The organism is Chromobacterium sp. INPA-IVC, from assembly GCF_059047085.1.
The window spans coordinates 1-56,077 of sequence record NZ_JBTNLS010000010.1 but is presented as its reverse complement, the minus strand read 5'-3'; the positions used below and the strand labels follow the sequence as shown (position 1 = coordinate 56,077).

Below are 56,077 nucleotides of genomic sequence, written 5' to 3'. Positions count from 1 at the left end.
CAAGAATCGGCGCATGCAAAAACTGAGCTATGAGCAGCAGCTGGGACGCCAGCAGCTGCTGGACAAAATATTCCGGGTGACCACCCGCTGCTTCGCCTTCCTGGTGCTGGCGCTGCTGATCGGCATCCTCCTCTCGCTGCTGGTCGGCGCCATGCCCAGCATCAAGGGCTTCGGCTGGAGCTTCCTGTTCAATACCGACTGGGATCCGGTCCAAGAGAAATTCGGCGCGATCGTGCCCATTTTCGGCACCCTGGCCACCTCCTTCATCGCGCTGCTGATCGGCGTGCCGGTCAGCTTCGGCATCGCGCTGTTCCTGACCGAGCTGTGCCCAACCTGGCTGAAGCGCCCGCTGGGCATCGCCGTCGAGCTGCTGGCCGGCATTCCGTCCATCATCTACGGCATGTGGGGCCTGTTCGTGTTCGCCCCGTTCTTCGCCGACCACATCCAGCCGTGGCTGATCGACAACCTGGGCGAGCTGCCGCTGCTGGGTTTCCTGTTCCAGGGCGCGCCGATGGGCATCGGCCTGTTCTCCGCCGGCCTGATCCTCGCCATCATGGTGATTCCGTTCATCGCCTCGGTGATGCGCGACGTGTTCGAAGTGGTGCCGACCATGCTGAAGGAATCGGCCTACGGCCTGGGCTCCACCACCTGGGAGGTGGTGCGCTACGTGGTGCTGCCTTACACCAAGACCGGCGTCGTCGGCGGCATCATGCTGGGCCTGGGCCGCGCGCTGGGCGAGACGATGGCCGTCACCTTCGTGATCGGCAACTCCACCCGTTTTTCCACCAGCCTGTTCGAGCCGGGCAACTCCATCGCCTCGTCGCTGGCCAACGAATTCGCCGAAGCCAACGGCGACCTGTACATGGGCTCGCTGATCGAGCTGGGCCTGATCCTGTTCTTCATCACCTTCGTGGTGCTGTCCTGCTCCAAACTGCTGCTGCTGCGCCTGAAGAAGCAGGAAGGCAAGCCTTCCTGACATGAAAGACGTCAAAACGATGAGCCAAGCGACAATGAACGACGCCTTGCGCACCGCCCCCGCATCCGGCCTGAAGCAGGATAGCCTCACTTACCGCCGGCGCCGGCTGGTCAACCGGCTGACCATGGCCGCGTCGATGCTGACCATGGTTTTCGGCCTGTTCTGGCTGTTCTGGATCCTGATCACGCTGCTGCAGCACGGCCTGTCCGGCATCAGCTGGCAGGTGTTCACCGAAAGCACGCCGCCCCCGGGTTCCGCCGGCGGCCTGGCCAACGCCATATACGGCAGCCTGGTGATGACCGCCTTCGGCACGCTGTTCGGCACGCCGATCGGCATCCTGGCCGGCATCTATCTGGCCGAATTCGGCCAGCGCGGCTGGCTGGCACCCATCACCCGCTTCATCAACGACATCCTGCTGTCGGCGCCGTCCATCGTGATCGGCCTGTTCGTGTACGAGGTGTACGTGGTGTCGGTCGGCCACTTCTCCGGCTGGGCCGGCTCCTTCGCGCTGGCCATCCTGGTGATCCCGGTGGTGGTGCGCACCACCGAGAACATGCTGCGCCTGGTGCCCAACAGCCTGCGCGAAGCCGCCGCCGCGCTCGGCGCGCCGCAATGGAAGGTGACGCTGACCGTGACGCTGCGCGCGGCGCAGGCCGGCGTGCTGACCGGCATCCTGCTGGCGGTGGCCCGGATTTCCGGCGAAACCGCGCCCTTGCTGTTCACCGCGTTGAACAACCAGTTCTTCAACAGCAATATGAACCAGCCGATGGCCAACCTGCCGATCGTGATCTTCCAGTTCGCGATGAGTCCCTACGAGGACTGGCACACGCTGGCCTGGGCCGGCTCGCTGCTGATCACTTTCAGCGTCCTCGCCCTGAACATCGTCGCCCGCTGGATGGGCGGCCGCAAGAATCAATCGAATTAAGGCATGACAACCATGACCAGCACCGCCTCCAAGCTCGAGGTCCGCGACCTGAACTTCTTCTATGGCAACTTCCACGCGCTGAAAGGCATTCAGCTGGAGATCGCGCCGCGCAAGGTGACCGCCTTCATCGGCCCGTCCGGCTGCGGCAAATCCACGCTGCTGCGCACCTTCAACCGCATGTACGAGCTCTACCCCGGCCTGCGCGCCGAGGGCGAAATCATGCTGGACGGCCAGAACATCCTGGCGCGCGACATCGACATCAACCTGCTGCGCGCCAAGGTGGGCATGGTGTTCCAGAAGCCGACGCCGTTCCCGATGTCGATCTACGACAACATCACCTTCGGCGTGAAGCTGTACGAGAAGCTGTCCAAAGGCGAGATGGAAGACCGCGTCGAATGGGCGCTGCGCAAGGCCGCGCTGTGGGACGAGGTGAAGGACAAGCTCAAGCAGTCCGGCAATTCGCTGTCCGGCGGCCAGCAACAGCGGCTGTGCATCGCCCGCGCGGTGGCCTCCAAGCCGGAGGTGCTGCTGCTGGACGAGCCGACCTCGGCGCTGGACCCGATCTCCACCGCCCACATCGAAGAGCTGATCCACGAACTGAAAGAGGACTACACCATCGCCATCGTGACGCACAATATGCAGCAGGCGGCGCGGGTGTCCGATTACACCGCCTACATGTATCTGGGCGAGCTGGTGGAGTTCGGCAACACCGACACCATCTTCACCACGCCGCAGAAGAAGGCGACCGAGGACTACATCACCGGCAAGTTCGGCTGATTCTCCCCGCTTCCTCCGGCTGGCGCGCCACCCGCGCCAGCCGTTTTTCATGCCGTCCGGCTAAGCAATAATGATGATGCCATTTTGTAAAATCATGGACTTAGCCGTCTTGCAACCCCGCGCTGTCAAGAAGATTTTGCCGTTTTCGCAGGCAAAACCACACGCTTTATTTTTTTTTTATAAAGACTTGACGGCCATGGCGCGGAACACAACAATCCCGCCTTTACGATAAACGCTGACACGCCATGCTGGACCTGTTTTCCGGGCTCGATACCCATGTAGCCATCACTTTGATGCTTTCTCTGGGCTTCGTGCTCGCCTTTGAGTTCATCAACGGTTTTCACGATACCGCCAACGCCGTCGCCACCGTCATCTACACCCAGTCGATGAAGCCGCGCCTCGCCGTGTTCTATTCCGGCGTCTGCAACTTCCTCGGCGTGATGAGCGGCGGCCTGGCCGTCGCCTACGCCATCGTGCACCTGCTGCCGGTGGACCTGCTGATCTCGGTGAATACAAGCCGCGGCATGGCGATGGTGTTCGCCCTGCTCGCCGCCGCCATCCTGTGGAACCTCGGCACCTGGTATCTGGGCCTGCCGGCGTCCAGCAGCCACACGCTGATCGGCGCCATCCTGGGCGTGGGCGTGGCCAACAGCTTCATCAACAACACCTCGCTGTCGCACGGCATCAACTGGGGCAAGGCGATCGACGTCGGCGCTTCGCTGCTGGTGTCGCCCATCGCCGGCGCGGTGATGGCGGGCCTGATCGTCATCCTGCTGCGGCGCTTCCGGCCGCGCAGCAATGTCCATAAAACGCCGTACCAGCGGCAGCAGGTGGAAGGCCGCAAGCATCCGCCGTTCTGGACCCGCTTCATGCTGATCGTGTCGGCGATGGGCGTCAGCTTCGCCCACGGCTCCAACGACGGCCAGAAGGGCGTGGGCCTGGTGATGCTGGTGCTGATCGGCATCGTGCCGGCCAAGTTCGTGCTGAACCTGGACAGCACCCCGTACCAACTGGAGCGCACCCGCGACGCGGCGCAGCATCTGCAGCAGTTCTACCAGCGCCACGAGGTCGATCTGTCCAAGATCATCGTCAAGTCCACCAGCACCAGCCAGTACGAGTGCCACCCGCAGCAAACCGTGGCCACCGCCGATCAGTTGCTGAAGCTGATGGGCGACGGCAACGATTACCACACCCTGAGCGCTTCGCAGCGCTGGGACGTGCGCACCCAGCTCCTGTGCCTGGACGACGCCGCCAAGAAGGCCGCCGATCTGCCCAAGCTGTCGTCCGACGACAAGCAGCTGCTGAGCAATCTGCGCAAGGACCTGACCACCACCACCGAATACGCGCCCACCTGGGTGATCGTGGCCGTGGCCTTGGCGCTGGGCATCGGCACCATGATAGGCTGGCGCCGCGTGGTGAAGACCGTGGGCGAAGGCATCGGCAAGAAGGACATGACCTACGCCCAGGGCGTGGCCGCGCAGACCACCGCCGCCGTATCCATCGGCCTGGCCAGCTGGTTCGGCTTCCCGGTATCCACCACCCACGTGCTGTCCAGCGGCGTGGCCGGCACCATGATCGCCGACAAGGCCGGCCTGCAGATGAGCACCGTGCGCTCGATCGCGCTGGCCTGGCTGTTCACGCTGCCTGCCTCGATGGGCCTGGCCGCCGGCCTGTACTACCTGGCGGCGCAGTGGTTCTGATCCACAACGCCCAAACGCAAAAGCCGCTCGATGAGCGGCTTTTTTCATGCTTGATCCAGGTCAACGGAGCTGCTGTCCGCGCTTGAACGAAAAATTCATTGATTGCTAATATACGCCTGCTTCATTAATGGTTTCTTTTGTTTGCAGCAATCCTCCCTCGCCGCCGCGATTTCCCCCAATCGCGGCGGATTTTTTTACGCCTTGAGGAATTGCTCGCGCCCGGCCAGCCATCGTTCCAGATGCGCCTCGGCCTCCCGCGGCCAACGCTCCAGCAAGACCGGCGCCAGATCGCGCGCCGCCTCCAGCAGCGCCTGGTCCTGTTCCAGATCGGCGAAGCGCAGCATCGGTAGTCCGCTCTGCCGTGCCCCCAGAAACTCGCCGGGACCGCGGATCTGCAGATCCTGGCGGGCGATCTCGAAACCGTCGGTATGCTCGTAGATCACCTTCAACCGCGCCTTGGCCAGATCGGACAAGGGATTCTCGAACAACAGCACGCACACGCTCCTGGCGCTGCCCCGCCCTACCCGGCCGCGCAGCTGGTGCAATTGCGCGAGGCCCATGCGCTCGGCGTGCTCGATCACCATCAGGCTGGCGTTGGGCACATCCACCCCGACCTCGATCACCGTCGTCGCCACCAGCACGTCCAGCTGGCCCGCCCCGAACGCCGCCATCGCCTCGGCCTTTTCCGCCGCCTTCATCCGGCCATGCACCAGGCCGATGCGGCGGCCCGGCAAGTCCTGCAGCAGCTGCTGGTGGCAATCCACCGCCGTCTGCAGTTGCAGCGCCTCGGACTCCTCGATCAGCGGGCACACCCAGTAGGCCTGATTGCCCTCGGCGCAGGTCTTCTCGACGAACTGCACCACCTCGGCGCGGCGCGGACTGCCGATCAGCTTGGTGACGATGGGCGTGCGGCCCGGCGGCAGCTCGTCTATCGCCGATACGTCCAGGTCGGCGTAGAAACTCATCGCCAGCGTGCGCGGGATCGGCGTGGCCGACATCATCAGCTGATGGGGCTCCTCGCCCTTGTCCTGCAGCGCCAGCCGCTGGCCGACGCCGAAGCGGTGCTGCTCGTCGACGATGGCCAGCCCCAGCTTCTGGAACGCCACGGTATCCTGGAATAACGCGTGGGTGCCCACCGCCAGCCGGCATTGGCCGGAGGCGATCTCGTCCAGCGCTTGCTGCTTGGCCTTCTTGCGCAGGCTGCCGGACAGCCAGGACACGCCTATGCCCAGCGGCGCCAGCCAGCCGGACAGCTTCAAATAGTGCTGCTCGGCCAGGATTTCGGTCGGCGCCATCAGCGCCACCTGGTAGCCGGCCTCGATCGCCGACAGCGCCGACAGCGCGGCGACGATGGTCTTGCCGCTGCCGACGTCGCCCTGCAGCAGCCTGTGCATCGGATGCGCCTGCCGCATGTCGGCGCGGACCTCGTCCAGCACCCTGCGCTGGGCGCCGGTGAGCTGGAATGGCAGATGGGCCAGCAATTTCTCGCTCAGGCTGCCGTCGCCGGCGATGCGCGGCGCGTGCCCAAGCCGGCGCGCGCGGTAGGCGAGCCGCATCGATAGCTGCTGCGCCAGCAATTCGTCGAATTTCAGCCGCTGCCAGGCCGGCAGCTGCGGATCGGCCAGTTGCTGCGCCGACCACTCCGGCGGCGGCAGATGCAGCAGGCGGATGGCGTCGGCGAACGGCAGCAGGGCCAGCGGCGCCATCAACGGCGCCGGCAGCAGCTCGTCCAGCCGCTGCGATTTCAACTCGGCGTGCACCAGCTTGCGCAGCACCGGCTGGGTCAGGCCGTTGACCGTCGGGTAGACCGGGGTCAGGCTGTCGGCCAGCGGCGCGCCCTCGCGCACTTCGCGGGTCTTGGGATGGACCATCTCGTCGCCGGCGAAGCCGCGGCGGATCTCGCCCAGCGCGCGCACGCGGCTGCCCTCGGCGAACTGCTTGAGCTGGCTGGGATAGAAGTGGATGAAGCGCAGCAGCAGCGTGCCGCTGCCGTCCTCGATCTGCACCCTGAGCTGCTTGCGCGGCTTGTAGCTGACCTCGTGCGCGGTGACGGTGCCCTCCACCAGCGCCGGCTGGCCATACGGCGCGTCGGCGATCGGGTACAGATGGGTTTCGTCCTCGTAGCGCAGCGGCAGGTGCAGCACCAGGTCGAAGCGGCGGCGTATGCCCAGCTTCTCCAGCTTCTTCACCAGCGCGGCCGGCGCCGCCGGCGGCTGGTTGGCGAGATCGATCGGGGAATTCATGAGTAGCGATTGTACCCAACAATGAGAAAGGCGGAAGCGGCTCGCGCCGGCTTCCGCCCGGGATTCGGTTCAGCCCTTGCCGCTTACTGCTGGCGTTCCCACACTTGGGTGCGGAAGAAGGGGCCGATATAGCCGCGCACGCGCAGCTTCTTGCCGTCGTCCATCAGCTTGGCGCCGGAGGTGTAGATCTTGCCGGACTTCGGATCCAGGATCTGGCCGTCGGACCATTCCTCTCCGCTCTTCTTCAGGCCCCACAGGATCTGCATGCCGTTCACCGACTTGCCCTTGTTGGCGCCGTCGCACTTGTCGCATACCGCGTCCGGGTGCAGGTAGAGCTTGATCACCTTGCCGGTCAGCTCGCCGTTGGGCGCTTCGTTGATCTGCACCAGGGCCTTGGCCTGCTTGGTTTCGTCGTCAATGGTCTTCCACAGGCCGGCGGCGCTGCCGGCCAGCGCCAGTTGGCTGACCAGGCCCAGCGCGGTCGCGAGGCAGGCGGCTTTGGCGATTCGGATCATGATGTTTTTTCCTCGTCTCGTTTGTTATGAAACAGCAGTTTGGAGTAGCGGCTCTAGGATGCCAATAGCGGGCAAGCCAGTCAAGCCGGGCGGCGGAATCAACAACGGAATTCTCCCTCGCCCATGAACTGGGTGCGGCCGCCCACGCTGACCGCGCCATCCGCGTCCACATCCAGATACAGCCGATTGGGCCGGTTGATCGCCTCGCCCTGCTCCACCCGCCACGACAGCGGCGCGAGACCGTTCAGCGCGCACCAGCCGCCCAGGTTGGCGCAGGCGCTGCCCGTGCCGGGGTCTTCTATCACCGAACCCAGTTGCTCGAAGAACAGCCGCACGGTAGCGACGCCGCCGTCCTGGTGCCAGACATAGGCGATGCTGCGTCCAGGCCGCAGCGTCGCATGGCGGGTGAACAGCGCCGGATCGGGCTTGGCGTTCAGCACCGCCTCGCGGCTGGAGAGGCCGATCAGCAGCTGCGCGCTGCCGGCATCCACCCACTGCGGCGCATGCAGCACGTCGCCGGAGGCCAGGCCCAGCATCGCCGCGGCTTCGTCTATGCCGCAGCCGGGCCGCGCCGACGCAGGCAATGCCCGCAGCCGGAACACGCCGTCGGCATGGCGGATCGGGATCAGGCCGGAGCGGGTGCGCAGCGTGAAATCGTCGCCCAGCTCGCCGCTCGCATGCAGCGCGGCCGCGCTGCCCAGCGTGGGGTGGCCGGCGAAGGGCAATTCGTAGCTGGGCGTGAAGATGCGCAGGCTGGCCGCGCATTCGGCGTCGCCCGGCAATAAAAATACGGTTTCCGACAGATTGAACTGCCGCGCGATCAACTGCATGTCGTCGTCCGACAAGCCGGCGGCGTCGGTGAACACCGCCAGCGGATTGCCGCCGAAACGCTGCTCGGCGAACACGTTGACGATCTGGAATCGATAAGCGCCCATCAATCCTCCTTATATAGATGGCATGCCCGATCCTGCATCTGATCCTCCACCTTGGCAAGACGCAGCTTCACGCGCTCGGCCTCCTGCAGCGGCTGGCCGCGGCGCAGGTTCGCGTCCAGCGCGGCGCGCTTGGCGTCCAGCCGGCGGCAATGCTCGCGCTCGGCCAGCCATTTCCTGCGCTGCGCGCTCCGCTCGCGCTGCTCCGTCTTGGCATCGGCCTGCTGATTCTTGTCGCGCTTGTCCGACCATGCTCGCAGCTGCTCGCGGTAGCGCTTCGCCGCCTGGCCGCCGTCGTTCTGTTCGATCACGCTGAATGGATGCGTCTCCATTTCCACCGCCCGGCTGCCTGCCGGGCACGGCTGCTGGCCATAGACCACGCCGCCGTCGGCGCTCCTGCACTTGAACACTTCGGCGGAACACAGATCCGCGCCTAACAACAAGCCCAGAAGGAAAAGATTTTTCATCTCGCGGCCTCAGAGTCTCAATCTCGGAACCATGCCCAACTCTCCGTCGTCCCGCCACTGCTCGCCTGGACATAAATGACACAAGCAAAATGTCAATGTACTATTTCGCCCTAACTATTTCTCAACGCTTCGCCAAACTAAAACAACTCGCATGATGAATACTGTGATGAAACAATCCGTTCTCGCATTGGCCGTCGCATTCGCGCTGACCGCTTGCGGAGGCGATGACAGCCACTCCACATCCGGCGGCAATGCTCAGACGCTCGGCCAGATCAACGGCACCGCGGCATCCGGTTCCCCATTGGACAATGGCTCGATCACGATCAAAGACGCCCAAGGCCACTCGATTACAGTCCAGACCGATGCCCAAGGCCGCTACAGCGCCGACTTGAGCCAGTTCGCCTCGCCGGCGCTGCTGGAAGCTACCGGACTGATCGGCGGCGTGCCGGTGTCCCTCCACTCGGTCGCCACGCAAGCCGGCACCGTCAATATCACGCCGCTGACCGACGCCATTCTGTCGATGAGCAGCGACACCGAGGCGAGCGAATGCTTCCTCAACGCCGCGGTATGCGCGGCCAAACTCGACAGCGCCAAGCTGAACCAGAGCCAAACCAGCCTGAAAACCGCGCTGGCCCCTTTGATGCAGGCCGTCGGCCTGGACAGCCGCGCCGATCTGCTGCGGACGGCTTTCGCCGCCGACAAGACCGGACACGACAAATTGCTGGAAATGGTGGAGGTTTCCGCCGGCAGCCAGGCGGGGACCATACGCCTGCAAAGCAAGCGCGCCCAGGCGGCCACCATGGTGAGCCGGGATCAAAAACCGACTCCCTTGCCGGCCGACGACCTGCCGGACCTGAGCCGGCTGGATGAACTGGCGGCGCAACTGAACGCCGCCTATCTCAGCGCGGACGGCCTGGACAAGCGCCTGGCGGCGTTGCTCAGCGACGATTTCCAGTTTGACGGCGACAACGCGGCGCAATATCTGGCGCGGGAAATGGAAGACGCCGGCTACGGGGAAACCTATGTCGGCGGACGTTTCTCGCCGCCGAAGGTGGAAACCTGTTACAGCGCCGCGCTCTGCCAGATTTCGATGACGGTCCGCGTGGCGGGCATGGCGCCCAGTTATTTCCGCATGAAAGCCCGCTTGCAGAAAGAAGGCTGGAGGCTGGCGGGAAATGACAGCCCCGTCTCCTTGCAAATGGATGCCGGGGCCCGCCAGATCATCAGCGCCCCCGACAACCGCAGCGACAAGGTCAGCCTGCTGAACCTGGTACTCAGCCAATATGCCCGGCACGACAACCCGATCTACACCCAGCCAGACCGTCCCGCCGCGCAAATCGTCGCCCGCAGCGCCCAGTTGCTGGCCGATGGCAAAGCCATCCTTACCCTGAAGGAAAATGCCGAGTGCGCGCAACTGGAGCCTCAGGAGCTGACATCGGCGAATCCTGACTATCCTTGCCCGGTGAATTACCTGACGCCCGACAGCTTCGCCGCCGTCTACAACGATGCCTTGAGCCGGAACGCTCTGAAATTGCGCTTTTACTCCGATGACCGCTTCGCCCAGCCGGTGGGAAAGGACTTCAGCCCGCGCGCCCCGCTGTTCACCGCCGCTGAAATCGCTCAGCAGGCCTTTCCCGCTCTGACAAGCGACACGCTGCAGGCGCTCGCCAAAGCCAACGGCGCCAGCGATGTGAAACTCGGCTGGCAAATGCCGCCGCGGCTCTGGTTCAACAGCCTGCTGCTGGACATGCGCCAAAAAGGCCAGCCGCAACGCATCGAAGACAGCGCGGGCGCATTGGCCAATCCGCTGATGCTCAACGCCCGCAAGAGTCCGACGCTGACCTCGCCCGACTTCCTGCGCGTCACGATCTGGAGCCTGGATAGACAAGGCCGGGGCCTCTACACCCGCTATCAGTTGCGCTGAATTCCTTTTCCAGCAAAAAGCCCCGGTTTCCCGGGGCTTTTTTTCATCGCGGACGCGGCGCGCTTACAGCACCAGCACCGCTTCGGCTTCCACCAGCACGCCCTTGGGCAGGCTGGCCACGCCGACGGCGGCGCGGGCCGGGAACGGCTGGCTGAAGTACTGGCCCATGATTTCGTTGAAGGTCGCGAAGTTGGACAGATCGGTCAGATAAGCATTGAGCTTGACGATCTGGTCCAGGCTGCCGCCGGCGGCCTCGCACACGGCCTTCATGTTCTTGAACACCTGGTGGGTTTCGGCGGCGAAACCGCCTTCCACCACGGCCATGGTTGCCGGGTCCAGCGGGATCTGGCCGGACAGATAGACGGTGTTGCCGGCCTTGACGGCTTGCGAGTAAGCGCCGATGGCGGCCGGAGCCTTGTCGGTGTGGATAATTTCCTTAGCCATTATTCATCTCCTTCTTTGAGGAACAGGGTGAGCAAATCGTTGAGGAAACGCTGGCCTTTCAGCGTCGGGCGCAGAATGGCGCCGTCGCCGTCCAGCAGGCCTTGCGCCTGGGCTTCGTCCAGCTGGCGGCGGATCAGCGCCAGCGGCAGCCCGGTGCGTTCCTGGAACAGGCGGCTCTCGAAGCCGCCGGTCAGGCGCAGCAGATTCATCATGAATTCGAACGGCAAGTCGGCGCGGGCGACCTTCTGCTGGCTTTGCAGCGGATTGCCATCCGCCACCGCCTTCAGATAGGCCGCCGGCTGCTTGTGCCGCATCTGGCGCACGATGCCGGCATGGCTGCTGATCTTGCCGTGGGCGCCGGCGCCGATGCCGACGTAGTCGCCGAACTGCCAGTAGTTGAGGTTGTGCCGGCTATGGCGGCCGGGCTTGGCGAAGGCCGAGGTTTCGTAGTGATCGAAACCGGCGGCTTCCAGACAGGATTCTATCGCTTCCTGCATGTCGGCCGACACCTCGTCGTCCGGCAGGTTCTTCGGCGTTTGCGCCGCGAACATCGTGTTCGGCTCGATGGTCAGGTGGTAGGCCGACAGATGGGTGATGCCGTAGGACAGCGCGGTGTTCAGGTCGGACAGCGCCTGGTCCAGGGTCTGGCCCGGCAGCGCGTACATCAGGTCCAGATTGACGTTGTCGAAGTGGGTCAGCGCGATCTCGACCGCGCGCTTGGCCTCGTCGCCGTCGTGGATGCGGCCCAGCGCCGTCAAGTGCTTGGGATCGAAACTCTGGATGCCGATGGACAGCCGGTTGATGCCGGCCTCGCGGTAGCCGCGGAAGCGCTCGATCTCGAAGGTGCCGGGATTGGCCTCCATCGTGATCTCGGCGTCCGGATGCAGCCTCAGCCGCGCGCGCACGCCGGCCAGGAAGGCATCCATCGCCTGCGGACTGAACAGGCTGGGCGTGCCGCCGCCCATGAAGATGCTGGTCAGCGGGCGGCCCCATACCTCGGGCAGCGAGTATTCCAGATCCCGCAGCAGTGCGTCGACATAGGCCATCTCGTCGAAGCCGTTCTTCGGCTCATGCGAGTTGAAGTCGCAATACGGGCACTTGCGGATGCACCACGGGAAGTGGACGTACAGCGCCAGGGGCGGCAGCTCGCGCAGGCCGCCCGTCAGCGCCGACAGATCGATCACGCTCATGCCAGCGCCTTGAGCTTGACCATCAGCGCGGCCAGCGCCTGGCCGCGGTGGCTGACGCGGTTCTTCTCGACGGCGTCCAGCTCGGCCACGCTGACGCCGTGGCTGGGCAGGAAGAAGTAAGGGTCGTAGCCGAAGCCGCCGCTGCCTGCGGCCTCATCGCGCACCTCGCCCAGCCAGATGCCGTCGGCCACCAGCGGTTGCGGGTCGTCGGCATGGCGCACCAGCACCAGCACGCAGTAGTACCAGGCGCGGCGGTTGGCCTCGCCTTGCAGCTTTTCCACCAGCAGCGCGTTGTTGCGCGCGTCGGACTTCGGCTCGCCGGCGAAGCGGGCGGAGTACACGCCCGGCGCGCCGCCCAGCGCCTCGACGCAGATGCCGGAGTCGTCGGCCAGCGCCGGCAGGCCGGTCAGCCGGCTGGCGTGGCGCGCCTTCTCCAGCGCGTTTTCCAGGAAGGTGTGGTGCGGCTCCGGGCATTCCGGCACGTCGAAATCGCGCTGCGGGCGCACGGTGACGCCCAGCTCGGCGAACAGCGCGCCGAATTCCTTCAGCTTGCCGGCGTTGTTGCTGGCGAGAACCAGTTGGTCGAACATCTTTTCGCTCTTTCTATCTTGTGGGTGCGGCCGAACCGGGTCGATGGCGTCCGGCCAGGCCGCCAGCTTAGCGGCTGACCTTCACTTCCGTCCACATCCGCGCCAGCGCGCGGCGCTCGACCGGCGTCAACTCGCGCAATACCGTCCATTTTTTCGCCTGCTCGGCGCTCGGATTGATCACCGGGCTGGCTTTCAGATCGGCGCGGAAATAAGGGCTGGCGGTGGCCACCGGATTGGTCGCGCCGTTGAGGTTGGTCAGCTGCGCCGCGTTCTGGCCGTCCAGCATGAAATTGATGAACTGGTGCGCCAGATCCGGCCGCTTGGCGCTGGCGGTGATCGCCATCGTGTCCACGCCGATCTCATTGCCCTCGCGCTGCGGGACATTGCCGATATGGAACGGTCGCTTGGTCAGGCGGGCATCCTCGCTGGCCTGGAAGAATTCGGTGGAATAGCCGAGCGCCACCCAGATATTGCCGACCGCCAGCTGCTTCAGATAACTGGCGTTGGAGAAGGCCGCCCAGTACGGTTTGGCTTTTTTGATCGCGTCGCGCGCGGCGCGCATGTCGGCGTCGGTCGCCCTGTTCGGGTCCTTGCCCAGGTAGAACAGCGCGGCGGCGAACACCTCGCGCGAGCTGTCCAGCACCGTCACCTTGCCCTTGATCTTCCGCAGCACCGCCGGATCGAAGATCACCGACCAGCTAGTCGGGTCCACGCCCAGCTGCTTCAGCTTCTCGACGTTATAGCCGACCGAGGTCAGCGACAGCACGGTGGGGATGGTGTAGCGGTTGGCCGGATCGTAGCTTTGCGACAGATAGGCCGGCGCCACGTTTTTCAGATTGGGAATCTGGCGGTGGTCCAATGGTTGCAGCAGCTTCTGCTTGGTCATCGCCTGCACGACGAAACTGGAGGGAAACACCATGTCGTAGCCCTTGGCGCCGGCGGCCAGCTTGGCCAGCATTTCCTCGTTGTCGCCATAGTAGTCCTGCACCACCTTGCAGCCGCAGCGCTTCTCGAACTGCCTGACGATGTTGTCGGACAGCGAGCCGCTCCAGTTGTAGATGTGCAGCACGTCGTTGGGACCGGCCCAGGCCAGGCCGGAAGACAGCGACAAGGCGAGCATCAGCTTTTGCAACTTTTTCAATTGGGATCCACCTCCAGACAATCATGCCGGGCATGACAACAATGACAAAAGGCGGCCGGGGCCGCCTGGCGCAGACAGCCGCTCGTCGGCGGCCATCGGATAATCAGGCGCGGCGGCCCGCCAGCGTCGCCTCGTAGGCCTGGCGCAGCAGGCCGGCGTCCGCGCCATCCAAGAGCTTGGAATCGGACAGCATCCGGCGCCAGTTGCGCGCGCCGGGCAGGCCCTGGAACAGACCCAGGATGTGGCGGGCGATATGACGGACATTGCTGCCGTCGCCCAGACGCGCCGTCACGTAGGGCATCATCGCCTCCACCACCGCCGCGCGCTCCGGACCAGCGGCCTCGTCGCCGTAGAACAGCGCGTCCCACTCGGCCATCAGCCACGGGTTGTGATAGGCCTCGCGGCCCACCATCACGCCGTCGACGTGCTTCAGATGCTCGGCGATCTCGGCATTGGTCTTGACGCCGCCGTTGATCAGGATTTCCAGGTCCGGCCGCTCCCGCTTCAGCCGGTAGACGTAGTCGTACTTCAGCGGCGGAATCTCGCGGTTCTCCTTCGGGCTCAGGCCCTTCAGGATGGCGTTGCGCGCATGGACGATGAAGGTGCGGCAGCCGGCCTCGGCCACGGTATCGACGAATTCGCGCAGGTAATCGTAATGCTCGATCTGGTCGATGCCGATGCGGTGCTTGACGGTGACGTCGATGTCGACGGCGTCGCGCATCGCCTTGACGCAATCGGACACCAGCTTGGGCTCCGCCATCAGGCAGGCGCCGAAAGCGCCCTTCTGCACTCTTTCCGACGGACAGCCGACGTTAAGGTTCACTTCGTCGTAACCCCACTCCGCCGCCAGCTTCGCGCAGGCGGCCAGCTCGGCCGGCTCTGAGCCGCCCAGTTGCAACGCGATCGGATGCTCGGCCTCGTCGAAACGCAGATGGCGCGCGACGTCGCCGTTCAGCAGCGCCCCGGTGGTCACCATCTCGGTGTACAGCCAGGTGTTCCGCGTGATCTGGCGGGCGAAGTAGCGGTAGTGGCGGTCGGTCCAGTCCAACATCGGGGCGACGGACAGCCGGCGCGGCGGCAACGCGCGGCGGTTGGCAAGCGTTTGATTCATCCGGGAAAACCAGTTCTTTCGCAGCGGCAAAACGCGCGGCCTGGCCGGACACGCTGCGACGCATAAGCGTTTGATCAAACTGGGAATTATCCTACCTACGTCAAGGCAGGGTCAAGGCAAAATCGCCCCGCGCTCACTCGATCAGCCGCATATGCGCGCGCACCCAGTCGCGGTCAGCCGCTTCGAAATGCCACCACTCGGTGGCGATGCCGCGGAAGCCGGCAGCCTCCATGCAGCCGCGCAATAGCTGGCGGTTGGCCAGCTGCGCCTCGCTGAGCCGCCCCTTGGCCAGCATCTCCGCCTCCCGCTGCGGCTGGGCTCGCTCGGTGAAGTCATCGAAACCCGTGCCCATGTCGAGCTCCCGCCCCGCCTGATCCTCCGCCGTGATGTCCACCGCCATGCCGAAGCTGTGGATGGAGCCGCGCGCCGGATCGGCCACATAGATGCGCTGCGGCGTATCCTTGACGATGTCCCACAGCACCCGCTGCACCCGGCCCGGCCGCAAGGCATCGAAAACGCGCAGTCGATGCCCCGCCCGCCGGCTGGCCAGCTCGCCAGCCGCGCGGGCCAGCCGCTCAGCCGCCTGGCGGTGCAGCAACGCCCGCGCCGACGGGCCGTACAGATCCCGGCCGACGAAATTGTCGGCGCAAGCGTATCGCAAGTCCAAGCGCACCCCGGCCATGCCCTCGATGGACACGTATTCGGGATGGCTTGCCAGTTCCTCCAGCCTGATGGTTGCGTCCATGGCTCCTCCCTCGCTGCTGACCTGCCGCAAATCCGGCAGGCCGCCGCTTGAGCGATACTGTGAAGACGATCCGACTCCGGCCTTGGACCATGGTAGGCTCGGAACGAATAAAACCAATACAGGAACCCGAGATGCCCCTGCCCCGCCTTTCGTCCTTGCTCCCGCTCGCGGCCCTGCTGGCCGCGGCGCTGCCCGCCCCCGCCCTGGCCGCCAAACCGCTGGTGTTCTGCGCGGAAGCCTCGCCGGAAGGCTTCGATCCGGCGATGTGGGACAGCGCCACCACCTACAACATCGCCAAGCCGGTGTTCCAGGGCCTGGTCGAATTCAAGCGCGGCGGCGTGGCGCTGCGGCCCGGCCTCGCGGAAAGCTGGTCGGTATCGGATGACGGACTACTATATACGTTCAGACTGCGCCGCGGCGTCAAGTTCCATCAAACCGACTATTTCACGCCCAGCCGGGACTTCTCCGCCGACGATGCGGTATTCACCATCAACCGCTGGATACGGCCGGACCTGCCCTTCAACCAGGCGTTCAAGACCCCGCTGACCGGACCAGACGGCTATGGCCTGTCCAAGCTGATAGAGTCGGTGCGGAAAGTGGACGAGCACACCCTCCAGATCCGGCTGAAGGAGCGCAACGCGCCCTTCCTCACCTTTTTCGCGATGGGCTTCGCCGGCATGCAGTCGGCCGAATACGCCGACCAGCTGCTGAAGGCCGGCAAGCCGCAGCAGATCAACCTGCTGCCGATTGGCACCGGCCCCTATCGCTTCAAGAGCTACGCCAAAGACGCCATCATCCGCTACGAGGCCAATCCGCAGTACTGGGGCAAGCCGCAGAAAACCCGCAGCCTGGTGTTCGCCATCGTCGCCGACCCGCAGGTCCGCATCCAGAAACTGAAGGCCGGCGAATGCCAGGTGGCCGCGGCGGTGCGCGAGTCCGACCTCGACGCGCTCTCCGGCGACAAGAACGTCAAGATCGCCGCCACCGGCGCCAGCAACATCTCCTACCTGGCCTACAACCTGAAGCGCCCCCAATTCGCCAAGCGCGAGGTGCGGGTGGCGCTGGACATCGCGATCAACCGCGACGCGCTGTTCAAGGCGCTGTTCCCCAAGGGCGGCGCCACCCAGGCGGTGAACCCCTTCCCGCCGTCCACCTGGAGCTGGAACCCGAAAACCCGCAACGAATACGATCCAGCCAAAGCCAAGGCCTTGCTGGCCCAGGCCGGCTATCCCAACGGCTTCACCGTCAACCTGTGGGCCTTGCCGGTGCAGCGTCCGACCAACCCCAACGGCAAGCTGATGGCGCAGATGATCCAGCAAGACTGGGCCCGAATCGGCGTCAAGGCCAACATCCAGTCCTACGAGTGGGGCGAATATCTGAAACGCGCCGCCGCCGGCGAGCACGATGTCTACATGTCCGGCCTCACCAGCAATTCCGGCGACCCGGACGACTTCCTGTGGAACAGCCTGTCCTGCAGCGTCAGCAAGGGCGGCCAGCGCTTCTGCAACGCCGAATTCGAGCGGCTGCTGCAGCTAGGCCGCCAGACCACCGGCCAGAAGCAGCGGACGCCGTACTATCTGAAGGCGCAGGAAATCTTCAAGCGCGAGCGGCCCTGGATCACCATCGCCCACTCCCGGATCTACATCCCGTTGCGCGCCAATGTGCAGGGCTTCATCATGAACCCCAACGGCTCTTTCGATTTCGAGGACGTATGGCTCAAGTGAATCCAGGCTGGCCGCAGGCCTTCGCCAGCCACCGCTACCAGGCGCTGATGGACGGCCCCGCGCTGATCATCACCGGCGCGGTGCACGGCAACGAAGTGTGCGGCGCCATCGCCATCCGCCGCGTGATGGCGGAGCTGGAACGGGGGGCGCTGTCGCTGCGCGCCGGTCGGTTGACCCTGGTGCCGGTGGCCAATCCGCTGGCCTACCGGCTGGGCCAGCGCGGCGGCGACCGCAACCTGAACCGCAACCTCGCGCCCTGCGATCATCCTCAGGACTACGAGGACCACGTCGCCAACTGGCTGTGCCCGCTGCTGGCCGAGCATCAGGTCCTGCTCGATCTGCATTCCTTCCAGTCGCCTGGGCAGCCGTTCGTATTCCTGGGCCCGGCCGACAACGACGGCGAGCTGGAGCCGTTCGTCCACGCGGCCCGCGAGGAAGCGCTGGCGCGGCGGCTGGGCGTCGCCGACGCGGTGGACGGCTGGCTGTCCACCTACGCGCTGGGCGTGGAGCGGCGGCGTCAGTCGCCGGCCGGCGACGCGAGGCTGGCCGAACTCAACGCCGACCCGCGCTACGGCGTGGGCACCACCGAATACATGCGCAGCCAGGGCGGCTGGGCGCTGACCTTGGAATGCGGCCGCCACGACGATCCGGCCGCGCCGGAGATCGCCTACCGCGCGGTCCTCAACACCCTGGCCCACCTCGGCATGGTGGGCGCGCCCGATCCCGCCCCGCAGCCCGTCGCCTTGCTTAGCCTGTATGAAGTGGTGGACAAGCGCGACGACGCCGACAGTTTCGTCCGCGCCTGGAACAGCTTCGACAGCGTCCGCCAGGGCGAGCTGATCGGCCGCCGCGCCGACGGCAGTCCGGTCACGGCGCCTGACGATGCCCGCATCGTGTTTCCCAATCCCCGGGCCCAAGCCGGCCAGGAATGGTTTTATCTGGCCAAACCGTCAACCCGGCTGGGAAACGGCCAATCCTAGCGCCGCTGCCGGCCCGGCATCGACGGGCTTGCCCATCGCCGGCAGATGCAGCACCAGGCAAGATGCCAATTCGAATATTCAATATCAAATTATTTGAATCAATAATAATTGCCGCCGCTTATCACCCGACAGCCATCAAACCTCCAGAAAACTGGAGTTCCGCCTCGTAGGACAACAAGGCAAAATCCAGCGACAAAACCAGATATCCTGGCTCGCCAGCCCATCCGGCGCCGCGCGTGAAACAAGGGGAGTGGAAAATGAATAAACCTCTGACCGCCACTTACTCGCCGGACGACGACAGGCTGAGAATCTACGCCCGCGGCAAGCTGAGCGATCCGCTGCGCTCCATGCTGGAACATCAAGGTTTCCACCTGCTGCCCGAGGCCATGGTTTTCGTATCCGCGTCCGGCTGGTCGCTGCAACAGGAAAATCTGCTGCTGCAGCTATGCGGCATGATAGAGGACGACGCCGTCTGGCATGGCGATCTCTATCTGCCCTATATCGAGCACATTCCCTACCGGGACCTGCCACCCGGCACCGGTCCATGGTACGACCCCCGTTACTGGCAGGTCCGCGCCGCCGCGCTGGCCGGCCGCCAGCATCCGGAAGAAAAAGTGCTGCTGGAGCTGCGTCTGGCGCGCATCGCCCCGCTGCGCAGCCAGATCGCCAGCCTGGAGTCCAGGCTGACGGACGAGGAGCTGCGCGCGCCGGGCCCGCCCCGCGGCTGGTCGAACGACCGCCTGACGCTGTGCCGGCTCAAGCTGCAGTTGGCCTACTGCCTGCGTTTTCACCAGGAAGCGCGCCTGGCGGCCTGAACGCGAGCGCTCCCCAAGCCAGGCCTTGGCGCGCGGTCCGCTCTTCCCGTTCCGCCACCGCGCCTGCCAATCCGTTTGCGCAGCGCGCTCCTCCCCGCCGCGGCATGGCCGCTTGGACAGGCTGCAAATACCGAGGCCGCTTGACCCATTAGAATGTCCAGCTTCCGCATCCGACGGGCCCAGGGCGAGCCATTCCCGAGTGAAAAGGGCAATGCGGCGTCTGCTCCCCGATCCCGTCCGCCGCCTGAAAAGGAATATCGCCGATGACGTACGCCATGCTGGCCCCGGATCAATTCACCGACGAGCACAAAAGCTTCCTGGCCGGATTTCGCCAATCGATAGAAATGCTGTCCAAAAGCTCAGACATGATGCTGGGCGCCAAGGACATCCACTCCCGGCACCTGATCTCCACCGATGCCTACGCCAGGATCGTGGCGCTGAAACAGGGCGGCGACGTCGCCGGCCGGCTGGACTGCGAAATGCCGTGCGAAGGCACAGCCGAATTCGCCGACAGCTATGTGAGCGAGGATCTGTCGCTGATGCGCGGCGGCAAAATCGAGCGCAAGATCGCCACGCTGAACATCCACGAATACGCAGACGGCCTGAAGGCCCGCGTGTTCAACAAGCACATGCTGGTCCACCACCCCAGCCAGTCGATTCTCGGCACCATCTACAGTGGCCAGGACGTCGAAATAGGCAATTTCCTCAACATCATCCCCAATTACGTGCTCGAGTTCGGCGCCGGCTGCAGCCTGGAGCAAGGTTCGGCCTACAGCAGTCTGGAAGGCGTGACGCTGACCGAATACGAACAGGAGGTCTGCTTCCTGCTGCTGCTGAACTGGGAGTTCAAGCAGATCGCCGCCTTCATGGACAAATACCGGCCGCGCAACGCGCCGCGCACCACCGACTCGGTGATCAAGTGCAAGAACTACCTGTGCGAGAAGTTCGGCATCGAGCAGACCCGGCTGCAGGCGCTGAAGGAATTCCTGGTCCATCACGGCCTGCACCGCAAGATTCCGCGCTCGCTGTTCAATCGTCTGATCGGCTCCAAGCTGCTCTAGCCCCGCGCCTCCGCCCAGCATCCAGGCGCAGGCATCCCGCCATGCTCCATGCCGAGCCCGACACGCCGGCGCTTACAGCAGAAACAGCTTCAGCCCCAGCGTGACGCCGCTGCGGTAGACCCCGCCCAACTCGCTGCCGGCGCCGCCCTCGCCCAGGATCAGCATCGCGAAGCCCGACAGGCGCGGCTGCAGCCGGCGCTCGCCGTACAGCGTCCAGCCCTGGCTATGGTCGTCCCGGTTGCTCGTCCACTCCAGCCGCCAGTAGCGCTCCAGCTCCTGCGGATTGCTTTGCACGCTGGCCCACAGGTAATGGCGGCCGCGCAGCGCGGCCGGGTCGGCTTGCAGCGTGGCCGCGCCGTTGTCGCCGTTGAACAGGTATTCGGCCGACCACACCCGGCCGGCGGCGCTGGTGTAGCTGGCGCCGCCCAGCCAGCGCCCGGCCGTCGCCGCGTCGCGCCGCTGGGCGGACGCCTCGCCGTACAGCAACCAGGCGTCGTCGGGCGTGTATTGGGCGAAAGCGCCGAGAAAAGGCCCCTGGCGCTGGCTGCGCGCCTGGCTGAACACCAGGCTGGCCAGCGAGTCGTCGCCCTGCCGGTCCAGCTTGAACAGCACGGTGTCGCGCTGCCTGGGCTGCGGCAAAGTCCGGGTGTCGGACACATAGGCCGAGGTCAGCCGCCAGCCGCCGCCGCTGTGGGTCCAGCGCGCCAGATCGATGCCTGGCGTGTCGGCCAGCGGATTGGTCCGGCCGCTGTCGAAATAGAAGGGATTGCTGGGAGAACGGAAATTGGCCGGCCCCCAGCTGAATTTCTCGCGTCCGGCCACCAGTTGCTCGCCACCGCTGGCCAGGCTGAAATAGCCCTGGTTGAGGCTGGCCTGGCCGTCGCTGCGGCAATCCGCGCCGCCGGGCGGGCAGGCGCGCAGCCAGTTCAGCCTGGGCGCCAGCTCCACGCGCAGCGCGTCGCGCCTAAGGGTCAGATCCAGCCGTCCCTCGGCGTGGTATTGCCTCTGCGGCAGCGGCAACGGGGAGGTCAGCCGGTAGGCGTCGCCGTATAGCCAGGTCTCCAGGCTGGCGTCGGTCCGCCACGCCTCGCCGCCGTCGCCTTCGGCGGCGTGGACGCCGGCGCACAGCAGCAGCGCGACCAGGCCGGCCGCGCCGCGCTCAGAGATTGTCCACCTGGAATTCGGCATCGGCGAAGGTCTTCACCCGCAGCTCGCCGTACTTCAGCGTGGTGCGGGCGTCGGTCAGCGCGTCGTTGATCTGCATGGCGCTGACGAAGGGAATGCTCTTGCCGCCCACCTTGACCGTGTTGTCGTACTGGAAGCTGGCCTGTTTGAGCAGCTTGCCGGACAGGCTGTAGAACTGCGCCTGCACGCCGACCATCCGCTTTTCCGACACCCAGTAGACGATGCGGTCGTAGGTGCTCTGCTTGTTGGCCGACTTCAAGTCCAGCACATAGCAGGGCTCGCCGTTCAGCGTCTCCTCGCGCAGCAGCTTGGCCGCGTAGTCCTTGGCGTAATTGGTGGCGGCGATGTCGCCTATCGCCGCCTGCCCGGACAGCCGCAGCCGCGGCGAGATCGCCACCGGCTTCTTCAGGCCGGGCTTGCTCAGCCACATATTGCGGTCCACCTGCAGCATCTTGGAGCCCTTGTTGCTCAAAGGCTCCCTGACTTCGGCCAGGCTGGCGGTCTTGTTGGCCCGCACATCCAGCCGCATCGGCTGCAAGTCTTCGCTGGCGCTGCCGCTGTTGGCCAGCCTCACCTCCCAGGCCAGGCCGGGCAGATCGCCGCCGCGCGCCTGGTCGGACTGGCGCAGCAGCTCCTGCGCGTCCGGCGCCGCCATGGCCGCCGGCGCGGCGATCAGGCCGGCCAGCAGCAGGCCGGCCGCCATCGTCATCGTTTTCATGCGCTTCCCTTTCTCAGCTGTGCGCCAGCGACAGCGTGATTTGCTGGCCCGACGCCTTGCGCGCCGGCAGCCAGGCGGCGGCGATGCTCAGCGTGCCCAGCAGCAGCATCGCGAACACGGTCCGCGCCGGATCGAAATCGATGTACAGCGGCACGCTGACGCTGTTGCCCGGCGGCACATACTGGATGTTGGCGCCGTTGACCGCGTGGCTGGTCAGCCAGAACAGCAGCAGCCCCAGCAGGCAGCCCAAGACCACTTGCAAGCAGGCCTCGGCGATGAACAGGCCCACCACGCGGACGCGGCGGTAGCCCATCGCCCTGAGCGTGCCGATCTCGCGCGTGCGCTCCAGCACGCTCATGCTCATCGCGTTGGCGATGCTCAGCACCACGATGGCCAGCACGATGCCCAACAGCAGAGTGAAGATCAGGTCGTACATATTCTTCACCTGCTTGTAGTACAGCGACATGTCCTGCCAGGTGCGCACTTCCAGGTCCAGGCCGGCGGCCTGGAAATCGGCCTGCAGCCGGTCGCGCAGCGCGATGGTGGTCGCCTCGTCCGGCGCCGGCGTGGTCAGCATCGCCAGCATGCCCTTGTCCAGCTGGCCGCCGGCCTTGGCCGGCGTGTTGATCAATACCGTCAGCCACTCGGCCTGCTCGCCGACGTCCTTCAGAGACCGCGTCAACTGCAGCGGCACCAGCAGGAATTTGTCGTTGGTGGCGGTGTTGCCGGTATTGATCACGTCGTTGACTTCGACGTCGGCGGCGTTGGCCTGGCCGTGGATGGTGCCGACCAGCAGCGAGGCCTCGCCGCCGCGCTTCAGCCCCAGCACCGCGGCCAGCGCCTCGCCGACCGACACGCCGTTGGGCTTGTCGGCGACGATGTTGCGGTGCACGCCGCTGAGTGGGCCCAGTATCAGCTGCAGCGCGGACGGGTCTATGCCTTCTGCGATGAAGATGGTGCTGTTGCGGCCGTTGGAAATCATGCCGTCCAGCCCCATCCTCGGCAGCACGTGGCCCTGCGGCAGGCGCTGGCGGACGATGGCGTCCACCTTGGCGATCTCGGCCGGCGTCAGCAGGTAGCGCGCCGGATGCAGCTTGCCCTCGGTGCGCCAGCCTCGCTTGTTGACCGACAGGTGGCCTATCATCTCGCCGTGGATGGAGAGATTGGCCAGGCCGGTGTAGATGGTCTGGGTGTAGCCGGCGAACAGCGCCAGCGCGGCGATGCCGAAGGCGATGGACAACAGGGTGACCAGGCTGCGGCGGCGGTTGCGCAGCAGATTGCGCCACGCCATCACGATGGGGTTCATGTCAGGCTCTCCGCGTTGAGTTTCAGCATGCTCTCCTCGTAGGAGGCCTCGGCGATCTCGCCGTCGCGCAGCGCCAGATGGCGCGACACCCGCGCCAGCAGCCTGGGATCGTGGGTGGACAGCACGAAGGTGACGCCGGTCTTGTGGTTCAGCGCCTGCATCAGGTCTATCACCTCGCGGCTGGTGCGCGAGTCCAGGTTGGCGGTCGGCTCGTCGGCGATCACCAGAGAGGGCTCGGTCACCATCGCCCGCGCGATCGCCACCCGCTGGCGCTGGCCGCCGCTGAGTTTTTCCGGCGGATGATCGGCGAAAGCCTCCAATCCCACCTTCTGCAGCCACGCCCGGGCGCGCTCCCTGGCCTGGGCCTTGGGAAGGCGCTGGCAGTAAAGCGGCAGCATCACGTTCTCCAGCGCCGACAGCACCGGGATCAGGTTGAAGTTCTGGAACACGAAGCCGATCTCGCGGCTGCGGTAGTCGGACAGGGCGTTGTCGTCCAGGCCGGCGACATCCTGGCCGCGGAACAGCATCCGGCCGTAGCTGGGGCTGTCGATCAGGCCCAGCAGGTTGAGCAGGGTGGATTTGCCGGAGCCGGACGGCCCCCAGATCGCCAGGAAGTCGCCGGGCTGGATCGCCAGCGACGCGTGGCGCAGGGCCTCGATCCGGGTTTCGCCCAGCAGGAAGGTGCGGCCCGCGTCCTGCAGCTCGACGATGGGTCCGCTTGTCGATGGTTTGACTGCTGTACTCATGAAGCGCTCGCTCGTTTTTCGAAAGGGAAAGTCGGCATGGCTATTAATGAATATATCATTTAATAAATTCAACAACCATGACAAAGGATTCAACAGGATGGCTCGCCGGCCAGATGGGCGATCAAGGCCGAGTAGTCGCGGCGCTTGGCCTCCTCGGTCAGCGGCCCCAGCAGCCGGCACAACGCCGGCGCCAGCCTCGGCTGCAGGCCGCTGGCCAGCGCGTGCTCGCACTCCCAGCGCAGGTCCTTCTCCAGATTGGCCAGCGAGAAGCGCGGCGCGTGGTCGCCGTCCAGGTAGCGCTGCCCCAGCCGCCGGTACAGGGGCGAAGCCAGGCCGCTGCCGTCCAGCGCGTCGAGAAAACTATCCACCGCCAGGCCGTGCGCCCTGAGCAGCGCGATCGCCTCGCCCAATCCGCCCGCCATCACCCCCACCAGCAGGTTCAAGGCCAGCTTGGCGGTATTGCCCGCGCCCAGCCCGCCCAGATGATGGACGCCGCGGCCCAGCGCCCACAGCAGCGGGCTCGCCCACTCCACGTCCGCCTCCGCGCCGCCGACCAGGAAATGCAGGGTGCCGTGGCTGGCGTCGTGCACGCTGCCGGTCATCGGCGCCTCCACCAGCGGCCAGCCGGCGGCAGCGGATTCGGCGCCCAAAGCCGCCAGCTGGACAGGCTGATGGGTGCCCAGGTCCACCAAGCGGCGGCCCGCGGCCGACACGCTGGCGATGCCCTGGTCGCAGAACAGCAGCGCGCGCAGCGCGGCGCTGTCGGTCAATACCGTCGCCACCCAATCGGCCCCGGCCACCGCGCCGGCCGGCGTCGCGTGCGCGCTGGCGCCGGCGTCCCGCAACGGCGCCGTCCGCTCCTGGCTGCGGTTATAGACCCGCACCTCCCACCCCTGGCCCAGCAGCCGCAACCCCAGCGCGGTGCCCATCGCGCCGCAACCTATCAACGCCAGCCGTTTTCCCGCATTCCGCCTGCTCATCCCGCCTCTCCCGCCACCTCGACCAAGGCCTTGAAACGCTCGCGCCGGTACAGCGCGGCGAAATAATCCGGCACCTCGTCCAGGCGCAATTTGTCGGAAAACATCAGCTCCAGCGCCGGCGCGCAGCCGGCCATCGCCGCGTCCACTTCGCCGCGCAGGCCGATCGGATCGCCGATCACGAACTGCAGCGCGATCTCGCGCTGCATCAACGCGCCCCAATCCAGTTCAAAACGGCCGGCCTGCGATCCCGCGCCGACCAGCCGGCCCCGCGGCCGCAATGCGGCCAGCGCGGTCTTCAAGCCGCTCTCGCCGCCCACCGCGTCCACCGCGGCGTCGAAAAGCCCGGCCAAACCCGGCGCCGCATCCGACAGCGGTTGCCCGGCCGCGATCTCCGCCACCGCCAGCCCCCCGCTACGCGCGCGCGCCGCGCGGGCGGGATGGGCCTCCAGCAACAGGACTTCGACGCCTCGGCGCGCCGCCAGCCAGGCGGTCAGCACGCCCACCGGACCAGCCCCCGCCACCGCCAGGCGCTCGCCCGGCGCCAGCGCTAGACGCTGCAGCGCGCCCAGCGCGGTCGGCATCACGTCGCCGGACAGCAGGCCGAAGCGCGGGTCCGCGCCATCGGCCTGCGGCGTCAGCGCGACATCCGCCCGCGGCACCCGAACGTACTCGGCCAGGCCGCCGTCCAGTCGCGGCTGCAGGCCGGAAAAGCCGAACAGCCGCCGCTCGCCGCACTGGGCGTGCCGCCCGGCCGCGCACTGCGCGCAAGCGCCGCAAGCGACGAAATCGGCGCAGGCCGCGCGCTGTCCTGGCCGCAAAAGCTTCACCTCAGGCCCCACCGCCACCACCTCGCCGACGAACTCGTGCCCGATCACCGTGCCCGGCTCGAAATCCGGCACCGCGCCGCGGTAGATATGCAGATCGGTGCCGCAAGTGGACGCGTGGGTGACTCTGAGCAGCGCGTCGTCCGGCTCCAGCAGCGCCGGCCGCGGCAGCGTCGCCAGCCGCAGCCGCTGCGGCCCTTCCCATACCACCGCCCGCATCGTGCTCATGTCAGCTCCATCGCAAACCGGTAAGCCGCCTCCAGCGCCGCGGCCAGATTGACGCCGGAGAGGCCGCCGTCGGCCGCCCCCAGCGCCGTGCAGGGAATGCCGGCCCGCCTCAGCGCGCCTTCCGGCCCCAAGCGCGGCACCTGGCCGGCCGCGATCACCACGCTGCGCGCCGGCAGGCTGCGCATCGCGCCGCCGCGCTCGCGCACGATCACCGCGTCGCCGGTGATCTCGACGACGTCGACCCGGCCAAGCAACCGCACGCCGTCGCGGCGCAGCGCGTCCATCAGTATCCAGCGCGTGGTGCGGCCGACGCGGTGGGCGAACTTGCGGCCGGAGCGCTGCAGCAACGTGATCGCCGGCTCCTCGTCGTCCGCGCCGCCGTCCAGGTACGGCGCCAGCGTCTCCGCCGGCAGGCGCCGCGCGAGGTAGCCGCGCGCTCCACGGGTCAACTCGCCGCGTTTGGCCGCCAGGTATTTCGCCAGATCGCAGGCGATGCCCCCGCCGCCGATCACCACCACTGGAAACGCCACCGGACAACCCTGCTCCAGCACCTCGGCGTAGTCCCTCACATGCGGCAGTTCCAGCCCCGGCACGCCTTCCGGCCGGCGCGGCGCGGCGCCCTGCGCCAACACCACGTGGTCCCAGCGCGCGGCGTCGACCGCGCGCTCGTCGAAACGGCAGCCCAGCCTCACCGCCACGCCTGCCCGCAGCAGTTCGCCGCGGTAATGGCGGATGGTGGCGGCGAACTCCTCTTTTTGCGGAATGCGCGCGGCCAGCCGCAACTGGCCGCCCAATTCGTATCCCGCCTCGAACAGCGTCACCCGCGCGCCGCGCCGGGCCAGAAACAAGGCCGCGCCCATGCCGCTGATGCCGCCGCCGGCCACCGCCACTTCCAGTGTCCGCGGCAGCGGCGGGTAGCGGCCTTCGTCCGGCAGCCCGCAATCCGGATTGACGCTGCAGCCGACCGGCTGGCCAGTCAGCACGTGGTCCAGGCAGCGCTGGTTGCAGGCGATGCAGGCGTTGATCTCGTCGAATCGGTTGGCCGCGGCCTTCCCAGCCAACGCGGGGTCGGCCAGAAAGGGACGCGCCATCGCGATCACGTCGGCGCTGCCGTCCAAGAGCAGCGCCTCGCCGTCGCGCGGGTCGTTGACGCGGTTGCTGACGGCCAGCTTCAGTTGCGGATAACGCCGCCGCGCCAAGCGGGCGGCGTCGGCGAAAGCCGCGCGCGGCACCGCCATCGCGATGGTCGGCACCTCGGATTCGTGCCAGCCTATGCTGACGTTGAGCAAATCGATGCCGTAGGGCAGCAGCTTGCCGATCAGCGCCATCGACTCCTCGGCGTCCAGCCCGTCCGGCAGCAAATCCATGCAGGGCAGACGAAAGATCAGTGGAAAATCCGGGCCGACGCGGCGACGCACCGCGGCGGCGATCTCTACCGCCAGCCGGGCGCGGTTGTCGAAGCCGCCGCCCCAGCGGTCGGTGCGCTTGTTGCAGGCGGGGGCCAGGAACTGGTGCACCAGAAAGCCCTGGCCGAACAGCAGCTCGATCGCGTCGTAGCCGGCGGCGACAGCGCGGGCCGCGCAATCGGCATGGGCGGCGATGGTCGCCTGGATCTCGGCCTCGCCGAGCGGCCTGGGCGTGAACACGCTGGACGGCAGCCGCTCAGCCGACGACGACACCATGCCGCCGTGAAAGGCCTCGCGGCCGAAATGCAGAATCTGCAGCGCGATGCGGCCGCCGGCCTCATGCACCGCGCCGGTGATCAGCCGGTGCGGCTCTATTTCGTCGTCGCGGCACAGCGCGAAGCCGCCCTTCGTGGTCTTGCCGGCCTCGTCCGGCGCGCAACCTGCGCTGACGATCAGCCCGACGCCCTCCCGCGCGCGCAGCGCGTAAAACGCCGCCATCCTTTGCCAGGCGTCGTCGCACTCGTCCAGGTTCAGATGCATCGAGCTCATCAGCAGCCGGTTGGGCAGCCGCAGCTTATTCAGCCGGATCGGCGAGAACAGCCGGCCGAGCAAGGGCCGAGCTTCAGGCACACAGCCCTCCGTCGACGACCAGCACGTGGCCGGTGATGTAGCTGGCCGCGCTCGAGCACAGGAAGCCGACGGTCTGCGCCACCTCCTCCGGCTTGCCGAAGCGCGCCAGCGGGATTTGCTTGGCGCGGGCGTCCTCCAATAGCGCCGCGCCTTTGTCCGACGCCTTCATCTCCGCCAGCATGTCGGTGTCGATGAAGCCCGGCGCCACCGCGTTGACGCGTATGCCGTAGCGGCCGACCTCGCGCGCCAGGCCGCGGGTCAGCGCCAGCAAGCCGGCCTTGGCCGCCGCGTAATTGGCCTGGCCGACCTGCGCCCGCATGCCGCCGACCGAGGCGATGTTGACGATCTGCCCGCTCTTGCGGCTCATCATCGTCTGCAGCGCGGCGCGCGCGCAGTGGAAGCTGCCGTCCAGATTGCTGCCCAGCACTGTGCTCCAGTCGTCGGCCGGCATCATCGCCAGCAAGCCGTCGCGGACGATGCCGGCGTTGTTGACCAGGGTCTGCACCCAGAAGCCGCGCTGGCGGATGTCGGCGAACATCGCCGCCACCGCGTCGCGGTTGGACACGTCGGCGCGGACCGGATAGGCCTCGCCGCCCGCGGCCCGGATCGCCGCGCAGGCGTCCTCGGCCGCCGCGCCGTCCAGCCGGTAATTGACGAAGACCGGCAGCTTGCGGCCGGCCAGCTCCAGCGCGATCGCCCGGCCTATGCCCCGCCCCGCCCCGGTGACCAGCGCCGCCTTGCGCAAGGCGAGCGGCAGTGCGTGTTCACTCATTCGGATTCTCCATATGGCCGCCGCGCCCCGGCGCGCGGCGCGAAAACAATGGCGCTCAGCGGCGCAGCCCCAGCGCGCAGAACGCCCCGGCGGCGTCGTTGCCCAACACCAGCGCGGCGGCGTCGTCCGGCAGCGCTCCGCCTGCTGCGGCCCGCGCCAGCGCCGGATCGGCGTCCGCCGCCACATCCGGCGTGGCCGGCGCGCGCCGGCTTGCCAGCGAAGCGGCGGCCAAGGCCACCTGCAGCGCGCCGCTCCAGCTCTCTCCCTCCCCCGCCAGCGCCCGCGCGGCCAGCAGCTTGCACGGCTGCCCGGCGCGCTCCGCCAGCCAGCGTCGCAAGGCCCGCGTTTCCAGCCTTTCGTGATCGCGGCCCGCGCCTCCGGCTCCCGGCAGCAGCAAGGCCGGCTCGGCGTCGGCCGCGCGGCGCCAGCCGTCCAGCAGCGATTGGACCGCGTCGCCCCGGCCCAGCCGGCCGGCATGCCAGCCGCCCAGCCTGGCGTAGACGCGCGCGCCGCGCGCCGCCGCGTGCTCCGCGTCTTCCAGCACCAGCATGCACGCGCCCTCGGACGGGATCAGCCCGCCGCCCCGTTCGCCGAAGAAGGCCGGCCTGCCGGCCAGCGCCGCGTCGCCGTAATAATCGCGGCAGAAACGCAAGGCGAAGCGCGACAAGGCCTCCACGCCGCCCGCCAGCGCGACCTTGGCTCGACCTGAGCGGACCAGGCCGGCGGCGCGCGCCACCGCCTGCAGCGAAGCCAGCGGCCCCGAAGCCAGCACCGAGCTGGGGCCGCGCAAGCCGAAGCGGATCGCCATCTGGCCGCAGGCGATATTGCGCGCCACCAGCGGGAATTCGGCCGGATTGATCCGCTCCGGCCGTCCCTGCAGCAGCGGCAACGAAAACTTGTGCACCGAGGTCTGCTCGGAGCGCGCGGTGCCCAGCAACGTCGCGCAGTCTTCCGGCGCCTCGCCGTCGCCGTAGCCCGCGTCCTCCAGCGCCGATCCGGCGGCGAAGCTGGCCAGCATCATCGGCTTGTCCATCAGCCGCAGCGCGCGCTCGTTGAAATAGCGGGTGCGGGGATAATCGCCGACGCTGGCGATCAGGGACTCGGCGTGCGGCGGCGACGCCGCCTCCGGCCAGGCGGAGAACACGAAGCGGCCGTCGAGCGCGCCATCCAGCCCCACGCCGTGCGGCCCGATCACGCCGATGCCGGTAATCGCCACTTCACGCATGCCCATCCTCCCGGTAATGGCCGAACACGATGCAGGAGCAGGCCCCGCCGAAGCCGAACGACTGCGACAGCGCGCGCCGCAGCACAGCCGGCCTGGCCTCGGCCCCGACCAGCCGGCTGCGCAGCGCCGTCTCGTCGCCGCGGGTGTGCAGCGTCGGCGGGATCAGGCCGTTTTCCAGCGCCAGCACCGTGGCGGCCGCCTCCAGCGCGCCGGCCGCGCCCATGCAATGGCCGATCGAAGCCTTGTTGGAACTGATGCGAAGCCGTTCGGCGGCGTCGCCGAACACCAGATTGATCGCGCGGATCTCGGACGCGTCGTTGTGGCGGGTGCCGGTGCCGTGGCAATTGATGTAGTCGATGTCCGCCGGCGCGAGGCCGGCGTCGTCCAGCGCGCGGCGTATCGCCAGCGCCTCGCCGGCGCCGTCTTCCGAGGTGGCGGTCAGGTGGTGGCCGGTATTGGACAGGCCGTAGCCCAGGATCTCGGCATGGATGCGCGCGCCGCGCGCGCGGGCCGACTCCAGCGTTTCCAGATGGAACAGGCCGGCGCCCTCGCCGATGAAGAAGCCGTCGCGCTCGCTGTCGAACGGCCTGGGCTCGCCCGTGGTGATCGAATACAGGCCGTTGAAGGCGGCGTGTATCATCTCCGCCAGCACGTCGCCGCCGCCGGACAGGCAGCGGTCGCACTCGCCGCCGCGTATCAGGTCGAAGGCGTAGCCCAGCGCGTCGGTGGTGGACGAGCAAGCGGTGGACACCAGCGACGACGGTCCGGTCAGATTGTGCCGCCCCGCCAGGAAGTCCAGCTGGTAATGAGCCGGTATCGTCTCCGCCGCCACCGGCGATAGCCGCCCCGCCTCGTAGGCGGCGCCGTATTCGCGCATATTGCGCATGCCGGCGCACAGCGTGCCCAGCACGCAGCCGACCCGCTCGGCGTCATCGAATGCCGGCCCCAGGCCGGCGTCCCGCAACGCCTCGGCGGCGGCCAGCGCCAGGAAGTAGGCGCTGTCCTCGCCCGGGTCGCCGCAGCGCGCGCGCGCGCCAGCGTCCGCCAACAGTTCCGCCGGTGTCTCGCCGCCCTGGGCGCTGCGGTAAACCGAGGCGTCGAAGCCGCGTATCGGCCGCCGCGCGCTCTCGCCGCCCGCCAGCGCCTGCCAGAAGCGCGGCAAACCCGCGCCGTAAGGCGACACCACGCCAATGCCGGTGATCACCACTCTTCGCTTGTCCATGCCCCCTCCCGCCGCCGCGCTAGCGCCGCACGCCGGCTATCGTCAATTCCACGGTCAGCACCTTGTCCCCGCCCACCTTGCCCAGCCCGCTGACCGCGTACATCGCGCTGCCCGGCGTCGGCCTCACCTCCAGCGCGTAATCCACCCGCTCGTCCGGCCGGACGAAGCGGTGAAAATAGGACTTGCGCACTCCGGCCAGCACGCCCAGCGTTTCCGGCGTCCAGTCTTCCGCGCCGCAGCGTATCGCCACCCCGGCCAGCTGCGCGGCCGCTTCCAGCAGGTAGATGCCGGGCACGATGGGCTCGCCCGGAAAGTGCCCGCGCAGGTGGGGATGGTCGGCGCGCCAGCTGGCGCCGCCGCTGGCCTTCCAGCCATCCACCTCGGCGTCGCTGAGGAAGAAGGCGTCGCCGGCGTGCGGCAGCAACGCCGCCAGTTCATCGCCGGAGAAGCGCCGCGCCGCCATGGCTACAGGTCTTCCTCGGCGTCGAAGGCCGTCACCGCCTCCAGGTCCAACTCGATGAAGCGGCGGGCCGCGCCATCGCCGAAGGCGTCCAGCACGTAGCGCGCCAGCGTGCGTATGCTGTTGACCACCTTGGGGTTGAAGTTCTCCGGGATCACCGCGTCCAGCAGTTCATGCAGCGTGGCGATGGCGTCGAAGGCCTCGATGGAGTCCAGGCCGATCTGGTTGATCAGGTCGGCGTCGGCCGGCAGCGGCTGGTCTTCGTCCAGCTTCAGCAGCCGGACCAGGAAGTCGCGCAGCTTGTCCTCCAGCGCGGCCTCGAGCGCGACGGTGGCGTCGTTCATTGCAGTCTCCTCCGTTGGTAATCAGGCGGCATGGCCGCGTATCGCGTGGAAAAAGCCCGGGTAGCGGTCATTGACCGCGCCGAAGCCGTGCTGGCGGTACCAGCCGCGGACCTCGGGCCTGCCGTGGCGGAACTGGTGCGGCGGCATCACATTGTCGAAGGACAGGAACACCGAGCTGCGGTACAACTCGCCCAGCGTCGGCCGGTCCGGATAGATGGGAAAGCGGTCCTTGTTCACCCGGTACTGGGCTTTCAGGAAGCGCAGCACCAGCGGGAAGAAGACGGCGATATAGGCGTGGCACAGCGCGATCGTCATCCAGTGCGGCAGCCGGTGGCCCAGCTTGAAAAAATGGTTGTCGCGCTGGCGGTACAGCCCGGCCCAGAAGCTGTCCTCCTCCGGCAGCGGATACAGCCAGGTCATGAAGTCGCCGCCCGGCGCCACCAGCGCGCCGATCGCGCGGAAGGCGCGCAGCGTGTCCGGCGTGTGGTGCAGCACGCCTATGCTCATCGCGAACTGCAGGCTGTGATTGGCGAACGGCGGGAACCAGACGTTGGCCTGGACGAAATGCAGATTGGGCAGATCGCGGTTTTCCCAGGCGGCGCGGGCGATGGCGTTGGACTGGTCTATCGCCACCACCTGGTGCTGCGGAAAACGCCGCGCCAGCTCGCGCGCCTTCTCGCCGCTGCCGCAGCCGGCGTCCAGCAGCCAGGCACCGGACGCGCGCGCGGACAGGCCGGGCGTGAACTCGCCGACGAACCAGTCCATGAACTTGCCTATCTCGTAGCCGTACACCACCGCGCGGCGCTCGGCGCGGCCGGTTTGCCGCTTGTTCCACTGGTAGGTGAAGCCGCTGCGGGTTCTGGCCACCAGGCCGTCCTGCAGCAAGAGGCGCGGCACGCCCTGCACCACCGGGTAATGACGGCGGCAGCCGGCGCAGCTGAGTTCGCCGTCCTCAAGCTCTCCCTCCTGCTCCCCGCTTCCAGCCACATGCAGTTCGCCGCGGCAATGGGGGCAGCGGAGAATGGCCAGCAATTCGCGTTTCATCGTTGTCTGCTCCAGCTAGGTTTGTGATCAGGCCGGCTGCCGCTCGAACGCGCCGCTACGCGCGCGCTGGCCGAAACGGGCGTCCAGCGCGTAGCGGGTGCTCAGCCGCAGCGCGGCCTCGACATCCGGCAACGCGATGCCGGCGGCGGCCAGCTCCGCCTGGGTGGCCGCGCAATCGAAATCGCGCTCTTCGGCCAGGTAAGCGCGGTAGGTGCGCAACAGCAGCTTCAGCGGGCTCAGGTGGAAACGGCGCAACTCTTCCGGCGACGCCATCGCCTCCAGATCCTCCGGGCGGAACATCCTCGGCCTGGCCGGCGCCTTGCCATCCGGCCGGCGCTCGGCCAGCTCCTGGTACATCAGGCTGAAGATGCGCTCGAAATCCGGACTGTTGGCCAGACCGGCGGTCAGGTGGTAGCAGCGCCCGACGGCATGGGCGGACGCGTCCAGGTGCAGCATCGCCTCGCACACGTAATCCGCCGGCACCAGATCGGGCCGGGCCCCGGCGTTCGCCGGCAGCACCGGCATGCGGCCGCGCTCCGCCAGCTTGAGGAATTCGTAGTAACCGAAGAACTTGCGTATGCGCCCGGCGCGCGACTCGCCGATGATCTGGCTGGGCCGGTAGACGGTCAGCGGCAGCCGCCCGCTCGTCTGCCAGACCAATTGCTCCGCCTCGAACTTGGACTGCTCGTAGCCATTGCAGAAGGCCTGCCCCTGATCGAGCTCCTCCTCGCCCAGCCTACCGTCGCGCCGTCCGGACACGTAGGCGGTGGACACGTAATTGAGCCGGAAATCGGCCGAGGCGCGCATCGCCTCTTCGGCGAACGCCAGCGCCGCGCGGGTACTGTCGACATTGGCCGCGCGCGACGCGTCCAGCGGCAGGTCGAAATCCACGCTGGCCGCCAGATGGAACACGCGGCGGGTCCGCGCCGCCAGCTCGCGCCAGGCCGGCTCGGCCAGGCCGAACCGAGGCTGAGAGACATCGCCGTGGCATAGCGACACCCTGGCCCGCTCCGCGGACGACAGGCCGCCGTAATCCATCGCCTCGCCCAGCCTGCCGGCCGCCTGCTGCGGCGTGCCGCCGCGCACCAGCGCCGCCACCTGGCAAGCCGGGTGGCGCCGCAACAGCCTGGGCAGCAGCTCCCCGCCCAGGCCGCCGGTGGCGCCGGTCAGCAATACCGTTCCCTGCAAACCCCGATCGACAAAATTCATTTGTCATTATCCTTGCGCAGCCAAGCCCGCCGCCAGCCATCGGCGGGCCCGCTCCGTTCAGCGATTGCGGTGGATCACGTAGTCGACGAAGGCGGAGAAGCGTTCGCGGTCGACCGGGTTGAGGAAATCCATGCCGGCGACGATGGCCTGGGTGCTGTCGATATAACCCTGGGCGATGTCGCGCGCGGCGTCAAAAGCGCCGCTGCCCGCCATCAGCGCCACCGCCTCGGCCAGCGTCTGCGGATCGGCTGTGCGGCTCTGCAGGATCTCGACCAGCCGGGCCCGCTCGGTAGAGCCCAGCCGCTCCAGCGCCAGCAGCACCTGCAGATTGATCTTGCCCTGGGTGATGTCCTCGGCCAGCGCTTTGCCCCACTTGTCGTCGCCCGGCTGCACATTGAGGATGTCGTCGATGATCTGGAAGGCGATGCCCAGCTCCTCCCCCAGCGCGGCGAACTGCGCGGTCTGCTGCGGCGACGCGCCGGCGGCGATCGCCCCCAGCTTCAACGGCAACCGGTAGGTATAGGAGGTCGAGCGGTGCACCACCGACTGCAGATACTGCGCCGGCGTGCCGTCCAGCCGCCCCATCCACGGCCAGGTGGTGTCTATCGTGGTGCCCACGCCGGTCACCCAGTGCTCCCAGGCGATCTCGTCGGCCAGCCGCTGCGCCTGCTCCGGCTCCAGGCCGGAATCGTCGGCGGCCAGCAGCTGGAAGCAGGCGTTCAGCCAGGCGGAGCCGGCGGCCCCGGCGACGCGGACGCCGACCTGGCGATGCGCGGTCGGCCCGCCGCGGCGCAGCGGCGAATCGTCGGCCACGTCGTCCAGCACCAGCGAGGCGGCGTGGATGATCTCGGCGATCGCCACCACGACCGGCGTCCGCCGCGGATCGCGCTCGAAAGCTTGCATCACGCTGCACACCAGGAAGGGGCGCAGCATCTTGCCCATCCGGTTGTGATAGGAACGGTAGGGGTCGAGCCAGGCGTCCTTCACTGCCTGCAGCATGGGTTCGGACAGCCGCGCGCCCAGCGCGGCCTCCAGATAGGTTCGGCTCGCCAGCCGGTCTATCGTCGCCAGCACCGTTTCGCGGCACCACGGATACCAGCGGCGGTACTGCTCTGCCAGCGTCGGCGCCATGTCGGCCAGGAAGTCGTCGCTGTATTGCGCGCTGTCGCTCATCACTGCCTCCCTTCCGAAACCGGCGCGTCCAGCGCCGCGAGAAAACCGGCCATCGCCGCTCCGACATCCGGCCCCAGCCGGCGCGCGCCTTCCAGCGCGGACGACTGCAGCCGGTCGGCGCTGGCCAGCAACGCCGCGCGGTCGTATTCCGCGCGCCAGCGGACTTCCGCCTCCGCCACCCGGCTGCCGTTCAACGACAACGAGCGCGGCTGGCCGTCGGCCAGGGCCCGCAGCCGCAGCGATGCGCCCAATTCGGTCCCCGCCTGGCGTAGCGCGTCGGCGTCGGCCGGCGCCAGCCGCGCCGCCGTGGCGGCGGTCGCGGCGGCCAGGCCGAAACCCGGCGCGCCGGCGTAATTGGCCAGATGGGCGATGAAATCGGTCAGCGAGCCATGCTCCAGTCTGCGCTCGGCGCCCCACAAGTCCATGGTGGTGCCCAGGCTCTGCTGGAACAGATAGCGCTGGGCCAGGCGCAGCCTCGCCTCGGGCGCGAGGTTCTCCGCGCGGCGCAGCACCAGCACCGGCGCCAGCTGGCGGGCGTTGTAGGCGATGGTGACCCAGACCGGCAGCGGCACCGCCACCTTGTCGCTGACGCTGGCGTCCAGATCGCGGCCATTGGCCAGATCATCCAGCATGAAGGACGCCAGGTGGGTGAACTCCAGCGCGGCCAGCAAGGCCGGATGCTCGCTTTTGTCGCCGCCCAGCGCGTCGATCAGCAAGCCGGCCAGCGCCGGCTTCAGCCTCGCGTCGTGCTTGTCCGCCCACTCGCGCAGCGGCTGGAAGAAACCCTGCTCCAATGCCGGCCAGTCCCAGCCGAAACGGGGACGATCGACCACTTCGGCCAGCCAGTCCATGTCCTCGCGCTCCGGCAGGTAGCGATGGAGGGCCGCCGATGCGCATTGCTGCGCCGCCTTGAATTGCGTGGTAATCACATCAACTCCCTGTAGTCAGTGAATGCGTCCACACCATGCCGGCCGCCAGCAGGCCGCCGCCGTACATGATGTACAGATGGGAAGCCCAGTCCTTTTCCGGCTGGCGCCGGTACCATTCCAGAAACAGCAAGCCCACCGGCAGATGCACGACGGCGAACAGCATGCAGCCCGGCGTCAGCACGCCGGAGGCCGCGCCGTAATACATCAACGCGCAGGTCAGCAGATGCACCAGCCGCAGCAGCCAGTAGGCGGCGCGCTCGCCAATCAGGAGCGGCACGGTGCGGAAGCCTGCCCGGGCGTCGCCGGGCATGTCGCGGACGTCCCACATCAACTCGACGAAGTAGTTGAGGGCGAAGCTGAGGATGATGGCCTGCAGCGCGGCCTCGCCGGGCCGCGCGCCGACATAGAGATGCGGCGTCAGCACCAGCGCCACCGACCAGAACAGCCCGGCGTACAGGTTCTTCACGAACGGCACTTCCTTGATCCGCAGCGGCCGGCCGCGCCAGTGGAACGGCAGCGGGCGGCTGTACAGCGAGCCCAGGAAATGCACGGCGCCGCCGTACAGCACGAAGATCCAGCCCGCATGCAGCGACAGCAGGAAGCCGCCGAAGAAGCAGGCGGCGACCACCGCCTTGGTGTGGCGGTTGCGGCCGAACAAGCGGTAGCGGCTGCTGTAATTGACGTCGTCTTCCTCGGCGTCGGTGTAGATGTTGTAGATGTAGCCGCCGGCGGTGGTCAGCACGATCATCAGGTAGTAATCGAAGCCCAGCGGCAAGCGCAGCGCCTGGTTCCAGAAATAAGTGAGGAACACCGGCATCAGCGCGATGTGGAAGCGGTTGGTGAAGAAGTAGCCGGCGGTGCCTAGGCTCAAGGCGCGGATATTCATGCTGTCACCTGCACAGTAAGGGAAGCAGTTGATCGATGGCGTCGATGCGCCAGTCCGGCTCCGGGCCGCCCGGCGCGTCGCCGCCGGACGCCACCAGCACAGCTTTCGCGCCGGCGTTGCGCGCCAGCGCGACGTCCTGAAGCGGCGAGTCGCCGATCACCACGCAGTCGGACAACGGCGCCGGCAAATCCATCACCGAAGCCAGCGCATAGGGGTTCGGCTTGCCCAACACCAGCGCCTGCGCGTCCAGCGCCTGCTCGACGCGGGCCACGGTCTGGCCTGGGCCGGGATGAATGCGGTCGCCGTCGGGAAAGCCCAGGTCGCGACAGGTGGCGATCAGCTGCGGCTGCCCCGCCCGCGCCAGACGCCGCAGCGTTTCCTCGTCCAGCTCCGGATCCCGGCTCGCCACCACGGTGTCCGCTTCCTCCGGCGCCGCCCAGCCCAGCAATCCGCCGCACATGGCGTCCAGTTCGGCGCGCAGCGCGTCGGAACCGACGACGAACAGCTTCCGCGGCCGGCCGCAGCGCCGCAGATAATGCGCGACCGTCATCGCCGCGGTGTACACCTCGCCGGCGTCCACCTCGACGCCGGCCGACGCCAGCTGCTTCGCCACCTGTTGCCGGCCGACGCTGCTGGAGTTGGTGAGGAAGCGCAGCGGATGCCCGGCCGCGCGCAGCTGGCGCAGCACCTCTCCGGCCGGCAGATGGCCGGCCGGCTCCCGCCGTCCCAGCAGCACGCCGTGCAGGTCGAAGATCAGGGGCGCGTAAGCCATCGGCGTCCTCCTCAGGCCAGCAGCGCCGCCGCCGGGCGCGAAGCCGCCAACGGACGGTGCCAGTAGGCCGGCGACACGAAGTAATCGGAAAATTGCCGCAGCAGCGGCAGCCTGTCTGCCGCCAATGCCGGCGTCGCGCCGTCCACCGCCGCGCCGGCGCGGGCGATGCAGCGCGCCACTTCGCTGCCGCAAGCGTCCAGCGCGCCGCTGCGCGCCAGGATGGCGATGATGTCGCCGCTGTCCAGGCCGGCTTGCGCGCCCGATTGCCACGCCAGCAGCGCGTCCCGGTCGCGGCCCTCGGCCATGGTCTTGGCCAGCGCGTAAAGATAAGTGGGCTTGCAGTGCAGCAGATCGGTGGCGACGCCGCGTCCCTGCCCCTTCTCGCTGGCGGCGTTCAAGTCCTCCAGGTCATCCTGCAGCTGATAGGCCAGCGCCGATTGTCCCGCCCAGCGCTCCAGAGACTCGGTCCGGCCCGCTTCCGCGCCGGCCAGCCGCGCGCCAGCGTACGCGCACAGCTCGAACAATCGGCCGGTCTTCAACCAGGCGTTGTCCAGGCAGGCCTGCGGCGAGGGCATCTCGTCGCCCTCGTGGAACACATCCTTGAGCTGGGCCGCGTTGTCGAAGAATTCGTGCCGCTCCAGCGCGCGGGCGACGTCCAGCACCGCGGCCTGATCGAATCCGCTCTCCAGCAGCAGCCTGCCAGCCAGCGCGCGGCAGATCTTGCCGTAGGCGAAGGCGGTGATCGCGCCGCGCCGCATCGCGCCGCCGGAGAACACCCGGCCGACGCCGTCCTCCGGCCCGCGCCGATCGGCGAACCAGCCGGCGAAGGCCTGGTGCACCGTCGGCCAGCCGCGCCGCGCGGCGTCTTCGTCGTAGATGTCGTCGTGCACCAAGGTGTGGTGGTGGTACAGCTGCATCGCCGCGGCCACCGGCAGGATGGCGTCCTCGTCGCCGCCGCAGGCCAGGTGGGCCAGCGCCGCCGCGATGCCGTGCATGCGTTTGCCGTCGCAATCCAGGTAATGCCGCAGCCAGCCGTACACCCGGCCGATCAGCGGATGGCCGCGCTCCGGCCCCTCCTCGCGCAGCGACTCGATCGCCGCCGCGATGCGTTCGTCTATCCTGCCCCGCAGCCGCTCCAGTTCGGCCGGCATGCGCTGCGCATCGTGTGCTGTTGCGTTCATCAACGGCTCCTTGCTCATGCTATGGTCGCCGGCGCGGATCGCCGCGCCGCCTCCCCGGACGCGGCCGACCCGTCGTCGGCCAGATGCAGGTGGTGCCAGAGCTGGGTGCTGGCCACGAAGGTAGCGCCCAAACCCAGCCCCAGCCGCTCGAGATAGCGGCGGGCCTTGCCGCCGGCGGACGGCGGCGAGGCCAGCGCCTGGAACAGCTGCCTCACCCGCTCGGGATCGAAATAACCGTACTCGGCCAGCTTGCCCGGCGACAGCAGCTCGGCGTACAGCGGCGATGCGCGCGGGCCGACGAAAGGGGTGCCGAACGGCATCACGAAACGGGTTTTCGGCCGCCAGGCCACCTCGTCCGGCAGCCAGCGCGACGCGGCGACGCGCAGAATGTGCTTCTCCCGGCCGCGGCGCAGCTTCAGCGCCGGATCCAGCGCCGCCGCGTACTCGACCAGCTCCCGGTCCAAAAAGGGATAGCGTCCCTCGACCGAATTGGCGGCGTAGATGCGGTCCCCGTGCGCGCCCAGCAGATAGTTGGGCAGCATCACCTGATAGGACACGTACAGCGAGCGGTCCAGCCAATGGCGGCCGCGCACCGCGCCGCGGTCGAATTCGAAACCGTCCCAGCAGCGGCCCGCCGCAGCCATCGCCCTCAGCTCCGGGGAGAACAGCGGCGTCAGCGCCTCGCGGTAAAACTCCCATTCATAGGCCTGCGCCGGCACGCAGCCGAAATGCTCGGCCAGCGCGCCCAGCCTGTCTTCGCCCGGCAGCAGGCACTCCGAACCGTAATGACTACGCAGCCAGGGCCGCATCAGCGCCCGCAGCGGCGCGAGGCCTCGGAGCGTCAACGCGCCGAGTTGCCGGTATTGGCGGAAGGCCAGATAGCCGGCGAAAGCCTCATCCGCGCCCTCGCCGGTCAGTACGATCTTGGAGCGCTGGCCGGCTTCGCCCGCCAGCCGCATCAAGGCCGACGCCTCGGTCGAAATCACCGGCGTCTCGCCATGCCAGATCAGCCGGGGGAAGGCGTGGGCGATGCCCGCCTCGTCGATCCGGACCCGTTTCAGATCCACGCCCAACCACTCGGCGGTGCGGCCCGCCGCCCCGCCCTCGTCCATCCGCCCGTGTTCCGATGCGGCGCAGAATGCCGCGATCGGCGCTTGCCTGCCGCGCTGCAGCAGCGCGGCGATCACCGCCGAATCGATGCCGCCGCTGAGGAAGCAGGTCGGCTCGAACTCGCCCTGGGCGTGGCTGGCCACCGCCCGCTCCAGCCGGCTTGCCAAACCATCGGCAGCCTGCGCCTCGCTCAGCCTGGCATGCTCGCCGGCCAGCGGGAAATCCAGCGACCAGTAGCGGCTAGTCTCCGCCCGGCCAGCGCGGAAGCTGAGCCTGTGGGCTGCGGGCAGCTGATGGATGCCGGCGAAGGGCGTCAGCGGCGCGCAGACCGCGCCGAAATAGCCAAGCTGCAGCATCGCCCGCGGCTCCGCCCGGCGCGGCATGCCGGCCACGGCCAGCAGACCCTTGATCTCGGAGCTGAAATACAGCGCGCCGTCCAGCCGCGCCCAATGCAAGGGGCAGATGCCCATCCGGTCGCGCGCCAGATGCAGCGAGCCGTCGCGAGAGTCGAAGATGGCGATGGCGAACTGGCCGTCCAGCCATTGGAAGCAATCCGCTCCGTACTCCTCGTACAGGTGGACGATGACTTCGCCGTCGCTGCCGCCGGGCAGGCTATGGCCGCGGCGCGACAGTTGTTCGCGCAACTCGAGATGGTTGTAGATTTCGCCGTTGAACACAGCGTGGATGGAGCGGTCCTCATTGCAGAAAGGCTGGCTGCCGTTGGCGACGTCGACGATGGCCAGCCTGGACGAGGCCAGCAGCGCCGGACCGACGCGCCGCGCCGCCAGGCTGTCCGGGCCGCGGTGGGTCTGGCGCAGTATCATCCGTCTGGCTTCGGCCACGTCGCCATCGTGCGCGTGGCGGTCCAACAGCGCTCCCGCGATTCCGCACATGCGGCTATCCTCCCGCCCGATCCGACAGCAGCCGCGTGCCCTGCAGCGGCGAGCCGTCCAGCGCGCCGTTCAGATTGCCGGCCACCCTGCCGTCCACCACATAAGTGGCGATGCCATGGCGCGCGGCGCGGAAGCCATGAGATATCTTGGCCAGCATGCCGCCGCTGACGTCCTGGCCGGCCGCGTCTATCTTGCGCAGCGCGTCGCCGTCGCTCTCGGACAGCAGCCCGTGTATCGCCTCGCCGCGGCCGTGCTCCCGGTAGACGCCGTGCGCGCGGGTGGCCAGCACCAGGCTGGCCGCGCCGAGCTCCAGCGCCAGCTCCACCGCGATGATGTCGCTGGAGCAGACCGCGAAGCCGTCGCAATCGAGCACGAAATTGCCGCCGATCACCGGCGTCACGCCGCGGGCCAGCAGCTCCCGTACCGGCCCCAGGTCGAGCGGAGAAGCGCATCCCGCGCTGGCGCGGAACAACTGGATGGCGGGCAGCCGCAAAGGCTTGAGGCCGCCCGCCTCCAGGCAATCCACCACCTCCAGCTCCAGCCGGGCCAGATCGCGCGCCACCTCAGCCACCACGCCGGCGCGGCCGCTTGGCAGCCTGCCGTCGAGATAACCATAGCGGCGCGCCGGCGGCTTGCCGTAAGCGCCGGTGCCGTGCACCAGCACCAGCGGCCAGCCGCTGGCGGCCAGTTCGCGCGCGCGCGCCGTCAGCAGCGCGCGGTTGACGTCCGGGCCGCCGGGCCCCTCGGAGGTGATCAGGCTGCCGCCCAGCTTCACCACCGCGCAGCCCGGCGCGGATGCGGAGTGTGGAATGCCGCTCACGATGGCCGCGTCACTGCGCCACGGCGATGGCGTTGGCGGCCTTGATGAACTGCTCGGCCTTCACCGGATCGATGGTGGTGCCGCGGTCGTAGCCGCTGCACACCGCGCCGCGCACGCCGACCACGTCGGCGCCGATGCGGGCCAGCAGTTCCAGGTGCTCTGCGCGCACCGAACCGGCCAGCGCCACCTTCAGGCCCTTGGCGTGAGCCTGCTGCACGAATTCGGTCAGCTGTTGCTCGTTCAGCGCGTCGAACAGCGACTTGCCGTCCTTGATGTAGGTGTCCACCATCACCATGTCCGACTTGGACTCGGCGGCGATTTCCACCAGCTGCTGCGGCGACAGGCCGCCGAAACGCTGATAGTCGGCATAGCCGGCGGTGACTACGGTCACGGACGGATCGAAGTCCTTGCAGGTGCGCACCACCGCGCTCATCAGCTCCACGCCCTCGGCCACGTCCTTGGAGCCGTGCAGGCCGGCCTTGACGTATTTGACGCCGCTGCTGACCGCGCCCAGCGCCGCCAGCGAGGCGGTGCCCGGCTTGTGCGGCAGATCGCCCAGCGTGGCGCTGAACACCACCTTGGGGTCATTGATGCGGGCGATCACCTCGCGGATGATCCAGGGAAAGCTCGCCCCCAGCGAGCCCTCATTGATGTTCTTGATATCGATGATGTTCGTGCCGCATTCCCAAGCCACAACCGCTTCCGCCGTATTGATAGGACTGATCAGAACCTTCATTCCCTGCCCCCTGACTCTCACGATTTAAGCAAAACGGCGGCCGCCGCCGGCGATCCGCCCCAATGGATTTCCATCAATAGATGGACCTGACTCCCAGCAACATCATCCACGCTTCGCCGTGACTCGCACCGGGCTGCCGCAGCCTGCGCGGCGGCGCTCGCACGAAAATGTGAATGTCATCAAATTACATCATTTGTCGATTCGCAAAAATAAAAAACATTAATATCCATCACCCTTACCTAGCCCTTGCAGCTAAAAAGACACAAGCCATTGTTTTAAATTGGAATCTAACAAAAGTTAATATTTGAAAAATATATTTCCCACTAAATTAATCAATAAGGCAAATCATAATAAATCCAATTGAAATCAACTCAGTAAAATCATTTTCGCAATAAAATGACAGTGGGGATGACTTATAAATATCAGTAAAATTGACACTTATTTTATGAAATCCATCCCAAGCAAAGAGGATGGCCGCCCATGCTGAAAATAAGGCCTGTTTATGGGATGTTCGACGATCCGCCGGCCAGTCTCGGTGAGACGCTTCGATAAATACCCCGGAACATCCGTCATCGCGGGCACCCGTCCAGCCAAGCGATGCCAAATCGGGAAGCGAATAAAAAACACGCGGCATGGCAGCCGCGTGTTTTTCTTTTTCCGGCGGTGGAAACCGCCGTCTCATCCCAGCAAGCTCAGTCGTCCTGGCGCACGTCCAGCAGCTCCTGCAACTGGCTCAGCGTGCCGCTGTCCTTCACCACGTGCTGCAGCCATTCCTCCAGGCTCATCTCGGCCCAACGCGCCGCGCGCTCGGCCAGCAGCGCCACCGGGCTGTGAGGTTCGTTGTGGCGGAAATAGCGGGCCACCTCGGTCAAGGCGGTCACCGCCTCCTGGCGGCTGCGGATCTGGCCGTTGAAGGCGCTGGCCGGAACGGCGGTATGAACCGGATTGGGCATGGCTTGGCTCACGGTTTTACTTTCCTCGACGGGCTGCCGCTGCGGCGCGGCCGCCGGCGCGTTGCCGGCGAACTGCTGGCGATAGCGCAGGACCAGGTCCTGGCAGGCGTAGATGGCGTTGCGGATATCGGCCAGACTGGGGCCGGCCTGGCCGAAGCGCTGGTCCACCTGGGCGTCCAGCTCTTCATAGGCGGTCAGCAGCGCCACCAGCTCTTCGGCCTTGGCCTGGAACCAGCCGTGGCCAGACAGGGTGGCGGCCTTCTCGAAAGCGTCGCCGCTGAGCTTGCCCTCGGCGATGGCGGCTTCCCGCGCCTCGCCATCCTTCAGGCCCAGGTTCTCCACGTCGCGCGACTGCTGCCACTGATGCCAGCTGTAGCCGCCAAACTCAGGCTTGATCAGCGGCACATTGCGCAAGGCGTTGCCCAGCTGCTGGTTCAACCACTCCAGCTTGGCCAGACGCTCGTCCAGATCGTGCGGGTCCAGCTCCGGATAGCCGTTCTCCCAGAAGTCCCGCAGCCAGCCGCTGACCAGGGACAAGCTCCGCGCCAGGCCGGCGGCGCCGTTGACCTGGGTCTGCGCCTCGGCGTACCAGGCCAGAAGCTGCAGGTCCTTGCTCTTGTTCTGCAGCGCGTCCTCGCACAGGCGTATCACCAACGGCCACTCGGCGGTTTTCAGCGACTGCTCCCAGTCGCCCTGCGCCAGCGACGGATCGTCGCTGCGGCGCGCTTCGCGGATCTGGTCGAAAACCAGCGAATAAGCCAGGTCCTCCCCGGCGGGCGCATCCGGACGCACCGGCTGCATCAGGTGTTCAATGCTTTGATCCATATTCTTTCTCTAACCCTTGCTGACCTGGGGCAGCGTGGAAATCAGCGTGGCGCCGCAGCTGACCTTGTGGCCATCCAACGCCACCGCCTTGCCGCCGACCAGCCAGCCGCCGTCGCCTTCGACGATGGTGCAGTTGACATGGCCCTGCTGCGGGCAAGTGACGGAATCGCCGACGCAAGCCACCTGCTTGCCGAACAGCGTGGTGGACGAGGCGGCGCTCACCACCTTGCCGCCGTGGTCGGTGGGGTCGCCCAAACGGATTGCAGCCTTCATGCTGTCGCCTCCTCTGCCGGCGGCCTGGCCAAGGCCAGCGACACCAGCTCGTCATGGAAATGGGTAATCACCGCGGGCGCCTGCAGCCGCGCGCAATGGCTGACCGCCGCCGCCGCCAGCAACACGGCCGTCGCCGCGCCGGCGTCGCCCCATTCGCGCACCACATTGCTCGCCTCGTCTATCGGATGCAGCTCCACCTGGTGGCGGGACAGCGCGGTGGCGATGGCCGCCAGGCGCACGCCGCCGACGTCGATCTGGCCGCTGTTGTGGCACAGCCAGGCCAGGGTCGACGCCTGGTTGTTCTCCGGCTTGGCTTCTTCCGGGCTGAACGGGTAGTCCAGCAGCGCGGCGTTGACCAACGCGTTGTCCAGCACCGGCTGCAGGCTTCGCGCCAGTTGCAGCGCCTTGTCCTGCGCCAGGCTCACCGAGCTGGACTGGGACAGGACGGCCAGCCTCGGCAGCCGGGCCAGACTGGCCTGCTGGCTGGGCGGCACCACGCCCCAGCCGGCGGCCGGGCCGGCGAAATCCTTTTCCCAGTAGGGCTGGTAGGGATCGGCGTCCTCTGCTTCCTGTTCCGGCTCCGCCGGCGCGGCCAGATCGTCGCGCAGGAACAGCATGGCCACCACCGCGATGCCCGGCTCGCCGCGCCACTGGCGCAGCTTGGCCGACTCGGGATCGGCTTCGCCCCAATCGTCATCGTCTTCCCGCTCCGCCAGCGGCGCGTCGGCCGCCAGCACCACCAGGCCCGGCGACTCCGGATCTTGCTGCAACACTTGCAGCACGCGGTCGGCAAGCTGCCCGCTGCCGGGGAGGAAGCGGCAGTCGCCGCCGACATGGACGCCGCCGCCCAGGCTGTCGGCCACCGCCTGCAGCTTCAACTCCTTGACGCGGCTCAGTTGCTCGACGCCCGGCACCTGCCGCATCGGCTCCAGATACACAGGCAGCCAGGCCGCGCCCGGGGCCTCGGCGTACAGTCCGGCCAGCATCTCGGCCAGATGCGGCGACAGCGCGTCCATCGCCTCGCCGGCCTCCACCTCGTCGCGCGCCAGCGCCTGCCAATGGGCGCCGTCGGCCATTTCCGCCAGCCAGGCCGGCTCGTCCTTCACCGGCGCGGCCGCGGTCCACAGCCAGCGGCAGCTAACCGCGCGCTGGCGCTCCCGCAGCTCGGCCACATGCTGCGCGCGCGCCGCCTCGCGCTTGTCGCTGCGCTCGGCCTCGGCCTGCTCTTCCTGCTGCTTGGCCTCCTCCGCCGCGCGCTTTTCCTTCAGATAGCTCCACAGCTTGACGCCGGCGCTCAGCAGCATCGGCGGCGCCAGATGCAGCATCAGGATGGCCGACGGGCTGATGCGCTGCCAGCTTTGCGGCATTACCAGCCACAGCAGCGCCCACCAGCCGATGGTGACGCCGCCGAACAGGCCCAACGTTCTCCACATCGCGAATGCTCCTTAGCTTACCTTCACCTTGACCTGCTCGCCCTTCAGCGCCACCGCGATCTTCTTCACTGGACGGCCGGAGGCCATCCGCGCCAACAGGTCGTTGGAGATCTGCGCCAGCAGCGTGCGGGTGAGGATGGCGTCGGCGTTACGGGCACCGCTGTCCACGTCCAGGCAGCGCGCGGCCATCTGTTCGGTCAGTTCTGCCGGGAACTCCACCTGGGCGCCGTGGTTGTCGGCGATGCGCTGGCGGATCTTGTCCAGCTTCAGGCCGACGATGGCGCGCAGCACGTCGTCGCTGATCGGGAAGTACGGCACGATGGTCAGGCGGCCCAGGAAGGCCGGCTTGAAGGTTTTCTGCAGCGTCGGACGCAGGATTTCCACCAGATCTTCCGCGGTCGGATCGCGGGTCTCGTCCTCCACCGTCACGCCGTGCTCGCAGGCGCGCATCACCAGTTCGGTGCCGGCATTGGAGGTCAACAGGATGATGGTGTTCTTGAAGTCCACCTCGCGGCCTTCGCTATCCTCCAGCACGCCCTTGTCGAACACCTGGAAGAACAGCTCCAGTACGTCCGGATGCGCCTTCTCCACCTCGTCCAGCAGCACCACCGAATACGGCTTGCGACGAACCGCCTCGGTCAGCACGCCGCCCTCGCCGTAGCCGACATAGCCCGGCGGCGAGCCCTTCAGGCCGGACACGCTGTGCGATTCCTGGTATTCGGACATATTGATGGTGATCAGATTGCGCTCGCCGCCGTACAGCGCCTCGGCCAGCGCCAGCGCGGTCTCGGTCTTGCCGACGCCGGACGGCCCCACCAGCATGAACACGCCCTTGGGCTTGCCCGGGTCTTCCAGATTGGCCTTGGCGATCTGCACCCGCTCGGCGATCTGCTCCAGCGCGTGGTCCTGGCCGATCACCCGCGCGGCCAGCAGCTTGGCCAGCTTTTGCACCTGCTCCAGCTCATTGCTGACCATGCGGCCCAGCGGGATGCCGGTCCAGCCGGAAATCACGTCGGCGATCACGCTCTCATCCACGCACTCGAAAGCCAGCGGCTGGTGCTTCTGCAGCTCGCGCAGCTCCTTGCGCTTGGCCTGCAGCGGGCTGATCTTCTTGCCCTTTGCCGGCTTGGCCTCGTTCTTGGCCGCCTTCAGCTCGTCTATCTCGGCGATCAGCTTCTGCTGCGCCTCCCAGGCCTCGTGCAGCGCGGCCAGGTCCTGCTCCAGCTCGGCGCGCTGCGCCTGCAGTTCGGCGATGCGCTCGGCGTGGCCTTCTTCGCGCTCCAGCGCCGCGGTTTCGCGGTCGATGTTGTCCATCAGCACGGTCACGTCTTCGATCGGACCCGGCTTGCCGGCGCGCGACAGCGCGACGCGGGCGCAGGCGGTGTCGAGCACGCTGATCGCCTTGTCCGGCAGTTGGCGGCCGGCGATGTAGCGGCTGGAGAGCTGCACCGCTGCGGCCACCGCCTCGTTGAGGATTTCCACCTTGTGGTGCTTGGCCATCGCGTCGGTCAGGCCGCGCACCATCTGCACGGCGATTTCCGGCGCCGGCTCTTCCACCTTCACCACCTGGAAACGGCGCGCCAGCGCGGCGTCCTTTTCGAAGTATTTCTTGTACTCAGCCCAAGTCGTCGCCGCGATGGTTCGCAGCTCGCCGCGCGCCAGCGCCGGTTTCAGCAGGTTGGCCGCGTCGTTCTGGCCGGCCGCGCCGCCGGCGCCGATCAGGGTGTGCGCCTCGTCGATAAACAGGATGATGGATACCGGGCTGGCCTTGACCTCGTCTATCACCTGGCGCAGGCGGTTCTCGAACTCGCCCTTGACGCTGGCGCCGGCCTGCAGCAGGCCCAGGTCCAGCGTGCGCAAGCAAACGCCGGCCAGCACCGGCGGCACCTCGCCCAGCACGATCTTGCGCGCCAGACCTTCCACCACCGCGGTCTTGCCCACGCCTGGCTCGCCGGTGAGGATGGGATTGTTCTGCCGGCGGCGCATCAGGATGTCTATCATCTGGCGGATCTCGACGTCGCGGCCCAGGATGGGGTCGATCTTGCCGGCCTTGGCCTGCGCGGTCAGGTCTATGGTGTACTTGTCCAGCGCCGGGCTGCCGCGCTTGCCCTGCGGCGCGGCCTGCTGGACATCGTCCTCATCCGACTCGGCCACCGGCCCGGCGCCGCCGGCCGTCTCGCCGCCATGCTGGCGCAGCGCCGCGTAGGCGCCTTGCAGCCTGCCGGCGTCCTGGCGGGCCAATGCCGGCGCGCCGGACTGCAGCGCGCCCTTGAGCGTGTCATCCTGCCACAGCGCCAGCAGCAGATCCAGCGTGGATACATTGTCCTGGCCGTGCTCGGCGCTGGCCAGCAGCCAGGCCTTCTCCAGCCACTTGGGCAACCACGACGACAGCACCGGGTTGCGAGTATTGCCGCTGCGGAAGTTGTCCAGCGCGGCGTCCAGTTCGCGCTCGACGCGGGACAGGTCCGCGCCCAGCGAGCGCAGCGCCGCCAGCGCGGCATTGTCGTCCTGATCGAACATCGCCAGCAACACATGCTCGATCTCGATCTCGAAGTGGGTGCGGGCCAGCGCGCGGCTGGCGGCCTGTTCAATGGCCTGCCGCGCAGTGGGCGTCAACCGGTCTATCAGGGATTTCAGCGATACGGACATATGCTTGCACTCGTTCTCTAAAGGTGTGGATTCAAATCATTCATCGTTGGCGGCGGCGGCCGGCATCATCTCGCCCAGCCAGCCTCTCAGCGCCGCGCAACCGTCGTCGTCCAGGTCGGCCAGCATCGCGCCGTACCATTCCCGGACTTGTTTTTCGTTCAGGCATTGCAATAGCAGCGGCCAGCTGTTCTCCAGAAAAACCGCGAAGAACGGCACGCCGCGCTGATGCAGGAACATGTCGTCGGTGATCTTCAGCTGGCGGTACAGCTCGCGCAGCCAGGTCAGGTAGGGCAGCGCCTCCCGCGCGTGGCCGGCCTGGGCCAGCGCGGAGATGAAATTGACGTAGGCCGCGGCGCAAGAGGACTCGCGGCGAACGCGGTTGATCTCGTCGAACTTCATCAGCCAGGCCTTGCCCCGCTCCACCTCGCCGGCCATCACCGACGCGCTGGCCAGCTGCAAGGCGTTGTTGGCGGACGGCTCCAGCTCGAACAGCTTCTGCCAGCAGGAGAAAGCCGTGCGCCACTGCCCCTGGCGGCTGGTGGCCAGCGCGCACAGACGGTAGGCATCGGCTCGCAGGCTGGCGGACTTCGCCTCCAGATGCGGCTGCGCCAACCGCAGCGCCCGAGGCCAATCCTCGCCCTGCAGGGCTTCAACCGCCGCGGCGAGTTCCGGCGGCGCGTCTCCACCACTCACGCTTAGCTGAGCGGTTTTCCCGCGGCCGATCAATCGCTTGAGTATGCCCATGGCTTCCGTTTCCCGTTTCAGTCCAACAGCGTGTAACGCATATCGTCCGGATGGCCGGACGGCCTGCCCATCCAACTGTCGCCGCCCAGACTCAGCGTGGCCGAGCCCAGCGCCGCCGGCTGGACATCGCGCTCGTCCAGCACCAGGCACACCTCGGCAGCCAGGCCGTGGCCCAGCGCGAACTTCATCAGCGCGCGCAGCGCCTGCGCGCCGGCGGCGTGCGGCTGCAACGCGTTGAACTGCTCGCGGCGCAGCGGCCCCAGCCGCAGCTTGAGTTTGGTCTGGCGGTCCCAGATGCGCTCGCCGGCGAAGGCCGACAGCCCCAGCTCGCAGCCATCCATGCCCAGCTGGCTCTGCTCGCCCTCCGGCACCTGCAGCCACTGGCCGGCGAACTGCTCCAGGCTGGCATCGACGCCAAAGAACCCTTCCACCAGCGTCAACAGCGACTGCGCCGACAGCGGCTTCTGGCTGAGCAGGCCGGCATAGTAGACGAACATTCGCTCGTCCAGCTCCGCGCCCGGCCCCATTTGCTGGCGCAGCTGGGACAGGCCGACGCCGCCCAGGTCCAGCAGATTGCGGGTGAAGCCATCGCGCTCGCCGGCCTCGACATTGATCCAGCTGCGGTACTTGCACCAGGCGTCGAAGAACATCGACGCGGCGCGGTGGCTGAACAGATCGAAGAAAGCGTGCATGGTGTCGTCGCGGTGGCGCAGGCGGCGCTCCAGCAGCAGCTCGGTGTAAGCGGTGGGCAGCGCGCCGCTCGGCCCGGTCAGGCCGAGAAAGCTGATCGTCATCTCGTCCGCCGCGTCGCTCTCTTCCGCCGCCGGCTTGTAGCCGGTCAGCTCGCTGGCGGGGAAGGACAAGGACGCCAGCGTACGGAAGCGCAGCCGCTCCGGCAAACGCCCGCGGCGCGCGCCCGGCCGGCGCGCGCCGGACAGGCCGAGTATGCGCGCCGCCTGGAAGAAGCCGAACTGGCTGGCATCCTCCGCGAGCTCGCGATGCAAGTCGCGCGGCCGGCGCGACGGCGTCGCCGCCACGTCAGCGCCGCTCATTCGCATCCTCCATCCCGCCCCTGATTGCCCATGAGCCAAAGAACAGCCCGGTGATCAAACCCAAAACGCCTCCTGGTACGAGACCGAGCGAAACCATGGCCGTTTCCGCCATGGTTCCACTGAAAAAATACAGAATGCCGCTCATGATAAATGCCAACGGCAAACCCGCACAAACCATCCAATTTCGCCGACTTTGCTTCTCTTTCTCCCCGCCCCCATGGAAAAAGGAGTAATAAAACAGCTGCAGCACGCTAGGCATCAGCGCGGAAATGACCATCCACACCATGGCCGCCTCAAATCACCAGCGCCTCGCCGGCCCGCGCCGGCCACACCGCCACTTCCTGATTCTGCTGTGTCGTCTCCACCCTCAGCCGTGTGAAGCTGTTGGGCGCGCAGTACAGCGCGAAGAAGCGCTCCAGTACCGAAGCGAACAGGTAAACGCTGCCGCCGACATAATAATCGGCGTCCAGTTTCAGCCTGATTTCGCTGCCGCGGACGAAACCGGCGAAATCGCGGCCTGTGACCCGAGTCACCGCCGGCTGGCTATCGATGCCCACCACGCCCTGTATCTGGCGCACATTGACCGGCGAACCGGTGAGGTTGTACAGCGCCAGCATCTCCTGCAGCGCCGCCACCCCGGAATCGACGATCGACATGTAGTTCAGCGATAGATGCGAGATCAGCCGCCACTGCACCGCGCGGCCCAGCGGGCTTCGCTGGGTGGCGGACGGCTTGCGCAGCAGCCGCACCCGCTTCACCACCGAATGGCCGGGCAGGCTGAAATCGGTGCGCTGCGCCGCCTGGCTGCCGCCAAACGGAATCTGCTCCGGCAGATCGCGATTGCTGCACAGCAGGTCGAGGCTCAGCACTTCGGCTGCCGGCCGCACCGCGTTGAACTGCAGGTCCACCAGGTGCAGCTCCAGGTCGGTGCCCTTGTCGCCGGCGCGCGGCGAGCCCTCGCGGCTGGCATGCCAGTAGAAGCGCGGCGTCTGGCGCTCGCCGCCGTGGCGCGTCGCGTAGAACGGCGGCACCTCCTCGCTGCTCTCGCCCTCGCCTGATTTTTCCACCCGCACCACGCGGCGGATCTGGATCACCTCGTAAGCCTGCTGCTTGCGACCGTCGGCCAGCACCGCGTAGCCGGCCTTCTGGTGGCTGACGCGGATAGGCTCGCCGGGCTGGTTGAACAGGTTGACGATGGGCGCGCAGCCCAGCTTCAAATGATGCGCCTGCAGCTGGGTCAACAAGCGGTGATGGCGCTCGCTATCCGGGTAGTCGCCCAGCACCAGCTGCAACACCAGCTTGCCGCCATCCAGGCGCGCAGCCACCTTGTCCAGCTCGGCGATGTCGACGAACAGGAATTTGTCCGGATAGCAGAAGTATTCGGTCAGCAGCCGGTAACCCATGAACGAGCGCTCGTCGTACTCCAGCATGCCCTCGTCGCGGCCGAAACCCACCGGACGGAGGGCCGAGGCCGGCAGCACCGCGCTGCGCGACGGGTCCTCGCTGCCGTCGCCGACGCGGATGCGCAGCACCTGGGACAGCAAGAGCTCGTACAGCAGGTGCATCAGCGCCGGCTCGCCGTCCAGGAAGAAGCGCAGCGAAGTCAGACCAATGCTGTTCAAGGCCAGGCCGCCGTGGGTCTGGAACTCCATCGTCAACAGCGCCGCCGCGTCCGGCGCCAGCTGGCGCAGATAGGGCGAGCCGCTGGTCAGCTCCAGCTTGGAGCTGCTCAGCGACAGCGGATACAGGTCCACCGGGTAGGCGCTGCGGAACTTGCACACCACGCCGTTGATCGCCGGCGCGTGCACCGGCTGGCCGCGCTCCACGCGGTAGCGCTTGGCGATCTCCGGCCGCGCCGGATCGCACTCGAACTGAACGATGGTGGCCGACGGAATCGGCTGCAGATAATGCGGATACAGCACATCCAGGAAGCTTTCCGCCACTTCCGGATAATCGTCGTCCAGCTTTTTGTGGATGCGCGACGCCAGCAGCGCGAACGCCTCGATCAGCCGCTCGGTGTGCGGATCGGCGCACTGGTCGCCTTCCATCTGCAGCCGGCCGGCGATCTTGGGATAACGGCGCGCGAACTCGCCCGACAGCTCCCGCAGGTGGCCGAGTTCGCGTTCGTAGTAAGGAAGTAGAGATTCAAGCATGCTTTACGAGGCACGTTCGCCCAAAAGCAGGCGATCTATTGTTAAGTTTCCATATTCACCAAACAATTATGACTCATTTAGTTTGGCTACCATCTTGAAAGAAGATTTATCTAAATATCAATCAGATCCACCTCCATACTACTTTTACTCCTTAATCATTTCTGCGCATTCCCGATTAAAAGTAATCCCCTCGCCACCAAATACTGTCTTGCAGCTATTGACCCTTCCGCCTCCAAGCTGACACCCCAGCGACACCCTTGTCTTTTCCAACTTCGAAATCCTAAATTGATACACATCTCCCAGTATCAATTTATAGTCAGCATCAACAGGCAAATCTTCCACGCCATAATCAGAAAATTTCACAATTAGAGTTGGCGTCTTATTCTCCTTCGGCCACCAAATATCAGCTTGATAAGCATTCCTGCTTACCTGAATAGGGTTAACAAACTTCTCATTCGATTGATATCTATATAATACTGCACTTTTCGGAACACCACCTTTCCAGTGCTGAATGGAAAACTTATTAACCAAGCTTTCACACTCAGCAGCTACTGCACAATGAGATATCAGAATGCTACCGCCCAAAATCATCGCAAATTTAGAAAGCTTCGATATAGCCATAATAATTACTCTCAAAGGCACTATTATCAATACCACTGGGGAGCCTCACCAAGGTCGTTGCCGGGTCACTTAACACCCCATCCAAATTATACTTCCTAATAGTTTTAGGATTATAACCCCAAGTGTACACTTGAAAACTTACTTGACTTTTCCCATTCAAAAGGCCTCCCTCATACACAACCCAATGAGAGTCTTGAAGATCGCCAATACTATAGCCCGACTTATTCTTAATCATTTTAGCATCTATCATTAGAAGAATCTGATGCCCTTTATTTTTAAGATCATCAATACACTTCAAGTCAGCAAGTGCTGTCGACACATCTTCCCCACTATAAGAGAAGGCTTTTTTCACAACAGTTCCAATTAAGCTAATACCAACAGCATTGGCATTGCCATAACCTGCAATTTTTTTAACAAGCCCCTCCATCATTCCAGGCCAATTAATTGCAGTAAATTGATCCCAATTTCCTGTTTCAATACCATGGTAGCCTAGATTGCTTTCCGAGCTTCTTGTTCCTGCAAGCACAATCCAGTCAGCTTCCCACATATACATGTGTTGATAATCACTATCCTTCGGCTTTATCTCATACATTGAATCAGAAGGCTCAATAGTAAAATCGTCAATCTTGCATAACCCAGTCCGATGTAGTTCATGCGCGATTTTTCTATAACGATCAGGACTCCGCTTAATCGTCACATAATACAGCGCAGCCATCCCGCACAAACTGCTATAGCCCTGGTCGATGCGCCATGGTTCCCTCATGCGTTCCTGAACCTGCGTCTGTACACGCTTCGCATCAAACCAACGGAACCGATTATGCACAAACTGAACCAGCTCACAACCCTGCTCTGGATTATCGAGATACGCTTTGATTTTTAATTCACAGCCACAAAAATCAGGATCATCAATCTTAATTTTTGCCTTACTACCTAAATTCCCAAGTTCCTTCCTCACCACCTGGGATTTAGATGTATCTGGACTATGATATTCAATAGCCCAACAATAATCATCACCACTAGCAGGAGCACAGCCATTCATAAGCACCACGGCAAACTCATACTTTTTGCCATAAATCATTGCTTTCTGAAAATTCTCTCCGGATCCATCATTCTTGGAACCATCATCCAACGGCGTTAGCAAGGTTATCTTACGCGGCACATTGATAATCGTTACGTTAGGCTTGCCAGAATTAGAAGACTTGAGAGAGTCTTCATACAAGCACTGTCCTGCGTCATTAGCGGCGCCCATTACTTCATTCCTCCCATGCTTGCTGATATCAGCATCCCGTTTTCAGTTCTTCTTTTTTGACGTAACTAAATGCAACTGTAGTTTCTCTGCTGCATCAGGATTTTTGATAACATGAGTAAAGCCTTGGCTATCAGTAATGCCCAGTTCCTTCTCTCCTGACTCTCGGATGATTTTGTACTTCTGGTTAGCCAATGGCTGGCCGGTATGCTCGTCAAGAATTTGATATTTGTTATCAAACTTGGCATCTGGCATAGAGTTAAACATTTGTCCCAAGCTCGTCCCCCCGCTCCAATCATGGCTTACCCCCTTGAAGCTGACAGTGCCCGGCGCATGTAGCTCAATCTTGCCATCCTTGATCCGCACATAGGCGCCGCCGCTGGTGAGCAGGACTTCCTGTTTGCCGTTGAGGTGGATCTTCTGCTTGGCCGAGGTGATGGTCAGATCCTTATCCGCCGTCAGCTCCATCGCGTCGCTCTGCGCCTGCACCTGCACCTTCCCCTTCGCCGCGATCAGCTTCAGCGCCACCTTGTCCTTCACTCCCGCCACGAACAGGCTGATGTGCTGGCCGACGTTGTGCAGCCAGCGCCGTCCCGTCGTGTGGTTGGCGTCGCGCTGGGCGACCAGATTCAGGTTTTGCCCGGCGCTGAGGGTTTGGCTTTGCTCGGTCAGGGAGGCGATGCCGGCCGGGCCGGACAGGATCAACAGCGGCTGTTGGCCGGCTTGGCCTTTCGCCGTTTTGCCGTCCTTGTCGGTGTTCGATCCCGCTTCCCAGGCTTTCAGCGCGTCGGCGTGGTGTTGCAGGTGGCCGTCGCTTTTCTTGCCGGCCTTGGCGTTGTCCGGGCCGATTTCGTCGGGCCCGGTTTCCATGGTGTCGGCCAGCTGGCCGGCGGCGGTTTCGGCCAGCGCCTGGGAGAGGCTGAGGGCCGAGTCGAGCTGGCTCTGAGCGTGCTCGCGCGCTAGCTGTTTACCGCCAGCGCCGTTCTGAGCCTCGGTGGACAGCAGCAGGCCGTGGGCGGCGCGGATGGCGCCGTGGTTGTCGGTGCGCAGCTCGAAGCCGTCGCCGCGC

Annotated in this window: 53 protein-coding genes; 9 read left to right on the top strand and 44 right to left on the bottom strand. The window is 66.3% G+C overall.

Going from position 1 to position 56,077, the window contains the following annotated elements:
- Positions 1-13 precede the first annotated feature (13 nt).
- From pstC to ACX17K_RS18995, 4 genes are all read left to right on the top strand, one after another.
- A complete protein-coding gene (pstC, locus tag ACX17K_RS19010) occupies positions 14-976 on the top strand; it encodes a phosphate ABC transporter permease subunit PstC (protein ID WP_493776001.1) in 963 nt (320 codons plus the stop codon).
- 34 nt (positions 977-1,010) lie between these two features.
- A complete protein-coding gene (gene pstA, locus ACX17K_RS19005; RefSeq protein WP_021476492.1) occupies positions 1,011-1,901 on the top strand; it encodes a phosphate ABC transporter permease PstA in 891 nt (296 codons plus the stop codon).
- Positions 1,902-1,904: 3 nt separating this feature from the next.
- Entirely contained in the window at positions 1,905-2,678 is a 774-nt protein-coding gene (gene pstB / locus ACX17K_RS19000) for a phosphate ABC transporter ATP-binding protein PstB (RefSeq protein WP_493776000.1), read from the top strand.
- 245 nt (positions 2,679-2,923) lie between these two features.
- Positions 2,924-4,378, top strand: coding sequence for an inorganic phosphate transporter (locus tag ACX17K_RS18995; protein WP_493775999.1), 1,455 nt, complete (start codon positions 2,924-2,926; stop codon positions 4,376-4,378).
- A gap of 194 nt (positions 4,379-4,572) precedes the next feature.
- Here ACX17K_RS18995 and recG read toward each other — a convergent pair whose 3' ends face one another.
- From recG to ACX17K_RS18975, 4 genes are all read right to left on the bottom strand, one after another.
- The gene (recG, locus tag ACX17K_RS18990; RefSeq protein WP_493775998.1) at positions 4,573-6,621 is read right to left on the bottom strand and encodes an ATP-dependent DNA helicase RecG; all 2,049 of its coding nucleotides are present in this window, start codon (positions 6,619-6,621) and stop codon (positions 4,573-4,575) included.
- Between the two features lie 83 nt (positions 6,622-6,704).
- Positions 6,705-7,136, bottom strand: a complete 432-nt coding sequence (locus tag ACX17K_RS18985; RefSeq protein WP_021476488.1) for a DUF2147 domain-containing protein — start codon at positions 7,134-7,136, stop codon at positions 6,705-6,707.
- A gap of 98 nt (positions 7,137-7,234) precedes the next feature.
- On the bottom strand, positions 7,235-8,071 hold the full coding sequence (locus ACX17K_RS18980) for a PhzF family phenazine biosynthesis protein (protein ID WP_493775997.1): 837 nt from the start codon (positions 8,069-8,071) through the stop codon (positions 7,235-7,237).
- Positions 8,071-8,535, bottom strand: coding sequence for a DUF4124 domain-containing protein (locus ACX17K_RS18975; protein ID WP_493775996.1), 465 nt, complete (start codon positions 8,533-8,535; stop codon positions 8,071-8,073). The genes ACX17K_RS18980 and ACX17K_RS18975 overlap by 1 nt, the downstream gene beginning before the upstream one ends.
- Positions 8,536-8,701: 166 nt before the next feature.
- Between ACX17K_RS18975 and ACX17K_RS18970 the strand changes: the two genes are divergently transcribed.
- Positions 8,702-10,459, top strand: coding sequence for a carboxypeptidase-like regulatory domain-containing protein (locus ACX17K_RS18970; RefSeq protein WP_493775995.1), 1,758 nt, complete (start codon positions 8,702-8,704; stop codon positions 10,457-10,459).
- Between the two features lie 63 nt (positions 10,460-10,522).
- Here the strand turns inward: ACX17K_RS18970 and ACX17K_RS18965 are convergent, their stop codons facing one another.
- From ACX17K_RS18965 to ACX17K_RS18940, 6 genes are all read right to left on the bottom strand, one after another.
- Positions 10,523-10,903: a RidA family protein gene (locus tag ACX17K_RS18965; protein WP_046155452.1), complete on the bottom strand. Its 381-nt coding sequence runs from the start codon at positions 10,901-10,903 to the stop codon at positions 10,523-10,525.
- Positions 10,903-12,093 (bottom strand): radical SAM family heme chaperone HemW, encoded by a 1,191-nt coding sequence (hemW, locus tag ACX17K_RS18960; protein WP_493775994.1) that lies wholly within the window; start codon positions 12,091-12,093, stop codon positions 10,903-10,905. Before hemW ends, ACX17K_RS18965 begins: the two co-directional genes overlap by 1 nt.
- Positions 12,090-12,683, bottom strand: coding sequence for an RdgB/HAM1 family non-canonical purine NTP pyrophosphatase (gene rdgB, locus ACX17K_RS18955; protein WP_493775993.1), 594 nt, complete (start codon positions 12,681-12,683; stop codon positions 12,090-12,092). The genes hemW and rdgB overlap by 4 nt, the downstream gene beginning before the upstream one ends.
- Before the next feature lie 67 nt (positions 12,684-12,750).
- Positions 12,751-13,824 carry an ABC transporter substrate-binding protein gene (locus tag ACX17K_RS18950; protein ID WP_493775992.1) on the bottom strand — a complete coding sequence of 358 codons (1,074 nt, stop codon included), beginning with the start codon at positions 13,822-13,824 and terminating at the stop codon, positions 12,751-12,753.
- Positions 13,825-13,927: 103 nt separating this feature from the next.
- On the bottom strand, positions 13,928-14,935 hold the full coding sequence (gene dusA / locus ACX17K_RS18945) for a tRNA dihydrouridine(20/20a) synthase DusA (RefSeq protein ID WP_493775991.1): 1,008 nt from the start codon (positions 14,933-14,935) through the stop codon (positions 13,928-13,930).
- A gap of 133 nt (positions 14,936-15,068) precedes the next feature.
- Entirely contained in the window at positions 15,069-15,680 is a 612-nt protein-coding gene (locus tag ACX17K_RS18940) for a M15 family metallopeptidase (protein WP_493775990.1), read from the bottom strand.
- 131 nt (positions 15,681-15,811) lie between these two features.
- Between ACX17K_RS18940 and ACX17K_RS18935 the strand changes: the two genes are divergently transcribed.
- The 4 genes from ACX17K_RS18935 (at position 15,812) to ACX17K_RS18920 (ending at position 20,260) form a co-directional block, all read left to right on the top strand.
- Positions 15,812-17,404: an ABC transporter substrate-binding protein gene (locus ACX17K_RS18935; protein WP_493775989.1), complete on the top strand. Its 1,593-nt coding sequence runs from the start codon at positions 15,812-15,814 to the stop codon at positions 17,402-17,404.
- Positions 17,392-18,384, top strand: coding sequence for a M14 family metallopeptidase (locus ACX17K_RS18930; RefSeq protein WP_493775988.1), 993 nt, complete (start codon positions 17,392-17,394; stop codon positions 18,382-18,384). The genes ACX17K_RS18935 and ACX17K_RS18930 overlap by 13 nt, the downstream gene beginning before the upstream one ends.
- Before the next feature lie 257 nt (positions 18,385-18,641).
- Positions 18,642-19,199, top strand: a complete 558-nt coding sequence (locus tag ACX17K_RS18925) for a hypothetical protein (protein WP_493775987.1) — start codon at positions 18,642-18,644, stop codon at positions 19,197-19,199.
- A gap of 263 nt (positions 19,200-19,462) precedes the next feature.
- Positions 19,463-20,260 (top strand): hypothetical protein, encoded by a 798-nt coding sequence (locus ACX17K_RS18920; protein WP_493775986.1) that lies wholly within the window; start codon positions 19,463-19,465, stop codon positions 20,258-20,260.
- Between the two features lie 72 nt (positions 20,261-20,332).
- On the opposite strand, the gene ACX17K_RS18915 is transcribed toward ACX17K_RS18920, so the two are convergent.
- The 34 genes from ACX17K_RS18915 to ACX17K_RS18750 form a co-directional block, all read right to left on the bottom strand.
- On the bottom strand, positions 20,333-21,448 hold the full coding sequence (locus ACX17K_RS18915; protein ID WP_493775985.1) for a hypothetical protein: 1,116 nt from the start codon (positions 21,446-21,448) through the stop codon (positions 20,333-20,335).
- Complete coding sequence (locus ACX17K_RS18910) at positions 21,420-22,163, bottom strand: outer membrane lipoprotein-sorting protein (protein ID WP_493775984.1); 744 nt, start codon at positions 22,161-22,163, stop codon at positions 21,420-21,422. The genes ACX17K_RS18915 and ACX17K_RS18910 overlap by 29 nt, the downstream gene beginning before the upstream one ends.
- Before the next feature lie 13 nt (positions 22,164-22,176).
- Positions 22,177-23,469 (bottom strand): ABC transporter permease, encoded by a 1,293-nt coding sequence (locus ACX17K_RS18905; RefSeq protein WP_231162453.1) that lies wholly within the window; start codon positions 23,467-23,469, stop codon positions 22,177-22,179.
- On the bottom strand, positions 23,466-24,215 hold the full coding sequence (locus ACX17K_RS18900) for an ABC transporter ATP-binding protein (protein ID WP_493775983.1): 750 nt from the start codon (positions 24,213-24,215) through the stop codon (positions 23,466-23,468). Before ACX17K_RS18900 ends, ACX17K_RS18905 begins: the two co-directional genes overlap by 4 nt.
- A gap of 89 nt (positions 24,216-24,304) precedes the next feature.
- The gene (locus ACX17K_RS18895; protein WP_493775982.1) at positions 24,305-25,195 is read right to left on the bottom strand and encodes an NAD(P)-dependent oxidoreductase; all 891 of its coding nucleotides are present in this window, start codon (positions 25,193-25,195) and stop codon (positions 24,305-24,307) included.
- Positions 25,192-26,247: a zinc-dependent alcohol dehydrogenase gene (locus ACX17K_RS18890; RefSeq protein WP_493775981.1), complete on the bottom strand. Its 1,056-nt coding sequence runs from the start codon at positions 26,245-26,247 to the stop codon at positions 25,192-25,194. Before ACX17K_RS18890 ends, ACX17K_RS18895 begins: the two co-directional genes overlap by 4 nt.
- Positions 26,244-28,283 carry an FAD-dependent oxidoreductase gene (locus ACX17K_RS18885; RefSeq protein WP_493775980.1) on the bottom strand — a complete coding sequence of 680 codons (2,040 nt, stop codon included), beginning with the start codon at positions 28,281-28,283 and terminating at the stop codon, positions 26,244-26,246. Before ACX17K_RS18885 ends, ACX17K_RS18890 begins: the two co-directional genes overlap by 4 nt.
- Positions 28,276-29,055: a 3-oxoacyl-ACP reductase FabG gene (gene fabG, locus ACX17K_RS18880; RefSeq protein ID WP_343481180.1), complete on the bottom strand. Its 780-nt coding sequence runs from the start codon at positions 29,053-29,055 to the stop codon at positions 28,276-28,278. The genes ACX17K_RS18885 and fabG overlap by 8 nt, the downstream gene beginning before the upstream one ends.
- 55 nt (positions 29,056-29,110) lie before the next feature.
- Complete coding sequence (locus ACX17K_RS18875; protein ID WP_493775979.1) at positions 29,111-30,280, bottom strand: beta-ketoacyl synthase; 1,170 nt, start codon at positions 30,278-30,280, stop codon at positions 29,111-29,113.
- On the bottom strand, positions 30,273-31,502 hold the full coding sequence (locus tag ACX17K_RS18870) for a beta-ketoacyl-[acyl-carrier-protein] synthase family protein (protein ID WP_493775978.1): 1,230 nt from the start codon (positions 31,500-31,502) through the stop codon (positions 30,273-30,275). The genes ACX17K_RS18875 and ACX17K_RS18870 overlap by 8 nt, the downstream gene beginning before the upstream one ends.
- A gap of 19 nt (positions 31,503-31,521) precedes the next feature.
- Complete coding sequence (locus ACX17K_RS18865; protein WP_493775977.1) at positions 31,522-31,965, bottom strand: 3-hydroxyacyl-ACP dehydratase FabZ family protein; 444 nt, start codon at positions 31,963-31,965, stop codon at positions 31,522-31,524.
- Positions 31,966-31,967: 2 nt separating this feature from the next.
- Positions 31,968-32,306 carry a phosphopantetheine-binding protein gene (locus tag ACX17K_RS18860; RefSeq protein WP_021476334.1) on the bottom strand — a complete coding sequence of 113 codons (339 nt, stop codon included), beginning with the start codon at positions 32,304-32,306 and terminating at the stop codon, positions 31,968-31,970.
- 21 nt (positions 32,307-32,327) lie between these two features.
- Positions 32,328-33,350, bottom strand: coding sequence for a methyltransferase domain-containing protein (locus ACX17K_RS18855; protein ID WP_493775976.1), 1,023 nt, complete (start codon positions 33,348-33,350; stop codon positions 32,328-32,330).
- Between the two features lie 27 nt (positions 33,351-33,377).
- Positions 33,378-34,559, bottom strand: a complete 1,182-nt coding sequence (locus ACX17K_RS18850) for an SDR family oxidoreductase (RefSeq protein ID WP_493775975.1) — start codon at positions 34,557-34,559, stop codon at positions 33,378-33,380.
- Positions 34,560-34,616: 57 nt separating this feature from the next.
- A complete protein-coding gene (locus tag ACX17K_RS18845) occupies positions 34,617-35,732 on the bottom strand; it encodes a polyprenyl synthetase family protein (protein ID WP_493775974.1) in 1,116 nt (371 codons plus the stop codon).
- Positions 35,732-36,661, bottom strand: a complete 930-nt coding sequence (locus ACX17K_RS18840; protein WP_493775973.1) for a hypothetical protein — start codon at positions 36,659-36,661, stop codon at positions 35,732-35,734. Before ACX17K_RS18840 ends, ACX17K_RS18845 begins: the two co-directional genes overlap by 1 nt.
- Before the next feature lies 1 nt (position 36,662).
- On the bottom strand, positions 36,663-37,547 hold the full coding sequence (locus tag ACX17K_RS18835; protein ID WP_493775972.1) for a UbiA family prenyltransferase: 885 nt from the start codon (positions 37,545-37,547) through the stop codon (positions 36,663-36,665).
- A 4-nt stretch (positions 37,548-37,551) separates the two neighbouring features.
- A complete protein-coding gene (locus tag ACX17K_RS18830) occupies positions 37,552-38,319 on the bottom strand; it encodes an HAD-IIA family hydrolase (protein ID WP_493775971.1) in 768 nt (255 codons plus the stop codon).
- Positions 38,320-38,330: 11 nt separating this feature from the next.
- Complete coding sequence (locus tag ACX17K_RS18825) at positions 38,331-39,500, bottom strand: polyprenyl synthetase family protein (RefSeq protein ID WP_493775970.1); 1,170 nt, start codon at positions 39,498-39,500, stop codon at positions 38,331-38,333.
- 14 nt (positions 39,501-39,514) lie between these two features.
- Positions 39,515-41,503 carry an asparagine synthase (glutamine-hydrolyzing) gene (gene asnB / locus ACX17K_RS18820; protein ID WP_493775969.1) on the bottom strand — a complete coding sequence of 663 codons (1,989 nt, stop codon included), beginning with the start codon at positions 41,501-41,503 and terminating at the stop codon, positions 39,515-39,517.
- A 4-nt stretch (positions 41,504-41,507) separates the two neighbouring features.
- Entirely contained in the window at positions 41,508-42,323 is an 816-nt protein-coding gene (locus tag ACX17K_RS18815) for an isopentenyl phosphate kinase family protein (protein ID WP_493775968.1), read from the bottom strand.
- 10 nt (positions 42,324-42,333) lie between these two features.
- A complete protein-coding gene (locus ACX17K_RS18810; protein WP_231154767.1) occupies positions 42,334-43,059 on the bottom strand; it encodes a (5-formylfuran-3-yl)methyl phosphate synthase in 726 nt (241 codons plus the stop codon).
- 328 nt (positions 43,060-43,387) lie between these two features.
- Positions 43,388-43,741 (bottom strand): hypothetical protein, encoded by a 354-nt coding sequence (locus ACX17K_RS18805; RefSeq protein ID WP_493775967.1) that lies wholly within the window; start codon positions 43,739-43,741, stop codon positions 43,388-43,390.
- A gap of 10 nt (positions 43,742-43,751) precedes the next feature.
- Complete coding sequence (tssA, locus tag ACX17K_RS18800) at positions 43,752-44,837, bottom strand: type VI secretion system protein TssA (RefSeq protein WP_493775966.1); 1,086 nt, start codon at positions 44,835-44,837, stop codon at positions 43,752-43,754.
- A 9-nt stretch (positions 44,838-44,846) separates the two neighbouring features.
- Positions 44,847-45,110 (bottom strand): PAAR domain-containing protein, encoded by a 264-nt coding sequence (locus ACX17K_RS18795; RefSeq protein ID WP_021477958.1) that lies wholly within the window; start codon positions 45,108-45,110, stop codon positions 44,847-44,849.
- Entirely contained in the window at positions 45,107-46,543 is a 1,437-nt protein-coding gene (locus tag ACX17K_RS18790) for a hypothetical protein (RefSeq protein ID WP_493775965.1), read from the bottom strand. The genes ACX17K_RS18795 and ACX17K_RS18790 overlap by 4 nt, the downstream gene beginning before the upstream one ends.
- A gap of 12 nt (positions 46,544-46,555) precedes the next feature.
- Entirely contained in the window at positions 46,556-49,192 is a 2,637-nt protein-coding gene (tssH, locus tag ACX17K_RS18785; protein ID WP_493775964.1) for a type VI secretion system ATPase TssH, read from the bottom strand.
- Positions 49,193-49,228: 36 nt separating this feature from the next.
- The gene (locus ACX17K_RS18780; protein WP_493775963.1) at positions 49,229-49,936 is read right to left on the bottom strand and encodes a hypothetical protein; all 708 of its coding nucleotides are present in this window, start codon (positions 49,934-49,936) and stop codon (positions 49,229-49,231) included.
- Positions 49,937-49,953: 17 nt separating this feature from the next.
- Positions 49,954-50,988: a type VI secretion system baseplate subunit TssG gene (tssG, locus tag ACX17K_RS18775; RefSeq protein WP_493775962.1), complete on the bottom strand. Its 1,035-nt coding sequence runs from the start codon at positions 50,986-50,988 to the stop codon at positions 49,954-49,956.
- Positions 50,975-51,274, bottom strand: coding sequence for a hypothetical protein (locus tag ACX17K_RS18770; RefSeq protein WP_493775961.1), 300 nt, complete (start codon positions 51,272-51,274; stop codon positions 50,975-50,977). Before ACX17K_RS18770 ends, tssG begins: the two co-directional genes overlap by 14 nt.
- Positions 51,275-51,281: 7 nt before the next feature.
- Positions 51,282-53,141, bottom strand: coding sequence for a type VI secretion system baseplate subunit TssF (gene tssF, locus ACX17K_RS18765; RefSeq protein ID WP_493775960.1), 1,860 nt, complete (start codon positions 53,139-53,141; stop codon positions 51,282-51,284).
- Between the two features lie 144 nt (positions 53,142-53,285).
- On the bottom strand, positions 53,286-53,762 hold the full coding sequence (locus ACX17K_RS18760; protein WP_463089920.1) for a hypothetical protein: 477 nt from the start codon (positions 53,760-53,762) through the stop codon (positions 53,286-53,288).
- The gene (locus ACX17K_RS18755) at positions 53,740-55,011 is read right to left on the bottom strand and encodes a hypothetical protein (protein ID WP_493775959.1); all 1,272 of its coding nucleotides are present in this window, start codon (positions 55,009-55,011) and stop codon (positions 53,740-53,742) included. Before ACX17K_RS18755 ends, ACX17K_RS18760 begins: the two co-directional genes overlap by 23 nt.
- 42 nt (positions 55,012-55,053) lie before the next feature.
- On the bottom strand, positions 55,054-56,077 hold a 1,024-nt coding region (locus tag ACX17K_RS18750; protein ID WP_493775958.1), incomplete at its 5' end, for a DUF2345 domain-containing protein.

Bases quoted from the DNA above. Each gene is read 5' to 3' on its own strand.
- pstC (WP_493776001.1), top strand. From the start codon at position 14: ATGCAAAAACTGAGCTATGAGCAGCAGCTGGGACGCCAGCAGCTGCTG.
- pstA (WP_021476492.1), top strand. From the start codon at position 1,011: ATGAACGACGCCTTGCGCACCGCCCCCGCATCCGGCCTGAAGCAGGAT.
- pstB (WP_493776000.1), top strand. From the start codon at position 1,905: ATGACAACCATGACCAGCACCGCCTCCAAGCTCGAGGTCCGCGACCTG.
- ACX17K_RS18995 (WP_493775999.1), top strand. From the start codon at position 2,924: ATGCTGGACCTGTTTTCCGGGCTCGATACCCATGTAGCCATCACTTTG.
- recG (WP_493775998.1), bottom strand. From the start codon at position 6,621: ATGAATTCCCCGATCGATCTCGCCAACCAGCCGCCGGCGGCGCCGGCC.
- ACX17K_RS18985 (WP_021476488.1), bottom strand. From the start codon at position 7,136: ATGATCCGAATCGCCAAAGCCGCCTGCCTCGCGACCGCGCTGGGCCTG.
- ACX17K_RS18980 (WP_493775997.1), bottom strand. From the start codon at position 8,071: ATGGGCGCTTATCGATTCCAGATCGTCAACGTGTTCGCCGAGCAGCGT.
- ACX17K_RS18975 (WP_493775996.1), bottom strand. From the start codon at position 8,535: ATGAAAAATCTTTTCCTTCTGGGCTTGTTGTTAGGCGCGGATCTGTGT.
- ACX17K_RS18970 (WP_493775995.1), top strand. From the start codon at position 8,702: ATGAAACAATCCGTTCTCGCATTGGCCGTCGCATTCGCGCTGACCGCT.
- ACX17K_RS18965 (WP_046155452.1), bottom strand. From the start codon at position 10,903: ATGGCTAAGGAAATTATCCACACCGACAAGGCTCCGGCCGCCATCGGC.
- hemW (WP_493775994.1), bottom strand. From the start codon at position 12,093: ATGAGCGTGATCGATCTGTCGGCGCTGACGGGCGGCCTGCGCGAGCTG.
- rdgB (WP_493775993.1), bottom strand. From the start codon at position 12,683: ATGTTCGACCAACTGGTTCTCGCCAGCAACAACGCCGGCAAGCTGAAG.
- dusA (WP_493775991.1), bottom strand. From the start codon at position 14,935: ATGAATCAAACGCTTGCCAACCGCCGCGCGTTGCCGCCGCGCCGGCTG.
- ACX17K_RS18940 (WP_493775990.1), bottom strand. From the start codon at position 15,680: ATGGACGCAACCATCAGGCTGGAGGAACTGGCAAGCCATCCCGAATAC.
- ACX17K_RS18935 (WP_493775989.1), top strand. From the start codon at position 15,812: ATGCCCCTGCCCCGCCTTTCGTCCTTGCTCCCGCTCGCGGCCCTGCTG.
- ACX17K_RS18930 (WP_493775988.1), top strand. From the start codon at position 17,392: ATGGCTCAAGTGAATCCAGGCTGGCCGCAGGCCTTCGCCAGCCACCGC.
- ACX17K_RS18925 (WP_493775987.1), top strand. From the start codon at position 18,642: ATGAATAAACCTCTGACCGCCACTTACTCGCCGGACGACGACAGGCTG.
- ACX17K_RS18920 (WP_493775986.1), top strand. From the start codon at position 19,463: ATGACGTACGCCATGCTGGCCCCGGATCAATTCACCGACGAGCACAAA.
- ACX17K_RS18915 (WP_493775985.1), bottom strand. From the start codon at position 21,448: ATGCCGAATTCCAGGTGGACAATCTCTGAGCGCGGCGCGGCCGGCCTG.
- ACX17K_RS18910 (WP_493775984.1), bottom strand. From the start codon at position 22,163: ATGAAAACGATGACGATGGCGGCCGGCCTGCTGCTGGCCGGCCTGATC.
- ACX17K_RS18905 (WP_231162453.1), bottom strand. From the start codon at position 23,469: ATGAACCCCATCGTGATGGCGTGGCGCAATCTGCTGCGCAACCGCCGC.
- ACX17K_RS18900 (WP_493775983.1), bottom strand. From the start codon at position 24,215: ATGAGTACAGCAGTCAAACCATCGACAAGCGGACCCATCGTCGAGCTG.
- ACX17K_RS18895 (WP_493775982.1), bottom strand. From the start codon at position 25,195: ATGAGCAGGCGGAATGCGGGAAAACGGCTGGCGTTGATAGGTTGCGGC.
- ACX17K_RS18890 (WP_493775981.1), bottom strand. From the start codon at position 26,247: ATGAGCACGATGCGGGCGGTGGTATGGGAAGGGCCGCAGCGGCTGCGG.
- fabG (WP_343481180.1), bottom strand. From the start codon at position 29,055: ATGAGTGAACACGCACTGCCGCTCGCCTTGCGCAAGGCGGCGCTGGTC.
- ACX17K_RS18875 (WP_493775979.1), bottom strand. From the start codon at position 30,280: ATGCGTGAAGTGGCGATTACCGGCATCGGCGTGATCGGGCCGCACGGC.
- ACX17K_RS18870 (WP_493775978.1), bottom strand. From the start codon at position 31,502: ATGGACAAGCGAAGAGTGGTGATCACCGGCATTGGCGTGGTGTCGCCT.
- ACX17K_RS18865 (WP_493775977.1), bottom strand. From the start codon at position 31,965: ATGGCGGCGCGGCGCTTCTCCGGCGATGAACTGGCGGCGTTGCTGCCG.
- ACX17K_RS18860 (WP_021476334.1), bottom strand. From the start codon at position 32,306: ATGAACGACGCCACCGTCGCGCTCGAGGCCGCGCTGGAGGACAAGCTG.
- ACX17K_RS18855 (WP_493775976.1), bottom strand. From the start codon at position 33,350: ATGAAACGCGAATTGCTGGCCATTCTCCGCTGCCCCCATTGCCGCGGC.
- ACX17K_RS18850 (WP_493775975.1), bottom strand. From the start codon at position 34,559: ATGAATTTTGTCGATCGGGGTTTGCAGGGAACGGTATTGCTGACCGGC.
- ACX17K_RS18845 (WP_493775974.1), bottom strand. From the start codon at position 35,732: ATGAGCGACAGCGCGCAATACAGCGACGACTTCCTGGCCGACATGGCG.
- ACX17K_RS18835 (WP_493775972.1), bottom strand. From the start codon at position 37,547: ATGAATATCCGCGCCTTGAGCCTAGGCACCGCCGGCTACTTCTTCACC.
- ACX17K_RS18830 (WP_493775971.1), bottom strand. From the start codon at position 38,319: ATGGCTTACGCGCCCCTGATCTTCGACCTGCACGGCGTGCTGCTGGGA.
- ACX17K_RS18825 (WP_493775970.1), bottom strand. From the start codon at position 39,500: ATGAACGCAACAGCACACGATGCGCAGCGCATGCCGGCCGAACTGGAG.
- asnB (WP_493775969.1), bottom strand. From the start codon at position 41,503: ATGTGCGGAATCGCGGGAGCGCTGTTGGACCGCCACGCGCACGATGGC.
- ACX17K_RS18810 (WP_231154767.1), bottom strand. From the start codon at position 43,059: ATGAAGGTTCTGATCAGTCCTATCAATACGGCGGAAGCGGTTGTGGCT.
- ACX17K_RS18805 (WP_493775967.1), bottom strand. From the start codon at position 43,741: ATGAGACGGCGGTTTCCACCGCCGGAAAAAGAAAAACACGCGGCTGCC.
- tssA (WP_493775966.1), bottom strand. From the start codon at position 44,837: ATGGATCAAAGCATTGAACACCTGATGCAGCCGGTGCGTCCGGATGCG.
- ACX17K_RS18795 (WP_021477958.1), bottom strand. From the start codon at position 45,110: ATGAAGGCTGCAATCCGTTTGGGCGACCCCACCGACCACGGCGGCAAG.
- ACX17K_RS18790 (WP_493775965.1), bottom strand. From the start codon at position 46,543: ATGTGGAGAACGTTGGGCCTGTTCGGCGGCGTCACCATCGGCTGGTGG.
- tssH (WP_493775964.1), bottom strand. From the start codon at position 49,192: ATGTCCGTATCGCTGAAATCCCTGATAGACCGGTTGACGCCCACTGCG.
- ACX17K_RS18780 (WP_493775963.1), bottom strand. From the start codon at position 49,936: ATGGGCATACTCAAGCGATTGATCGGCCGCGGGAAAACCGCTCAGCTA.
- tssG (WP_493775962.1), bottom strand. From the start codon at position 50,988: ATGAGCGGCGCTGACGTGGCGGCGACGCCGTCGCGCCGGCCGCGCGAC.
- ACX17K_RS18770 (WP_493775961.1), bottom strand. From the start codon at position 51,274: ATGGTGTGGATGGTCATTTCCGCGCTGATGCCTAGCGTGCTGCAGCTG.
- tssF (WP_493775960.1), bottom strand. From the start codon at position 53,141: ATGCTTGAATCTCTACTTCCTTACTACGAACGCGAACTCGGCCACCTG.
- ACX17K_RS18760 (WP_463089920.1), bottom strand. From the start codon at position 53,762: ATGGCTATATCGAAGCTTTCTAAATTTGCGATGATTTTGGGCGGTAGC.
- ACX17K_RS18755 (WP_493775959.1), bottom strand. From the start codon at position 55,011: ATGGGCGCCGCTAATGACGCAGGACAGTGCTTGTATGAAGACTCTCTC.